Origin of the sequence: Oceanibaculum indicum P24 (assembly GCF_000299935.1) — a bacterium.
Taxonomy (GTDB): Bacteria; Pseudomonadota; Alphaproteobacteria; order Oceanibaculales; family Oceanibaculaceae; genus Oceanibaculum; species Oceanibaculum indicum.
On the sequence record NZ_AMRL01000024.1, the window covers coordinates 1 to 53,196 of the forward strand.

The window sequence follows — 53,196 nt, forward strand, 5'->3', positions numbered from 1 at the left end:
ACGTAGCGCGGCAGCGGGGCGCTGATCTTACGGGGCTTCGGTCCCGAATTCGTCATCGAGGTCAACCCCCTTCGGTGGGGTGGCGCGGCCGGAGAGCTGGTCTATCCGTTCCTCCAGGGCGATCCGATCCCATAGCCGGAGCCGGCCCGGCCGGTCAACCGGCTTCGGATAATGCCCTGCCCGCACCAGCCGCTCAAAGGTCAATGGCGTTTCGCCGCACAGCGCCGCCGCCTGGTCGAGCCGCAGCAGGCGTGGGCGGATCGGCTGCGCGGCCGCGCGGGGGGTGGCCTGCTGGTGCGGATAGGTCAGGGACATGGCTTCTTCATTCCCTTTCAATCCAGTCCGGTTTCGGGGCGGGCCGCGCGTACCTTTGCGGCCATGTCTTCGAAAGCGCGGGCAATCTCCTCCCTGCGTTCAGGAGATTTTGGCAGCCAGAATGTGACTGCGCTTCGATCATCATCCTGCGGCGGGTGATGCAACATAGGCGACGAATGCAGCATGATTTGCACGGCGCTATAGGTGAGGCCGGTGTTGCTGACCTTCTCGACCGTGTTGATTTCACTGGTCATCTCTTGGCTATACACGTTAATCCGCATTTTCCTCTTCCTATGAAGGGGTTAGAAGGTTTGCGGTTGTCCGGCCGATCTGGCGAGGGCTTCCGCGAGGCGATCCGATGCCGCCGCGTCGCGGCGGCGCTGATCGATGGGCGATGCTGCCTCCGCCCGGCGGATTTCAGCGGCCTGTTCGCGTTCCATCACCTCCGCCATGGTGCGGTGATTGCGGAAAGGAAAGGGGCTGGTGCAGCCGCGCGGGGTGTCGGTCATCGGCTGGCTTCCGCTGTGCATCTCGCGAGGTTTTCGCGGCGATCCGCGCACCACAATTCGTGGCTCCATTGATTGAAACCGGCGGGGTCGCAACGGCTGCACGGTCGGGCGCTGCCCATGATGTCCCTGACCTTCCGTGTGCCTTCGCAAGCATCGCATCGGGCGGCCTTGATCCCGGTGGCCAGGCTGGCTGTAGGGATCGGCGCCGTTGCCTCGGCATCGTGCCAGCCCTGCATCCAGTCCACGCGGCGGGTATCGTTCTCCCCATAAGGGCAGCGGTGCAGCGGCAGGCCGCTGCGGCAGGCGGCTGCGCCTTCGTGGTAGCTGTCGGGATGATCTGTCATGGCGTCGGTACCTCCTGTGTCAGCAGCAGCAGGGATAGAAGGATGGCAACCAGTGCCAGCTTGAAGCTGGTGGCGGGGTCAGGCATGGGCGGCCTCCCGTTCCGGCTGGAATTGCGGCAGTCCATTCCATTCGCGGCCGTCCAGCAGGCGGCCGGCGCGCTTCTTGCCGACACGGCCGGAATATGCCCCGGCGCCCCATGCGTACAGGTCGCGGAAGCCGCCCCATTCAATACGTCCCGGCCCGCCGCCTATCCATTCCCCCCACTGTTTGAAGAAAAACGGCACGCCAGCGGCGGCGCACTGGTCGCGCAGGCTGCGTAGCCAATCCGGGTGCATGGGGCGAGCCTCGGTGCCGCTCTCGCCACCGGCGATGACCCATGCTCGCTTACCGAGGGCAAGGAATTCCGGCGGCAGGGTGATGGGGCCAAGCAGCGGTTCGGCGGATATGCCGATCCAGGGGATGTTGTGCCGCTCCAAGAGATGCAGCAGGCGCGGAATATCCCGGTCGGCTTCGGCCTGCGAGGTGATGCTGACGATCAGCCCGGCATGGGCGGGCCATCCGCGCCCGACTTCGGCAAGCCGCTTTTCGATGGCGGCCAGCCGCTTGGGGACGCTCCGGATGTAAATCCGGTCGCAGGCATGGATGGTGCGCCACGCTTCTTCAAACCATGGCAGGGGCGCTTCCAGATCGAACAGATCGGACATGGATTGTACGAACACGCGGCGGCTGTGGGTGGCGTGATGGCCGGCGATCTGGTGATCTGCAGCCCACCATGAGTAATTATTGTCGAGCCGGTGCATGAGCGCGACGGCGCTTTTGATCTTGCGGCGCGGCTTGCCGGTGCCCCAAAGAGGGCCGCCAAACCGCTCTGCGACCTTCTCCGCATAGCAGATATCGCATCCCGGACCGACCTTCGTGCAGCCCCACCAGAAATTGACGGTGGCGTCCGTCCATTCGATACCCGTGTTCGCGCCCATCACAGGCCCGCCCGCGCCGCCGCGCGGCGCATGTCCAGATGGATGGCGGTCAGGGCGCTGGATGCGGCGCTGGCGAGGTCGGCGGCTTCCTCATGCCCTGCGGATTGGGCGGTGCGCATGACGCCCTTTGCCATGATGCCTACGCCGAATTCGACAAGCTGATCGCCCGTCATAGTTGCGATCAGGGGTGCCAGGGCGGCATCGGCCGCCTTGATGGCGGGGTCGGTGTCGCTGTCTCGGTCGCTCATAGGGTTAACTCCAGTTGCCAGATGCCAGGTGCGGCGCGGCGGCCGGCGCCCCGCTGGAGCGTCTGCCGCACCTTCGCCCGCCAATTGCGGTTGCGTTCGGTCAGGGGGTGGCCGGAAATCAGCCTGTACAGCTCTGCCAGCGGGATCGGTTTCCCCTCGCTGGCGAGGATCGCGCGCACAAGCTGCCGCCAAGTCGCGGCGCCTGGTGCGGCGTCTCCGGCGGGCCGGGGGATGAGGAGGGATGTGGGGATCAGCAGCGGGACGAATTGCCCTGCAAGGCCGCTGTCGGCCAGCCGGTCGGCATCCTTCCGGCCATAGGCGCAAAGGACCGAGGGCGCGCCCCCGTTTGGCTTGGCGCGGGTGCCGTCCGGATAGTGGAAGTGCAGCCGCCCTTCCAGGAACAGCAGGGCGGTGCAGGCTTCCCATACATAGCGGAAAAAGGGCTGCGTCTCGGTGCGCGCGAAGATCAGCGCCGTGCCGTGATTGTGTGCGGCCATCCTCGCCAGCCAGCGGCCGATGACACTGGCACTGTAAGGCGGGTTGAGCCATACCCGGCCGGTCCAGAGTTGCGCCAAGCCGTTATCGATGATGGTGAAGTGCCGGGCGGCCATCGGCCATGGGCGGTTAACGGGCGCGCAGGGGTCGAGGTCGAACGGGCCAAGGGCGGCGATGATGGCCGGCGGGGTCAGCCATTCCTCGGTCGCGGCGCGCGCGGAGTGATGAGATCCTATTGACGGCATCACGCGCGTTCCAGTTCCGGTTGCGGATCGGCCGGCGCGGCGATGGCCTGCAGCGCGAAGCTTCCCCACTGATCGGCGGCAGCTGCCGCCATGCCGGGAAAGAACCGGCTGCGGTGTTGCCCGCGATCCGCGCCGGGCGGCATGCGCCAAACGCGGTTCCATTGCCTCCATGCTTCGGAGCCTTTGGGCGGTTCCGGCAGGCGTTCGGTCGGCTCCAGCGGCGGCAGGCCGCGCAGATACCAGCCTGTCGCCTTGTATTCCGGGTGGCCAAACCAATGCGGCTGCACCATCTGCGGCCGGGGGAGGTCCGCCGGCATACGGGCGCGGGCGATGTCGTGCATTTCCGGATTTTCAATCGCCACGCGGTCAATCGGGGCACGCCAGAAAGCGGTAAACAGGTCAACGCCCGCTTCAAATTCCGCCTTCATGCTCTCCCATGTCCGGCCCCTGGGAAGCTGCTTCGGCGGGGTCATGTTGCCCGGCCCGGACAGCCAGCGCCGGCCGGAGCGGCAAAGCCGCGTGCAGGGCGGATGTGCGACCATGAGTAAATCCCATCCGTCGCGCAGCAGCGGGCGGGCGTCCCCGACGATATGCCGGTTGCTGCCATCCTCCGCCGGGCGGAGGTCGCAGCTCCAGGCATCATGCCCGCGTCGCAGGAAGGCGTTGCGCACGATGCCGGAGCATTCGCAGGCGATCAGCACGCGGAGCGCACGGGCGATCATTCCCCGCACTCCCGCTTCGGCCGGTTGCTGCCGGTGAAAAGAAACTGGCTTCGCAGGGCCATCTGTTTGGCCTGCAGGCGGGGGTTTCCATCGATCATCGCGCGCACCATGTCGCCCGGCTTCGGCGGCGTCGTGAAGGCCACCGGCTGCAACTCCGGCAGGGCGCGGGCGGCGGCGGTTGCGGATGCCAGTTGCCGGCGGGCATCCCTGATATCCGCCTCGGCATCGCGCATCGCGGTATGGTCCACCAGTTCCATCGCCTGATCCTGGGCTTCCTCCGCGTCGTGCAGCTGGCACGCGGCCTCGATCAGGTCGAGGAGGGCAGCGGCGGCGGGCGCAGGGAGCAACAACCCGCCGCCGCTCTGCGCGCGGTCGCGGAGGAGGAGGAGAGTATCCGCGCGCATTAGGATTGCCTCGCATAGGCTTGTGTGAGCTGAGTGCGGAAGGCGTCGGCAATCTCATAGAGCCGTGCTTCTCCCGCGTCGGTTTCCTCGCTGCCGGGCATGCGCCACTTTCCCGCATCGGCGTCATAGGTGGCGATCTTCGCCACGGCGCGGATCAGCCTGTCCGCCCGGCGGGGCCGGTCGATCAGGCGGCATAGGGGAAACTTGCAGTCCTTCGCATCCGGGCTGAAATGGATGAAGCCTTGCCAGTCATGCCAGCAGTGCAGGCGCATCGCCCGGCGCTTCCGCCGCGTGGCGCGGTTCGGGCCTTCATTCGGGACGGGCATTAGCTGGAGCTGCGCCTCAACCTGTTCGGCCTCCTGCCTGACCATGTTGATGACGTGGGGCATGCTGGCGAGGGTGCCGGCAACCGCCGCTCTTTTCAGGCGCGCGATGTCGCGCTCGAAGTTTTCTCCGATGATCTTGAGATCGCCGCTCATGAGGTCAGCCCTCCCGTCAGGATGGGAAAGTGGTCGAGAACCGGAATTTCGGTGCAAAGCATGCTGTCGGGGGCCGGCCGGTCGGCAAGCCATCGCTGTACCTGGCCCGGTGCCAGCATCATCGCGATCTGCGACGGCAGGCAGCGCTTGCCAGTGTCGATCTGGTCATAGCGCGGATCGTGCAGGTCGAGGATGAAACTGAAATCGCAATTCTTGATATCCGGCTCGCTGTCATCGCTGACCATGGCGTCAACGGTGGCGATCCGCGCGCGGGCCTCGGCTTCGGAAAGCCCTGTCCATCTGGCGAGGGCAACAAAGCCGTTCTGGCGATGATCGGCGGCGGTGAGGGTGAGGGAGTATTTGCCGGGCATCAGGATTGCCCCTTCTTGTAAGCCTGCAGGGCATCGCTGTAGTTGGCGAAGCCGGCATCACGGGCGATCTCTTCCAGTGCCGCGCTGTGGCTGATGCCTTCGGCGCGCTTCAGCTTCACCGCTGCGCGCTTTAAGCCTTCAAGCGTCGCGAATTGCTTGTTGGCAAACATTTCCTCCGCCTGCTGGCGGCCGATGACGCGCGACAGCAGGTAAGCGCCGCTGATGCCCTCCAGCCAGATGACGGCGGTGTGCCCGCCCATCACTTCGGCGGCGGAGCGGGTGACCGTCTCGACCTTTTCCCCCTTATCCTTCGTCGCCGTTACGGGGGTGCCGACCGGGTAATGACGGTTCCAGATGTCGCAAGCTGTCTGCGGGCCGGTGGCCAACAGATGGATAGGCGTGCGGATTTTGACCGTGATAGTTTCCGGCTTGTTCGCGTCCATCGGATCAGCCCTCCGCCTGCTGGCGGGTGGCGCTGGCGGCTTCCGCTTCCTTCGCGGCCTCCTCCCGGTCGCGGCGCATGAGGGCGGCGCCCAACAGCGCGGCGGCGCGCACGGCGTCCCGTTCCGGTGTCTTGGGTTTCCACCATTCAACGGGCCAAGGCCAGTTGCCAATCGGCTCGGAGAGTACGATTTTGCGCACTTCCGGGTGTTCACATTGTGCGGTAAGGGCATAGCTGGATGCCGCATGCTCCAGTTCGCCATTCCGGTACTGGTCGTCATGCGCCGGCCCGAAGCCCTCGATCACGATCTGCCGGACCATTTCGCGGCCGATTTTCGCCAGCGTCGCGGCGATATGTTCGGCCAGCAGCGGATGGTGCGCGTGCAGGGTTTTTTGCAGCGCCGGGGCCATATCGACCAGTTCGACGTAAAAGCGGTCGATATCGGCTTGCGGCGCGATCTGTTCCGGCTGCTTCGGCCGGCGGGTATCGATGATTTCTCTGACAATCGGCTCGATGATTTCGCGGATGATATCCGCTTCGCGCATGCCGGTCATTTCAACCCGCATGACTTCTTCATGCGGCATTTCCGAAACCAGCCGGGCGGGCTTTTGCCTGGCGGAAAGTTCGGCCTCAACGCGGCGGCGCCACCATGTCTTGCCGCTGCCCTGATCGCCCGCGAAGCCGATCAGCAGCACCTCAAGGCGCGGCTCATTCTTCGCTGGTCCGGTCCATATCGTGATGCTGCGGCCGGGTGCGGCGGGAACGGTCATCGCAATCGGGTGTAAAGTCGTATGTGCCATGTTCTCCCCCTCCTGTCGGGCTGGTCGGAAAGCTGGTGCGGTGCTGGCGGTGTTGGCTGGCGGTTGCCCGGCCGTGTCAGGCGCCGGGCAGGCCGGGCCATCGGATGTTGCCGATGGTGGCGGCGGGGCGGCGGACATGCCGCCGGCAGCCGATCAGGCGCTTGAACGCGCGATAGAGGCCGCTCATGCCGTGTCCCCTTTGGGCTCCGGCCTCCCATCCTCCGCTGTCGCGCTGTCCTGCGTGCCCGCATCTTGCAGGATCGCCCCCTGCGTGATTGTCCTGGCCAGCTCCGCGTCCGCATCCTGCAGGGCAAGCGCCATCGTCTCGCCAAGCAAGGCCATCTGTTGCAGCAGCGAGGCCGCGTGCAGCATGTCATCAACGGCGGCATCGTCGGTGGTGGCATCGGCGCGGGCGATGAGCTGCCGGACGGCGGCATCGGCCCGGCGGGTGATGTCCGCGATGCGGTGCCGGCGGTGTTCCGCCTGCACGGTCGCCAGCGCGGCGTGCAGGGCGAAGGGAACGGGCAGCGGGCGCCAGGGTTCGGGGTGTGAGGGCAGCCCGGCGTTTGACGGCTGGTGCAGCCCGTCCGAAAGTGCGCCGCCCACGATGCCGTTGCTGGTCATGGCTGCGGACAGCAGCCCGCCGGAGAGGAGGGCCGCGCTCACAGCACGGCCTCCAGCGCTTCATCCATCGCGGCATCGGAACAGCCGATCCGCACATGCCGGCGCGACAGCGTGTAGCGCACGCCTTCCGACAGCATGGTGATCGTCTCCTCGCGTATTTCGATGGCGAAGCCGTCGCGCCCGCCGGTGGAATGCACGCGGTCACCGGGGCGGATGCGGCCCGGATCGCCGTGCTGCTGGTCCTGCCGGGCGCGGCGAAGCCGTGCCAGCGCGCATGGGAAGGGAATGAGATTGTCGGGCATCGGGGGTGCCTCCTTGGGTGGTGGTACCCCTAAAATATCGGAAAGCGACAAAAATTAGCAAGAGGAATTGTCCAAAAACGACAAAGCAGGAAATTCCATATCGGATAAACAGTTGTTAAAATTGCAGCTAATCAACTTTTCCTAGTGCCTGAATGCTGTTCGAGGCCGCGTGCCGGGAGGTGATTTTGCTAAAAAAGCTGATGTGGGGTCTGGCGGGGCTTGTCGCTGTTGCCGTCCTGGCGGTCATCCTGTCGCCTTATGACGGGCGCGGCAGCCGGCGGGATTTCTGCGAAATGGCGGTGTACCTGATCGCAAAGCGGGCTGGTGCCGATCCGGTGAAATTCCGCCTGGTGGGGGAGTGCGAGGAAATCAGCCGGGGCCGCTATTCGATGGAAGTCAGGGGACGCTACAGCACGCCCATAACCCGCGATCCGCACCTCGCCTTTCATGCGCTGGTGGCGCAGCATGCGGGAAAGGATCGTTATGAATTGTGCTGGTATGAGGCGGCCGGCGGAGTGCGGCAGCGTATCGCGCGGGCGGAGTTCTGCTTTTGAGCGCTGGCGCTGAAGGGCGGCCATCTGTTCAGGCTGTCATCCGCCATATCCTGAAGGGGCTGGGGAAAAATCAGTCCTGGCTGGCGTCGGAAATGGGCATCCCGGAAGGCTCGCTTTCAAGGAAGCTGCGCGGGGTGTCTCCGCTGACAGCGGCGGAAATGGCCGGTCTTGCCAATGCGCTGGATATGGATGTGCGGATGGTGATGGCGCTGTTCGGCATTCGCCTGAAGCGCTGATGCGATTGTGTGTTTATTCCTTTACCGGCGGCGGCACTTTTCGCGGGCCGGTGTCAGGGTCATAGCCAAAGGCTCGGATCGCGTCACGAACGTCGAGTTGAAGCATTCTGGCTATGATGAGAAATTCCGGAAGGCTGATGGTCAGCTGACCGGACAGCTTGCGGGATACTGACGATTTCGTGACGCCAAGCACTGCCGCGATCTGCTTTTGGCGGATCTTCAATTCCTTCATCCGCTGGCTGATAAGTCCATGATCTATCGCCATGGATCGGCCTCAACTGACCGGGCGGGGCCAATGCCAATAGATCGGCGCGGCCTCGACAATCTCCGCGTCCAGTTCGACCTTGCCGGACCATAGCGACACAAGCGCATAGCGCCCCTTGGTCACGCTGGGCTGTATGGTGCGCAGCAGCCGGCGGCCATCCTTGCGGGTCACGATGCATTCCCCGGTGATCTGGTCTATCGGGGTGTCGCGCTCAATCGCTGCAAAAATCAGTTCTCCGCGCATGTAGCGCGGTGCCAGGGCGTCGGTATCCACGATGGCGGCATAGCCTTCTTCCAGGCCGGCGGGGCGGCGCGCCCATATCTGCCCCATCACCGTTTCGTCAATATCCTGGGCTTCGCCATCGTCGGTAATGCGATAGCCGATCCGGATGCGCGGGGTTTCCGCTGCCGTCGATATGCCCCATGCGCGCATGATTTCGCGCGGGTCCACCTGCAGTGCCTCGGCAAGCCTGGCGATGGTCGGTCCCTTGATCTGGCTGTCATCCTTCAGCAGCTTGGTGATGGTGCTGGGGGTAACGCCTAGCTGCCCGGCAAGCCAGGTGCGGTTCTTGTTCAACGCCTTCAGCCGGCCGTCAACAAGGTCTTTCTTCAAAATCATCAGCAGCAGCTTTCGCTTCCGGCCCGCGTCATTCGCGGGGATCGGCGGTTCCTGCGCGCGCTGCGGGGCCTGCATTGCCGTCGCTGCCATCATCCGGGTGTCTCCGTCAGGGGTGGCCCGGCCTTCGCGCTGTCCGGTTTGGATAATCCGGTTTCAGTGCGGGCCGGTCAAACTCTCATATTGTCGTTTTCGGCTAAATATAGTATGTCGAAAAACGACAAACACCTCTCTCTGTGGTTTTTCAGCCGATAGGAGGCTGCCTCGTGGCCGAAACCATCGCCAAGGTCATCGTCAGAAAAGTAGGGGGCGCTGCGGTTGTCAGCCGCATCGTCAAGCGCTCCCTGTCCTGCGTTTACAAGCATACATGGTGCCCGTCCAAGCCGGGTGCAATCGGCGGCGGGCTGGTGCCGGCATCCTGGCAAGCGCCGCTGCTGGCCTATGCGGAGGCGGAGGGCATCGATCTGCGGCCGGAGGATTTCGTCAGGCTGCGCCCGGAGCCGGACTCTGCCGCGCCCGATGGCGATGATGCCGGCGATCCCCAATCCGACCGAGAGGAGGCCGCGTGATGGTGTCGCGTGATGCCCGTGCGGAAGCGTTCTATTCCGATCTTACGGAAATGGTGCTTCGCAACCTGACGGCAGGCATGGATTTGCGGGATGTGCTGGCGGGTCTCTGTTCCGTCACCGGCTATGTCGTTGCGCAGGTTCCCGATCCTGACGGCTCCAAACTGGAAGCTTCCTGTTGCACCACCATTGTAGCGGCGGTGGCGTTCAACCGGCGGCGGCAACAAAGCGAAGCCGGATCGCCCGCGCCGCTCTCTCCCGCGAACGGGAATTAGGGCGCGATGCCTGCCGACAGCGCATATGGGCCGGATAGGCTTACCGTTCGCGATATCGCGGGCCTGCTGGCGGATCGGGCGGAGGAGGTGGCGCGGGCGCTGCTGCCGCTGGGGTCGAGGCGCGGCGCGGAATGGGTTGAGCTGGAGCGGGCGCGCGGCGGGCTGGGGGACAGTCTCTCGGTCTGCATTTCCGGCCCGAAACGCGGGCGCTGGTGGCACCATGCCGCCGGGCAACATGGCGACCTGATCGACCTTTACGCCTATCTGCATTCCGCCGATCCGGGGCAGGCGGTGACATGGGCCAAGGGCTTCCTTGGCCTGACGGATGACCGGGTGGCGCTGCCGCCCCCGCGCCGATCCGCCTATGCCGATGACATGGCGCTTATCGAACGCGAAAAGCGCAACAGCGATTGGGCGCGGCGCATCTGGCGGGGCGGGACCATTCCCGCCGATGGCACGCGGACGGAAGCCTATCTGCGCGAACGGGGCTTCCCTGGCGATATCCCGAAAAGCCTGCGCCACGCGCCGGCGCTGACGCATCCGGATGGCGGCGAATTTCCCGCCATGGTGGCGGCAATCCAGCGCGCCGATGGCGAGATTGTCGCCATACACCGCACCTTCCTGTCGCGCACCGGCGGCAAGGCGGATGTCGGTACGGCCAAGATGATCCTCGGTCCCGCGCGGGGTGCTGCGGTGCGGCTTTCCCCGCGCAAGCCGCGCCTGGTGCTGGCAGAAGGGATAGAAACCGCGCTGTCGCTGCTGACGCTGTGGCCCGGCGCCTGCGTCTGGGCCTGCCTGTCCACCAGCGGCCTGCGCGGGATCGTGCTGCCCGATTGGGTCGAGGAAGTCGTGATCTGCCCGGACTATGACCGGCCGTGCGAGACGCCCGGCCCGATGTTCGGCAAGCGGCCGGGGATGATCGCGGTGGCGGCGCTGCAGGAAAGCCTTGCAAACCGGGCCCGCCCGGTACCGTCCAGCATCGTTCTGCCGCACACCGAGGGGCTGGATTTCAACGATGTGATCCGGGCGCCGGATGGGCCGGCCAATGGGGGCGGACGGTGAAGCGCTACATCGAAATGTGGTCCAGTGGCGTCGGTTCTTGGGCCGCTGCAAAACGCCGGGTTGCGGCCGTAGGTGTCGAGCCAATCACGCTGCTTTTCACCGATACGCTTATCGAGGATGAGGATAATTATCGCTTCCTGATAGAGGGCGCGGCCAACATCCTCGGCGCTTCGTTGCCACGACAATTCGTCCCCCCTATCGACAGTTTTCCGCCTATCTGGGAGCCGGAGGCGCGGGCGCTGTTCTTGCGCGGCCTGGCGGCGGAGACCATGGAATTGCTGCCTGGTTTCGTCTGGCTGATCGAAGGTCGCAACCCATGGCAGGTGTTTTTTGATGAGCGCTTCCTGGGTAATAGCCGCGTCGATCCCTGTTCGAGAATTCTAAAGCGGCAGCTCGCGGATCGCTGGCTGGCTGAAAACTGCGATCCCGCTGCCACTGTCGTTGATGTCGGGATCGACTGGAGCGAGGCGCACCGCTTCGATGATGGTGCAGGGGGTGGGGTTCGCCCGCGTCGGGGCGCGGATGGCTGGGTCTATGAAGCGCCGTTGACGGAGGCACCGTTCCTGACAAAGCGGGATGTCTTTCGGCTTGTAGCGGCGGCGGGGCTGCGCCGCCCGCGCCTTTATGATGAGGGGCATTCGCACGCCAATTGCGGCGGATGGTGCATCAAGGCCGGCCATGCGCAGGCTGCCAATCTGCTGCGGAACCGCCCTGAAATCTATCGGTATCACGAGGGCCAGGAGCTGGCGATCCGCGCTCATCTTGAGGCGGATGTTTCGATGATGACGGATCGTCGCGGCGGCGGTGGAAAAAGGCCGCTGACCATGCGGGCCTTGCGAGAGCGCATAGAGGCCGGCGGTCAGATCGATATGTTCGATTGGGGTGGGTGCGGGTGTTTCTCCGGGGTGCCCGAATGACCGCGCGGCGATCTGCCCCGCCATCCCCTGCCGTTAGGCGCTGCTGCCGCTGCCCCGCCGTCGCGAGCTGGGGCTATGGCGTCTTCCTGCGGCAGGGCAAGCCGGGCCGCTGGTACTGCACGAAACACAAGCCCGCCGGCGGAGAGGGGGGCGCGCGGCCGAAACCGTCGCGCCGCGCCCTGAACCGGCAGGGCGAATTGATCTGAACCGCCCCGGTATGTGGAGGAGGATAACCCGGTAATGGCAGCCAAGAGCGAACCGCCGAACAAGCTGGCGGAAGAGATCATGGAGGAGCGGCGACTGATCGCGGATGATGGCGGGCGGCTGTACGAATATGATGCCGGCTTCTGGCGGCAGCTTTCCGATGCGGAGCTGCATGCCTGGGCGCTGGCTGTCGATGGTCCGCGCTCCACTTCCGCCCGCCGGCGCGGCGAAATTGTCAGCTTCCTGCGCGCGGCCTGCCACCAGCCGGTGACCTGGGGGCGCGTCGCGGATTACGAAATCGCCTGCCGCAATGGCGTGGTGGATTGCCGGAGCGGCGAAATCCGCCCGCACCGGCCGGAAGATTATCTGGAGCGGGTCATGGCCTGGGACTATTCGCCCCGCGCGCAATGCCCGCGCTGGCTGGCCTGCCTGGAAGACTGGTTCGGAGATCCTGACGCGCCGCCGCCGGAGGATCGCGGCGAAGGCCAGCAGCCGCCGGAAATCGAGGCGCTGCAGGAATTCTTCGGCTACATCGTCCTTGGCCATGCGCGCTACAAGAAAGCCCTCGTTCTGTTCGGTGAGAGCAACAGCGGCAAGACGGTGCCGCTGCATGTCGCCAAGCATATGGTCGGGCAGGATGCGTGCTGCACGCTGGCGGTCGAGCATATGGACAACCCGGTGTTGCGCTGGGTCATCAAGGGGAAGCTCCTCAATGTCGTGACGGAGCTGTCCGTCGATGCGGTCGTGGCCGATGGCGGCTTCAAGACGCTGATATCGACCGAGGAACCGGTGCTGCTGAACGGCAAGAATGAAAAGCCGGAGCTGTACACGCCGCGCGCGAAACACGTCTTCGCAACCAACAGCCTGCCGCGCCTGAATGACCGGACGGAAGGCGTGCTGAACCGTCTGCTGATTGTGCCCTTCACGCGGGTCATCCCGCCCGACCGGCAGGATGACGGGCTGGAAGCGGCGCTGCTGGAGGAAATGCAGGGCATCCTTTGCTGGGCTATCGAGGGGGCCAAGCGCCTGGTCGAGCGGCGGGGCCGCTTTACCGAGGTGCCAAAGGCGCGCGAAGTCCTGTCGGAAATGCGGATCGATGCCAACCCGGTTCGGCAGTTCCTCCGCGAACGGCTCATGCCCGACAATAAGAGCGCGATCCCGCTGGCCACGCTGGTTGACGTGTACAACCGATGGAACAAGGGGTCGCGGAAGATATCGACGCGCTTCCTGGGCAAGCTGCTGCGCGAATGCGGGCAGGTCGTGAAAAATGTGCGCTACAGCGACGATGGGGTGATGTCCTCCCTGATCGGCTTCCGGGTCAACCCGTACCGCCCGCCATCCTCGTTCCAGGTGCGGCCGGAGGCGATCATGGCGGTGGGGCCGGAGGTGACCGGGGCCGCCGATGCGGAAGCCCCGCCGGAGGTGGATGAGGGTGAGGTTTGAGGGGGTGGGGCGAGAAATCCGGGGATAAGTAAGTGTGGTGGTGTTCCCCGAATGTTCCATGCGCTGTAGTCTGTTATCGAAGCGTTATTAAGGCGCGATCTGTTATTAACAGCCATGCGGTTTGTTATCGTCTGTTATTAACAGCGCCGCCTTTCGATAACACCACAACCCATTGTAAATAAACGGGAAAACCCCGTTTGTTATCGAGTTATCGAAGCGCCCTCCTTTAATATAAAAGTCAGCTTAAAGGGGGCGGTTTTGAGGGGGGTACGTATATGAATTCTCGATTACAGATAACAGCCGGGCGGAAGCTGGCCCCGCTGGGTGCGAAGGATGCGGCTTCTTCCTCGATCCGTTCGGCGGAGGCGGCGGGTTCGCCATCGGGTGCGACCGGGCCGGCCCGGAAGCTTCGCCAGATCACGGCGCGCGCCCTGCTGGAATGGACCTATCGCGATCAGTGCGCGGATCGGCTTGCCGATGCCGGGCTGATCGGGCCGGAGCGCGATGCCGCCGGGCTGGAGCCGCGCGGCAGCTCCGCCGATGGCGTCGCGGCCCTCATGCGGCGCGATGTGCTGGGGGTGCGGATCGATGGCGGGCCGGTCGGTGTATCGCCCAGGCTGCATCCCGATGCCGAGGCGGTGCATGATTTCGTGATCGCGGCGCTGCCCGGCCTGTCGCCCTGGATGATCCGCCATGCCCGCGCCGGCAGCTGCCCGGATTGGGGGCAGGCCATGCGGCCGCGCATGGAACCGGACTGGAAGGGCGAGCCGCGCCATGATGGCTTCGGCCGCCCGGTGCGCGGCAGCTATCGCATGATCTATGACGCGAACCGCAATCCAATCGCCTGCGCGGTGCAGCCCGCCGATCATGTGATCTATCGCGATGCGCTGCGGCAGGATTACCGCCGCTGGTATGATGGCGTTGCTGCTGTCTTCGCTGCCTTCCGGCATGGCGGGCTGGAGGCGCACCGGCTTTCCGGCATCGGTGCCGATCCCATGCCGTGGGAATGACCCTGCATCTGGTGTGCGGAAGGGTTACATCGGCTAAGTGTTGATTGTCGTTGACAATACGAAAATTCGTTGACAGAGTGAGTGCAGCCTAAAAAAGAACGCCCCTGGGGAAGCCCGGCGGGCGTTTTCTTTTTGGCCTGGTGTGCGGTGCACATCGCTACGCTTACGGGCGTTTCCTCCCATTCCAGACTTGACCCGCGCCGGCGATGGGCGGCGTGGCCGTGGCCGGCTCCAATCGGGGTGGTCGGGCTGGCCGCTTAGGCGGTCGCGCCGTCCTTCCCCGGCGCGGGTCCTTCTGGAAGCCCCCGAAGCGATGCGGTGCCGCAGCGCATTTCGTGAATGTGTTTCAAAAAAATCAAAGGGTTAGCTTCTTCTTCCGGTTCTTTTCTGCGGGGCGATGGTGATGAGCGAGAACGATATCCAGCCGGATGACGTGCGCTCCCTTCGCGAGGCGGCGCTGTTCTTCGGCGTGACGGCGAAGACGATGAGCGACTGGATCAGGCTTCAGGGCTGCCCGGTCGTGAAGGGCGGACAGCCCGGCGTGGCGTATGAAGTCAGTCTGCGGCAGGTTGCCGCCTGGCGCGACGGGCTGGAGGCGGAAGCCAAGGCGAAAGAGGAAGCCAAGGCGGAAGCCGACGCGCAACTCAAAATGGAGCTGCTGGGTACCGGCGCGCTGATCGATGGCGACGCCAGCGGCCGCCCGGTTTCCGCCCGTGACAAGAAAGCGTGGGTTGAGGCGGAAATCGCCCGCGCCCGCCTGGCGGAAATGCGCCGGGAGCTGGTGCCTGTGGAGGAAATCCGCGCGGCGCTGGTCGAGGCTATGGGCCAACTGCGCAACGGGTTGCTGGCCCTGCCGGATCGCATTGGCGAAAAGCTTGGGCTGGAGGAGGCCGATATCGCGCTGATCGCGGAGGAAATCCGCGCGTCGCTGTCCGATCTGGCCGATCAGGTCGAAGCCATGGAAGGCGATCTGTCGCCTGCCGAGGTGGCGCATGCTGCGGAGTGATCCGCTTCCCGACTGGCGTTCCGGCCGGTCGCTGGTGTCGCGGGCGATATCGGCGGCGATCCGCCCGCCGGTCGCGGTCACCGTGGCGGAGGCGGCGGAGCGTCACCGCTGGCTGGCGAAGCCGGGCAGCAAGACGCGCTGGCGGAATGCCACGACGCCTTACCTGGTCGAGCCGATGGAAGATGTTCTGTCGCGCTCGGTCGGCATGTCGGTGCTTATGGGACCGTCGCAGTTCGGCAAGACCGAGGTGCTGCTTAACGTCATCGGCCATGCGGTGAAATACCGCCCGTCCGATATCCTGCTGTTGCAGCCGGATAAGCAGCTCGCCATCGATTTTGGCGAACGGCGGCTGGAGCGCGAAATGATCGAGCCGTCGCCAGATTACCGGGCGGAGCTTGGCCCGTCGCGCAGCGATGACAAGCAGCTCGAAAAGACGTTCCGGTCAGGGATGAAAGTCACCCTGATCTGGCCGGTAAAGGGGCAGCTCGCCAGCCGCTCGGTCAAGATCGTGATCGTGGATGAGCGCGACCGGATCGATGACGATATCGGCGGCGAAGGCGATCCGGTCGAATTGCTGGGCCGCCGCACAACCTATTTCGGCAAGGACGGCAAGGTGCTGGTCGCCTCCAGTCCGGGCCGGGCCGATGGCAGCGGCATCCTGGCGTTGTGGCGTCGCGGCGATCAGCGATTGCTGGCGGTGCCGTGCCGCGAATGTGGCGAGTATTGGACGCCCGGTTTCGGGGAGGATCGCAAGCCTACCTTGTCGCACCTCTACCGGCCTGAAGGCTGCGATGAGGAAACGGCGCGGCGCGAAGCGCGCCTGGTGTGCCCGAATTGCGGTGGGCTGCATGGGGATCGCGACAAGCCGGCGCTGTTGGCGCGGGGTGTGTGGTGTCCGGTTGGCATGAATGTCGCGGCGGATGGCACGCTGTCCGGGCCGCGTCCGGAGGGGCGGGTGCGGAGCCGCTGGTTTCACGGCTTCCTTAATCCCTTCAAGCCGCTTGGCGATCTGGCTGCCGATCTGACGGCGGCGGAGGAGCTGTTCGCGCGGTCGGGTGACGAAACCGCCCTGCAGACGGTTCACAATACCGTCCTGGGTATCCCGTACCGCGCCGCCGCCGATGGGGCGGAGCCGCTGGTTGCAGATGATTTCGATGACCGGCGCGACGCCTATGCGTTGCGCACCGTGCCGGCCGGGGTCGCGTACCTGGTCGCGACGGTGGACGTGCAGGGCAACCGCTTCGCGGTGCTGGTGCGCGGCTTCGCGGCGGATGGCGAAAGCTGGGCTATCGACCGTTTCGACATTACCGCGCCGGCGCGCGGTGAGGGCGATATCCGCCCGGCGGAGCGGAGCGAGGATTGGCAAGAGCTGCTGCCGCGCGTGGTGCGCCGCGTCTATCCGCTGGCGGATCGGCCGGGCTGGGGAATGCCCGTCGCGGTGACCGTCATCGATACAGGCGGCATGGATGGCGTCAGCGACAAGGCGCGCGAATTCTGGATGTTCGCCCGGCGGAAGCGCGTGCCGGCCTTCCAGTTGATGATGATAAAGGGCGCGACGCTGACAACCGCGCCGATGGTCGGGCGCCCGACCTATGCCACGGTGGACGGCAAGCCGAACAAGCGGGCTTACCACTGGTGGATGCTCGGAACGCATGAGCTGAAGAATACGCTGTTCAACCGCCTGCACCGGCTGGAGCCGGGGCCGGGCGCGCTGCACTTCCCGGCCGCCTGGGAAAAAAGGTGGTTTGAGGAGCTGACGGCGGAGGAGAAGCGGAAGGGGCGCTGGGAGCGCATCCGCCGCGCCAATGAAAGCTGGGATTTGGAGGTTTACGCGCTTGCCGCCTCGCTGCGGCTGGCGCCGGAACGTATCGACTGGAGCAACCCGCCCGCATGGGCGCGGCCGGTCGAGATCGATACCGCGCGGGCGAAGAGCGGGGAGGGGGCCGGGACCGTCCCGGCGGCGGATGGTGCTTCGGCACCGTCCGCCCCTCCGGCGGTCGGCGCGGAGGGTGAAACGGTGGTGCGTGCCATGCCGGTACCGGCGGGGCGTGTGCGGCGGAAACGTGGTGTCAGAGGGCGGGTGCAATGAGCGCTGAATTGACGGAAGCCAAAGAGCAGCTTGCCGAATGGAAAAAGGCATCGCGCGCGCTGGCCAAAAACCAGTCTTACAGCATTGCCGGCCGCACCTATGTCCGGTCTGACGCCAGCCATGTGCTGCGGATGCTTGAATACTGGAAGCGGGAGGTTGAACAGCTTTCCCGCCGCCGCCGTGGCATCGGCTTCCGGAAGGCGGCCGTCTGATGCCGCGCTTTCGCCCTGCCGGCGGTCAGCCGGCCAAGCCCGCCATTCGCCGCACCCTGCTTGACCGCGCGGTTGGCATCGTGTCTCCGGCGGCGGAGCTGAACCGCATCCGCGCGCGCGCCGCTGTCGATATGGCGGCCTATTGGGGCGGCGGCGGGATGGGCGGCTATGAGGGGGCGTCGCGCACAAAGCGCAGCCTGGCAAGCTGGTTTACCCGCGCCCTGTCTGCGGATCAGGCGCTTTTGCCGTCGCTGCCGGAGCTGCGCAACCGCTCCCGCGATCTGGAGCGCAATTCGCCCATCGCGGGCGGCGCGATCAGCACGGTGGTTGACAATGTGGTGGGGGCCGGCCTTGTGCCCCTCCCGACCGTCGATGCCGCCTTTCTGAAAGGCGCGGTCGGCATGACCGAAACAGAGGCGGAGCAATGGGAGGCCGATGCCGCCCGGCTGTGGCGCCATGTCAGCGAAAGCGAGGATGTGGACGTTGAGCGTTCCGCCAATCACCTGCAGCAGCAAGAGCTGGTGTTGCGGGAGGTGCTGACGGCGGGCGATGTATTCCCGATCCGGCGCTATATCGAGCGCCCGTCGCGGCTGCTGGGCTTCACCGTGCAGCTTGTCGAAGGGGAGCGCTGTTGCAATCCGAATGGCGAGCCGGCGACGCATCGGCTGGCGGCGGGTGTGGAGTATGACGCGGACAGCGCGGCAATCGCCTATCACTTCCGCACCGGCACAATCGGAGATCCTGCCGCGCCGCAACGCTGGGTCCGGGTTCCGGCCCGCGACGATGCCACTGGCCTGTGGACGTGCCGGCGGCTGTTCGCGCCGAAACGGCCGGGGCAGCGCCGGGGCGTGCCGTACCTGGCGCCGGTAATCGAGACGATCAAGCAGCTTGATCGCTACAGCGAGGCGGAAATCATGGCGGCGGTCATGAACAGTTGCTTCGCCATCGTGATGAAGTCTCCCACCGGGGAGGGGTCCGCCGGCCTCGATCCGCTGTCCGGCGGTGAGGATGCGTCGGTTACCGACCGGGGGGAGATCGTACTTACCGAGGCCGGCACCATCGTTGACCTTGGCGAGAATGAGGAAATCCAGGGCTTCAATGCGGCCCGGCCGAACAGCAACTTCGATCCGTTCTATTCGGCCATGGTCAAGCAGATTGGCGTTGGCCTGGGTATCCCGTTCGAAGTTCTGATGAAAAGCTTCAACTCCTCCTACACCGCGTCGAAAGGCGCGCTGGAGGTGGCATGGCAGATGTTCCGGAGCCGTCGCGCCTGGCTGGTGCGGGGCTTCTGCCATCCCTGCTATGAGGCGGCGATTACCGAGGCGGTTGCCTCCGGCCTGCTGATCGCGCCCGGTTATTTCGATCATCCGCTGATCCGCGCGGCCTATCTGGGGGCGCAGTGGATTGGCCCGTCGCAGCCGATCCTTGATGAGGTCAAGGCGGCAACGGCGGCCGAAAAGCGCATCAACATCGAAATCTCGACGCGCTCCAGCGAGGCGGCGGCACGCGGCGGGGATTATCGACAGATACACCAGCAGCGCGCGCGGGAGGAGAAGGCGCGCCGCGAAGCCGGGCTGGCGATGGCGGATGCGTCCGCACCGGCGGCGGCGGCACTGCCGGCCGTGCCGGATGATGAGGATGAGGAAGGGAGGGGCAATCAATGAATGCCTTGGATTTTGTACTCGCGGAACCTTGGGCGATTACCGAGGATTACTTGCGGGCCATCCTCGCAATCGCCAGCCGGGACATGAATGCGGAGCTGGAAGCCCTGCAGGCCAAGGCCGGCAAGCCCCTGATGAATACCCGCGCCGTCACGGTGCGGGATGGCGTTGCCGTCATCCCCGTTGTGGGGCCGATGTTCCCGCGCGCCAATCTGTTTACCGAGGTATCGGGCGCCACCTCCTATGAGGTGCTGGCGACAGATTTCAATCGGGCGCTGGAGGATGGCAGCGTGCGCGCCATCGTCACCACCTGGTCAACGCCCGGCGGTGCGGCGGAGGCGGTTAACGAGCTGGCGGGCATGATCCATGGCGCGCGAGGCCGGAAGCCGATTGCCGCCTATGTCGGCGGCAGCGCCGCATCGGCGGGCTATTGGCTGGCGTCTGCGGTCGAACCGGGCTTGCTGGTCATGGATGCTACCGCGACGGTCGGCTCTATCGGTGTGATGGGAACCTACATCGATACCCGCGAGCGCGATGCGCGCGCCGGGGTGAAGGAAGTGCGCTTCATTTCATCGAATGCGCCGGACAAGAACCGCGATCCGATCAGCGATCCGGAAGGCGCTGCCCTGGTACAGCGCCGCGTTGATGCGCTGGAGGCGGTCTTTATCGAGACGGTCGCCCGCAACCGGGGTGTCACGGTGGAAAAGGTGAAGGCTGATTTCGGTCGCGGCGATGTGATCGTCGGTCGCGCCGCTGTCGATGCGGGCATGGCGGATAGCCTTGGCTCGCTGGAAGGGCTGATCGCCAGCCTGAAGGATGGGGGGCGGTCGTTCCCCGGATACCGGCCGTCCGGGTCTGCCCCGGCGGCGGGCGCCACTCAAGAGGAGAAGAACATGCCAAACGAGAACACGATTACCACGGAAGCGGCCCTGCGCGCCGCCTATCCGGACATGGTGTCCGGCATCGAAAAGGCGGCGGGTGCTTCCGCTCTGGCCTCGGTGTCCACCGTCGATCAGTTGAAGGCGGGTTTCCCGTCGCTGGTCGCCTCGGTCGAGAAGGATGCGAAGGATGCGGCGGTGAAGGATGAGCGCGCCCGCCTGATCGCTATCGATGATGCGACGCTGCCGGGGTGTGAGGCGCTGGCCAAGGAAGCCAAGGAAACCGGCCTTTCCGCCGCTGATTTCAGCCTCAAGCAGACTTCTGCCATCAAGGCCAAGGGCGCGGATGCGCTGAAGTCCATTCAGGCTTCGGCAGCGCCGGCGGTTGATACCGGCAAGCCGGGTACGGGCGATGCGCCCGGCACTGCTTCCCCGGCGAATGCCAGGCAGATTTCTGACCGCATCGCGGCCATCGTCGCCAGCGAAAAGCAGGCCGGCCGCACGATCAGCTATGCCGATGCGGCTGGCCGGGCGGCGGATGAGTTCAAGGCGGCCGCTGCCGGCTGATCGGGCCGGCTGCTGTCGTCGGGGTTAGCCCCTGCCGCATGGTGCGGCCGGGGTGGCGTGTGATGAAAAGAGGAGGGGCCGGGTCATGAACCAGGGCTTGATTAAGACCTACAATGCGGGCGGCGCCATCGCCGCCAACACCATTCTCGCTGTCAGCGATGCCGACTATGAGGTGGTGCAGGCGTCTGCCGCTACGGACGATATGGTCGGGGTGTGTATCTCCCCGAAGGGCGCTGCCTCCGGCGGCCGTGTCGATGTGCAGATCGACGGGATCGCCCTGGTGAAGTTCGGGGATACCGTCGCGCGCGGCAAGCCGGTGACGGCCGATGCCAATGGCAAGGCGGTCTTGGCGGAGCCGGCGGCGGCGGTCAATGTGCGGATCATCGGCTATGCCGAGATCAGCGCCGTTGATGGCGATATCGCGCCGGTGCGCCTGGCGCCGGGCTATCTGCAGGGCGAGGGCAACGCCGCCTGATCCTGACTGACTGCCGCCGCCTGTCTGGCGGTGGATTTTCTGGCCGCCCCCCTTGAACGGGAATGGGCGGTTTTTTCGTTCAAGGGGTGTCGATCATGAATGATGCAGCTTTTCCCATCGATCCGGTGTTGACCGGTATCGTCATCGCGTACCGCAACCAGCGCTATATTGCCGATATGGTGCTGCCGCGCCTCGATCCTCCTTTGGCCAAGAAGGAATTCAAGTGGGGCAAGTGGGACCTGTCGCAGGGTTACACCATCCCCAACACGCTGGTCGGCCGGAAGGGTGTGCCGACCGAGGTGGAATTCACCGGCACCGAGGAAAGCGCGATGTGCCTGGATTATGGCCTGGATGATCTGGTGCCGTATGACGACGAAAAGCAGGCCGCCGGGTCCGGCTTCGCCCCGGTGCGCAAGGCGGCGGAAAGCCTCTATGACCTGGTGCTTCTCGACCGGGAGAAGCGCGTCGCGGATGCGGTGTTCAATGCCGCGACCTATCCGACCGGCAACAAGGCGACGCTCTCCGGCTCGACGCAGTGGAGCCATGCCGACAGCGATCCGATTACCGCCGTTCTGACGGCGATGGATGCCATGCTGATCCGGCCGAACAAGATGGTTCTGGGCCGGCAGGTCTATACCAAGTTCCGCACGCATCCGAAGGTGGTTGCCGCCGTCAACCCGTCCGGCGCCGCTTCCGGTGTCGCCAGCAAAGAAGCCATCGCCGATCTGCTGGAGCTGGAGGATATCATCGTCGGTGAAGCCTTCTTCAATGCCGCCAAGCCGGGGCAGGCGATGAGCCGTACCCGCACCTGGGGTAAGCATGCCGCGCTGATCTACAGCGACGGTCTGGCGGATAACGAGAATGGCCGCGTTACCTTCGGCTTCACCGCGCAGTATGACACGCCCGTCTCCGGTTCCATCCCGGAGCCGAAACGCGGCCTTCGCGGGTCGGAGCGGGTGCGCTCCGGGGAAAGCGTGAAGGAAGTGATCTGCGCGCCGGACGTGGGGTACTTCTTCGAAAACGCCATCGCCTAAGCGCGCTGGCATCGGCAATCGACGGGCCGGCCATCCCTGACGGGGTGGCCGGCTTTCTGTTTTTCAGTCTCGGAAAGAGGGCAAGATCATGAGCGATCCGAACACCACGCAGCCGGCACCGGATGCCGGCGCTACGCAGGCCGTGCAGGATGCCGCTGCCGCGCAGCCCAAGGAAAAGAAGGGCGGCAAGTCCGCCATCGCCAAGGCCGAGGGTCCGCGCGACTACATCACCACGCGCCTGGTGCAGCATGATGATGAGGATTATCCGGAGGGCGATACCATCCGCCTGACGGAAAAGCAGGCCGGGCCGCTGCTGGCCTGCGGTGCCATCCTCGACGCTGCCGAGGTCGAGGCGGCGGAAAAAGCCGCTGCCGATGCCAAGGCGGAGAAGCTGGCGGAGTCCGCCGCGCGCCGCAAGGGCGGCAAGTAATCCCATGCCTATCGACTTCGCGGCCGATCTGGAAGCGATGTTCGACCTGGAAGCCTTCGGCGTGCCGGCCTCCTACCAGCCGGCAGCCGGGGGCGATCCGGTGTCCATCGTCATCCTGCTGGATACTCCGGACATGGATACCCATGCGGCCGGGATGCGAGTGCTGGCGGAGGGCCGCCTTGCGCATATCCAGCAAGCCGAGATCGCGCTGCCGGTGCGGGGCGATCAGCTTACCGCGCTGGGAAATGTCTATGACGTGCGGGAGCGGCGCCTGTCGGATGACGGGCTGCTGTGGACCGTCGAGCTGGTCGAGGTCTGACGGATGAGCGGCATGCGCATCACCGCTGCCCTGTCCGGCCGGCTGGCGCAGGAAATGCGCGCGGAGGCCGCCCATGTTGCGGAGGCTGTGCATAGCAGCGTGACGGGCGAAACGACTGCCGTGCAGCTCCGCGCGCGCGGGCTGGTGGATGCCGCCCTGCCGCCGCGTGCCGGCAGCCGGCGCAAGCCGTCCAATGCCATCCGGCAGAAAATCTATAATGACGGGCCGGGCCGGGTGCGCGGCATCGTCTATTCGAAATTCGGGCGCCGCGAAGGCGGGCGCTTTGTCGATTACCTGAAGCCGCATGTCGATGGCGCGGATATCCGCCCCCGCGCCGGCAGCTTCATGGTGCTGCCGGTCAAGGGGCAGTCGCGCCGCATGGACCGCATCCGCCGCGATCTTGGCCGGCTGGGGGAAGACCCGAAGCTGGCGTTGATCCCGGTGTCCGGCGGCCGCTTCGTCTTCGTCCGGCGTGCCAGCCGCAACCGCACCGTCCTGCTGGCCTGGCTGGTGCGCGGCGTCCGCATCGATCCGAAGCTGAATTTCAGGCCGCTGGAGCAATCCGCTGCTTCCGGCCTTGCGCGCCGCCTCTCCGCCGATCTGGCGAAGCCGGCATAGGAGAAGCCCATGCCCGATCCTGTCAGCATCCGCGAACGCTGCCTTGCCGCCGTCGCCACGATCCTTGCCGGTGTGGCGGAGGATGAGGGCGCGAAGTTTCTGCGCAATCCGGATTTCCAGCTATCGCGGGCCGATGCGCCGGTCATCGTGATGATGGATGGGGATGAGCGCGCGGAGGATGACGAAACCGGGCTGTTGAGCGTGGTGATCGATGTTGCCGTTGGGCTGCTGATCGCCTTCCGGAGCCATGCGGAGGTTGGGCCGGGCCTGTCTGAATGGCGCGCGAAAGTGCGCCTGGCGATGGCGGCCGATCCCTCGCTTGGCGGCATTGCCCGCCATGTCCGCTATGTCGAGGCGTCCGGGGTGGATGTCCCCGATCAGCCGGGCGGCAAGCCGCTGGCGGGGCTGGTGCTGGGTTTCGAAATCGAGACGCAGGAAGCCGAACACGATCCTTACGCGCAATAGGAGGCGTGCCATGCAAAGGAAAGCCCCGCGTGTGCGGGAAGCATCGCCGCGTGTCGCGGCGGTGGCACCGCATCGCCTGCCCGATGGGGCGGCGGCGCGGCCGGGACCGGCGGCCCTGTCGGCCGTAGGGGAGAAGGTGAAACAGCGCCGGCGCGGCCGTCGCAAGGTTGAGGAGAAAAAGGGATGAGCAGTTTCCGGACCAAGAATGTCATCACGGCCGCCAAGGTGCAGGCGGAGGTCGGCACCGATGCCGCCCCCACCGTGGGGGATGACGCCTTCCTGTGCGAGGCGGTGTCCGCCAATCCGAGTTTCGAAAACGAGGATACCGACGAAAGCACCGGCGTCCTGGATGACCGGCCGTCCATTGCCGGCGGCGGCTTCCGCCCCTTCGATACCACCGTGCATCTGAAGGGCAGCGGCAGCGCCGGCACCGCGCCGGAATTCGCCGCGCTGCTGATCGGCTGCGCCATGGCGGAATATCTGCTGGCGGCCGATCTGGTCGGCACCGCGACGGCGGGCACCTCCTCGACGGTCAGCGTGCCGGACATTACCGGCGTGCGCGCCGGCATGGTGCTGGAAATCACGGACGGCACCGGCGAAGGCCAGCGCCGCGTGATTACCGGCGTGACGGCGGGTGTCAATCCGGCGGGCGTGCTGGCGGTCTATCCGGATTTCGAAACCGATCCGGACGAAACCAGTGAGATCACGGTGCGCGCCTGCGCACTCTATGTCCCGGCGTCCACCAGCCTGAAGAACATCACGCTGCGCCGGTGGCAGAAAGACAGCGCCGGCGGCAATTCGAAGCTGACCAGCATTGTCGATGCGGCGGGTACGGCGAATTTCACCTTCGCGCCGCGCGTCACCGGCAAGTGCCAGTTCCAGATGCGCGGCCGCCTGTCGGCGCCGACCGATGTTGCCGATCCCGGCGCGCCGTCGCTGACTTCCGTTCGGCCGGTGGCTCTGGTGGGCGCGGAAATCTTCCTGGGGGGCGTCGCCACGCGCTTCAACCAGCTGACCTTCAACCTGGGCGCGACGGTCGATCAGCAGGACGATCCCTCGGATGCCTATGGCTATGGCGAGGCCGGGGTGACGCGGCGCCGCATGGAAGGCCGCATCAACCCGCCGATGGCCCTGCAATCGGTGCGCAACGCCTTCGCGTCCTGGCTGAACGGCACGACGCAGGCTTTCTGGCTGAATTACGGGCCGGCCGCCGGCAACCGGATCAGCCTCTACGCGCCGGAGCTGGTCTATACCGGAGACGAAGACGAGGACGTGCGCGGCTTCGCGCATTCCGGCCTGCCCTTCCGCGCCGGCGGGCAGGATAGCGGCGTCCATATCTGCTTCTGGTAAGCGCCTCTCTTAAGCGCTTCTCCTAAGCGCCTCACTGGGGCGCATCAACCGCGAAAGGGCGGGGGCTTCGGCTCCCGCCCTTTTTTCTGTTCCGGCCTCCCCGAACATCAAGGAAATCCCCGATGTCCACTTCTCCCGCTTCCATCCTCTCCGATCCGGCAAAGCCGGTCCCGATGATCCCGTCCGATCAGGTGCGATTGCCTGTCAGGGATCGCATCACCTACTGGCTGCGCCTGCCGACCGTGACGGATCGTGTCGCCTTCCCGCGCGAGGTCGCGGAGGCCGGCGGGATCAACCACAGCAATGATGTGATGCTGGCGGCGCTGGTTGATGGCGTGAAACAGATCATGCCAAACCATGCGGCGGAGCAAGCCCGGCTGCTGGAGATCATCGCGGAACAGCGTGCGAAGGCGGATGAGTTCGGGCGGCGCATCCTGTCGCGGGAGCTGGATTTTGAGGCTGATCCCGCCGGCTTCATGGCGGCGATGGCGGCTACCGGCCCATCCTCCGCGATAAAGGAAATCGAAGCCGTTGTTCAACGGCATTGGGCGCATTATCGCGGCCTGATAGCGGATCGCGAAACCTACCCGCTGGTGCGCGGCCTGGTCGCGGCGCGTCTGTTCCTGACCGGCTGGGACAATATGCCCGGCCGTGACGGAAAGCCCGTCGCCTTCCCCGATCCGGTGCCGCCCGGCGGCGTGCCGGATGATCTGCTATCCCTGCTGCCCTCCGCCCATCTGGTCGAGATCGGGCAGGAAATCCAGCGGCTCCTGGAGCCTTCGGGGCACCTCCTAAAAAACTTGCAATCGCCGTCTGGTGGGGGCTTCGGCCGGCGGACTTCGAAGGCGGCGAAGCCGCGACAGCGGAAAGCCCCCTTGAAGGCGACTGGTGGGAAGAGCCGGAAATCGGCGTCTCCCGCCTGACCATCCATCCGAAACACCTCCTGTCCCCGGAGGAGGTGGAAATCCAGCGGCTTTATTTCGCCACGCGCGGCGGCCTTGCCGGCCCCGGCCCGCTGCCCTTCCGGGGCGGCTGGGCCGATCAGCCGGCGGCGCTGATGCGCTGTCTCGATCACATGCGCGGCGTCGAAGCACGGCTTCGCCCGCCCGATAAATCCGGGAAATCAGATGAGCGCTGACAGGGCCATTTACATCCGGCTTGGGGTGCAGGATGCCGACAAGGCCATGTCTGCGCTCAACCGCGTCGGGCTGACCGGCGAAGCCTCGCTGCAGCGCGTGGCGAAGGCTTCCGCCCCGGCCTCCGCCGCGCTGCGCGGCGTCGATCAGGCGTCGCAGGCGGTGCAGGGCAGCCTTGCCGGCATGGCCGGCCGTCTGGGGGCTGTCGGCACCGGCCTTGCTGCCATTCATCCGGCGGCGATGCTGGCGGCGGCGGGTGTCGCGGCTGTCAGCCTGTCCCTGTCCAAGGGCGTCAAGGATGCGGCGGAGGCGGAAAAGCAGCTCCTCCGCGTCGAAGGCGTGCTGCGCGCCACCGGCAATGCCAGCGGTCAGACGGTCGCGGGTATCGAAAGCATGGCGCAGCAGATGCAGCGCACGCGGCTGGTGACGGCGGGGGAGGTGCGGGAGGCATCGGCCGCGCTGGCCACCTTCAAGTCTGTGACCGGGGATACGTTCGGCACCGCGATCCGCCTGGCGCAGGATATGGGTGCCGTGATGGGCGGCAACCTGACCAGCAATATCGCGCAGCTTGGCCGGGCGCTGGAAGATCCTATCCAGGGTGTCAGTGCCCTGCGGGAACGCGGCATATCCCTGAATGTCGTGCAGATGGAAATGATCCGCGGCTTCGTCGAGAGCGGGGAGAAGGCGAAGGCGCAGGCGGTCATTCTGGATGAGATCGCCAAGCAGGTTGGCGGCGCTGGTGAGCGTGAGGCGAGCGGTTCTCTTGTCGGTGCCTATAAGGCGGCGGCGGTCGCTGTTGGCGAGTTCCTGGAGACGGCCGCTTCGCAAACCGGCGCGCTGGAGGGGTTGAAATCTCTTTATCGCGGCGTCGCGGATGAGGTCGATGGGCTGACCCTGCGCATTGGCGGCGGCAGTCAGGATGCGCGTGAGGGCTTCCTTGCCCGCAATCTGGAGGAGGGTGAGAAGCGCCTCGCTTCCCTGTCCGCTGAATTGCAGCGGCTCCAGGATGATGGCGCCTTCGCGGCACAAATCCGCAACCAGCAACAGCGTGTCGAGGCGGAGCGTCAGGCTGTCGCGGAGCTGCGCAAGGAATATGAGGATTTTCTGGCTGTTAAGGGCGGCGATGAGAGCAAGGCCGCCGCTGAAGCCGCCGCCGCTGCCGCTGCCCGCGATGCCGCCGCGCAGGAAGCCCGCGCCGCCGCCCTGGCGAAGTTCGCGGAGGTGCAGCAGCGCAGCATCGAGCTTGCCGGTATCGAGACGCGGGAGCGGGAGAAGCTTGCCGCTGCCGACAAGGCGGAAGCCGATCTGAAAAAAGAGCTTGCCAAGGTGCAGGCGGCTGCCAGTGCGGAGGAGATTGCCGCCGCCCGCGCCCGCGCCGTCGCGGAGGTCGAGGCGAAACAGGCTTTGGAAGATGCCGGCAAGGCGGAGGATGAGCGCCGCCGGCGGGCGGAGAAGGCGCAACAGGAAGCCGCCAAGGAAGCCGAGAAGCGGCGCGATGCGGTCGCGGCCATTGAAGGGCAGATTGCCGGGCTGGCGGATGAGCGCGCGCAGCTCGAAATGACGGATCGCGAGCGGGCAATCCATGTCGAGCTTCTCCGCGCGGAGGAGATCGCGCGCAAGGCCAACATCGCCCTGACGGCCGAACAGGAAAAGCGCATCCGGGAGGAAACCGGCGCGCTCTATGACCGGAACGCCGCGAAGGAAAAGCAGGCGGAGCTTGACCGGGATGTGAAGCGCAAGGCCGATGAGGCCGCCCGGCAGGTTGAGCGCGCGGTTGAACATTCCACCGGCCGCATTGTCGATTTCACGGCCGATGCCTTTGACCGGCTGCTGTCCGGCACCAGCGGCAGCGTGCGGGAGATCGCGAACGATCTGCTGGCCGTCATGCGCCGAACCTTCGCGCAGATTGCGGCGGAGGCTGTCATCCGCCCGTCTGTCGAAGGGGTCATCACCTCCGCCCTGTCCGGCGGCATGCCGCGTGTCGGGGCGGGTGGTGGCGCGTCCGGCGGCGCCGGTGTCGGGATCAGCGATCTTTTCAGCATCGGCAATCTGTTGTCCGGCGGCGGCATTCTTGGCGCCGGCGGACAGGCCATGGTGGGTAATGCCGCCCTGTCGCTGGGCTTCGGGCCGGGCATGGCGAATGCTGCGATTGACGCGGTGAATTTCAGCCCGTGGGGCGTTGTCGGTTCCCTGGGGGCGCGTCTGCTGGGGCTGGGCGGCGGCATCGGCGGCACCATCGGGGGCATCGGCGGCAGCCTTGCCGGTGGTGCGGCGGGCGCGGCCTGGCTTGGCCCGATGCTGGGGGCGGCCGGCGGGCCGGTGGGGGCGGTTATCGGCGCCTTCCTGGGGACGGCGCTGGGCGGGCTGTTCGGCAGTCAGCCATCCGATTACACGGCCTCTTTCCAGGGCATGCTTAATGGCCGGGTCCGTCCTACCGAGGATGGCGCGAACGAGGAGACACGCGCCGCCCGCGACGAATTGCAGGGCATCGTGATGTCCGCCATCGGTCAGTTGACGCAGATGACCGGCGGCCGGCTGTCGGATAATCTGTACATTGACAGCGCCATCGGCTCCCGCGACGGCTCCCGCTTCTGGCTCTATCGCACGATGGAAGACCTTTTCGGGCAGCCCGCAAGCGCCCGGCCGGAGGCCATCGCCAGCGGCACCTATGGCAGCCCGGAGGAAATGGTTGCGGGCCTGCTGGAGGCCATCGTCGGCACGCTGGAGGATGTGCCGGACGATCTGCGCGAAAAGCTTGCCCGCGTCTCCTTCGATGATCTGGAGCAAGGCTTTGGCGATGTCGATCTGATTACCCGCTTCGATAAAATCTTCCAGGCGGCGGAGCCGGTCGGGCAGATGGAAACGGGTATCCGCTCGCTCTATGCCGCCTTTGAGGATGCCAGCGAGCGGGCGGAGCGGCTGGAGCTGGATGTCGCCAGCGTTGGCGATCAGTTCCAGGATGCGCTGTCCCGGCTGTTCACCGGGGAGGCTTCGCCCGGCGTCTATGCCACGGCCTGGCGGCAGCTCAATGAGGCTATCGAGGCGACAAACGAGGAGGCCGAACGGCTTGGCCTGACCCTGGATAGCAGCATCGTGCAGGCGATGCAGGAAACGCGCGGGCGGCTGCGCGCGGAGCTGTCCGGCAATCTGGATGCCGCGATCAATGACGCGCGGGGCAATGGCTTCCTCAATCAGGCGGCGGGCTTCGTCGCGCAGTTCTCCGCCAATGTCGCGGAGCTGGAGGCGGTAGGGCTGCCGGCGGCCAAGGCGACGGAGCTGCTGTCCCTGCAGCTTGCCGGGCTGTTTGCCGGCCTGTCACCGGATCAGGCCGCCGCCCTGCGCGCGGAGCTTGACCGGCTGGGGGTCAGCCTCGACGCCACCACGGCCAAGGCGGCATCCGATGCGGCCATGCTGGCGGGGCTGGAGGGGGAGGTTACGCGCACGCGCAATGCCTATCTGGCGGCCCTGCAGCAGGAAGCGGTGGAGCTGGAGGATCAGGAACGCGCCTGGCGTGGGCTGGCTGTCAGCATGCGCAATGCGCGGCTGTCGCTGCTGACCGATCCGCAACTCTCCCCGCTTGGCCCGGCGGCGCAGTATGCCGAGGCGCGGGCGCAGTTCATCGCCACGCGCGATGCCGCCCTTGGCGGGGATGAGGAGGCGGCCGGCCGGCTGGAGGATGTCAGCCGGCGCTTTCTGGAGATCAGCCAGTCCTACCATGCCGATCAGGCCGCCTTCCGGGCGGATTTCGACCTGGTGCAGGCGGCGATGCGGGATACCGAGGATGCGGCGCGCCGCATTGCGGATCGGGCGCTGGAGCTGCTGGCGGTGCAGCGCGATCAGCTTGCCAGCATGGGCGTGCTGATCGATGAGACGCGGAGCATTGCCGAGGCGCTGGCGGAATATCAGGCGGCCGTGCTGGCGCTGGCGGCCGGGAAGTCGGGGGCTGGTGTTGGCGGCGGAGCCGGGAGCATCACCTATGCCGATACCGGCTATCAGCGATCCGCCGATGATCTTATCCATGGTGTGGACCGTGCCACGCGCGATGCCATCCTGCTGTCGCTTGGCCAGACAACCGCCGGCGGTGGGGCGGTGCAGGCGCGCATCGCCAGCGATCCCGCCTTCGCGGCCGATTACCGGCAAGCGCTGATCGATGCCGGCGGCCTGCCGGGCTTCGCCTATGGCGGGATCAGCCGGGGGCCGCAAATCGCCATGGTGTCGGAAGGGCCATACAGCGCGGAGGCGCATGTGCCGCTGCCAGACGGGCGCAGCATCCCGGTGACGGTCAGCAATGGCGGTGTCGGTGGTGACGCTGTAGCGCGCGAGGTGGCGCGCAGCGGTGCCGACACGGTCGCGGCCGTGGGGGAGGTCGCGGACGCGGTTGCGGCGCTGGCCGGCATCGTCGGGCGGCTGGTGGCGGAGAACAGCAATCTGGCGAAAGAGGTGCAGCGTCTTGCCCTGCGGCCGCTGCCGGCGCCTGCAACCGGGAAGCTGTAACCATGGCGATCTGGCTTGTGGAAATCGATCTGGTGAAGCCGGACGGGAGCGAGGAAACGGTGCGCTTCTCCTGCCCGGAGATCGTGCCCTTCGCGCCGGACGATCCCGACCGGCCGAACATCGCTTACGATCCCGACCTTATCGAGCCGGCCAATCTGGATATCAGCCTGCCGCGCGATCCTGACCGGGGCATTGGGGAGATCGGCGGCGGCGCCGTGGTGATATCCAACGCGGGCGGGCGCTATGGCTGGATGCTGGGGTGCGGCGCAAAGGCGGTGCGCAGCCTGGTCGGGCCGGACGATGCGGCGGCCTATTCCGACTTTACCAAGATCCTCGACGGGCAGGGCGGCGCTATCGAGGTGGACAGCACCACGGCGCGGCCGGGCCGGATCATCGTGCCGGTCGCGGATGCCCGCCTGCTGCTGGATGCCTATGCGCAGGATGTGCGCTACAGCGGCGATCCGCTGGAGGATTATGAGGGCACGGCGGATGACCTGGCGGAGGCGCCCAAGCCGCTCGGTCTTGGCGATCTGTCAGCCGGCAACGTGCCGGGGCCGGTGGTGGCGACGGCGCCGCATATCGTCTATCAGCTGTCGGAGGATGGCTTCTCCTCGCTTGACGGGATCAGCGCCGCCGGCGGCGATGCGGCGCTTGTGGATGGCGGCGATCTGTCCGGATCGGCTTTCGATGCCGCCGTGCCGGACAGCGGCGAATATGTGACCGATGCGGCGCGCGGGCTGGTGAAGCTGGCGGATACGCCTTCGGCGGAATTGACCTTCGATTTCACCGGCCCGGCCGGGTCCGGCCTGACTGCGCTGTATGGTGCTGCGTTGGATACGCCGCCGGCGCTGCTGGAATGGCTGCTGCGGAAATGGGGCGTGCCGGGGTCGAAAATCGGCAGCAGCTTTGCCGGTATCGACGTGCCTGTGAAGGTCGGTATCTGGTTGGGGACGCAGGATGTCCGCCGGCGGGAGCTGGTTGAGCTGCTGTGCCGGTCCTTCCTGGGCTGGTGCCTGCCCGATGGCAATGACGTATGGCAGGTGGGGCGCATCGCCCTGCCGGCCGGATCGCCCGATGCAATCTTGCGCGATGCCGATGTCTTCGGGCTGGAACCGGACGGGTGGGGTTATCCCATCCCGATATCCGGCGCCACCGTGCTGTGGGGGCGCAACTACCGGGAAATGAGGGGGAATGAGGTCGCGGGAGCGGTGCGCGAAAGCGATCCCGCGCGGGCTGCCTGGCTGGCGGAGCGCTACCGCCGCGTGCATCGCGACAGTCCGGCCGGGGTGCTGGCGGCCTTTCCGTCCGCGCAGCCGGTCACGCTGGAAACCGTGCTGACAGATGGCGATGACGCGGCGGCGCTGGCGGAGGCGGCAATTACCGCCTTCGGCGGGCCGCGCCGGCCGATCCGCATTTCAACCCCGCTGACCGATGCCACTCGGGCGCTGCGGCCGGGCGGGCTGGTGCAGCTTGATACCGGGCTTGACGGCAGCCCGGAAGCCGGTGCGGGGGAGCTGGCACCATGGGCCGGCCTGTACCGGGTGACCGGCATCCTGCCGACGCAACCGGGGCTGGGGATGGTGACGCTGCGCCTGTGGGGCGCGGTGCCGACAGAGTAGCAGCGAGGGGGAAAAGGTGAGCGATACAGCGCAATATGCCAATGCCTGGGGGCGGCTGGCCGGTTTCAACCTGGCGGCGGAGGCGCAGGCCACGCTATCGGGCGGCGACTGGACGCTGCCGCTGTCGAACCTGCTGGATGACCGGCTGCGCAGCTATCCGGCGCGGGTGCTGCAAACCGGCGATCCCGAAACCGATCTGCCGAAAGCGGTTATCCAGGTGGATTTCGGGGTGCGCCGGGTGTGGGATTTCTGCGGCCTGTTCTGGTCGAGCATGCACCGGGGCGGGCGCTGGCGGATCGAAAGCGGCATTGCCGCCCATGCAGATCAGTCGGATACCGGCTGGATGGATGCGATCCCGCGCATTCACTCGACGGCCGATCTGCCCTTTGAGGCGGAAAACTGGTTTGACGGCCGGCCCACCGAACGGGAATTGGAATGGTATGGCCGGCATCTGCTGCATATGCGGGCCTCGACGCTTTCCAGCCGCTATCTGCGGATCAGCCTGGATAACAGCGGCGCGCCCTCTGCGACGCATCTGGATATCGGCTTCCTCTATATCGCGGGGCTGTGGTCGCCAAGCTTCAATCACAGCTTCGGGCTGCGGCAGGGCTTGCGCTTCCGCGACCTGGCGGAGGAAGCCCCTTCCGGTCACAAGGCGTTCGCCCGGCGGCGGTCCCCGCGCACCCTGTCCGTACCCTACAAGGCGCTGTGGAAAGACACGGCCATGACGCTGCTGGATGTGCAGCGGCAGGTAGGGCCGGCCGGGCTGGTGCTGTACGCGCCGGCGGCAGTCGAGCCGAAACATCTGTTCCGCGAAGTCTTCCTGGCGCGCTTCACCGCGCCGGCGGAGCTGGAATTCTATGCGCCGCGCGGGCGGCGCCGCACGCAACTGGAGCTGGAGGAGGCGCTTTAAATGGCGGTTACACCGGAGGAAGAGGCGGCCGTCGCCAAGCTGAAGGACGGCTATTATACCGCGACCGATTACGATGCCGGGACCAATCCGGGCGGCCTGTATAATGACGGGCATTCGGTGAACATGCCGCCGCTGCTGAAGGAAGCCGGCCTTGCCGCCTCCTATGCCGGCAAGATGGCGGTGGCGACGGCATCGGCGGCGTCGGAGGTTGCCACCATCGCCCCGGCGATCAGCACGGTGGCCGGGATTTCGGGGGCGGTCGAGACGGTCGCGGACAATGAGGCGGCGGTGCAGGCTGTTGCCGACAATATGGCGGCCGTGCTGGCGGCGCCGGGGGCTGCCGTCACGGCCTCGATCAAGGCGGATGAGGCTGCCGCTTCCGCCGGTGCCATCGCCAGGCGGTACCTTACCGTCGCGGGCACCGACACGCTTACCGCGACGGCCGCGCCGGTGCTTACCAGCTATGACACGGGGCTGGTAGTGCGCTTCGTGCCGGTCAATAGCTGCACCGGCCCGGTGACGCTGAATATCGATGGGCTTGGAGCACAGGCGGTTACCGATCTGGAGGCGGGTGCCCTGGGGGCGGGCGCGCTGGTTGCGGGCCGCGCGGTCGAGGCGACCTATGACGGCACGCGCTTCCGGGCGCGGATCATCGAAAGTCAGGCGGTGACGGTGACCGGCGCGCAGAGTATCGCAGGCGCGAAGCGGGGGCAGCCGGTGCCGCTTGATGATGGCGCGACGATCACGCCTGATTTTGACCTGGGCAACAATTTCAGCGTCACGCTTGCGGGCAACCGCACGCTGGCAAATCCGACCAATATCGTCGCTGGCCAGGCCGGCATTATCCGGATCGTGCAGGATGGCACCGGCAGCCGGACGCTGGCTTTCGGGTCTTACTGGAAATTCGCTGGTGGTGCCGCGCCGGACCTGACGGCCGCGCCTGCGGCGGTCGATGCGCTGGCCTATTATGTCGATGCGGCCGATCACATCACGGCAAGCCTGTTGGCGAATGTGTCATGAGCGTGCTTCTCGGAAATCCGCTGTTGCTGGCGTCCCGGCGGGAGCTGTGGACGCCAGCCGAGATCAATCCCTATCTGTGGTATGACGCGGCGGATACCGCGACGATCACACTTTCCACCGGCGTTAGCCAATGGACGGACAAGGGTAGCCGGGGGCTTGATGCGGCGCAGGCCACGGCGGCGGCGCAGCCCGCCTATGTGACCGGCGCGCTGAACGGGCTGCCGGTACTGCGCTTCGATGGCGGCGATGATTGGCTCTTCACCGGAATTAACAGTGATTTCGGGATGGCCAACAGCCATACATGGCTGTCAGTGGCGGAGCTGTCCAGCGCGACGCCGGCCTATCCGATGATCGCGACCATCAACGTGCTGGAACACCGAACGGTAAACCAGACGGGCCGCCCCTCCTTCGTCACCGGCAATAGCGGCGCCGGTGAAATCGCGGCGGCTCCGAACGGTACGACGCGAAGCCTACTGAACGATCCCGGCGTTACCGTGATGAGCCATGACGCTCTTGCGACCGGCGCCTGGTCCATCTGGCAGGATGGGAGCCTGCGCGACAGCGGCACGCCAGGCGCCCCGACCTTCAGCGGATCGCCCCCCTTCAATATTGGTGCGCGCGCCGGCGGCAGCTTTTTCTGGCCTGGGGATATCGCGGAAATCGTCGTGGTGCTGGATTTGCTGTCCACCGATGACCGGCAAAAGCTTGAGGGCTATGCGGCCTGGAAATGGGGCCTGCAGGCGCTGCTGCCGGGCGGCCACCCCTATGAAAATTCCCCGCCCTATCTGTGAGTGAGGATGCCATGACCGAATATTATATCCCCGGCGCGGTGCCGGAATTCGTCCGTACCGGGCAGGCTTTCACGTTGGCCGGTGTGCAGTACCCGCGCAAATGGCTGGCGCTCGCTGGTGCTGGCGATCTGGCGAGTGTCGGCGCCGTGGCGAAGCCTTCGCCGGGTCCGGATGAGACTGTTGAACAAGGCGAAAGCGGCTGGGTGGTGCGCGCCATGACCGCGCCGGAGCTGGATGCGCGGGACGATGCCGAGGCGGCGGACTTCGCGGCGGCGGTGGTTGCCGCTCATGCGGCTATTGATGCAGGCGCGGGAGCCGCGCGGGCGTCCCTGCTGACAATGGTTGCCGGGCAGGAAATGACCTATCTGCGGAAAGAGGATCAGGCAAAAGCCTATCTGGCTGACGGCGATCCGGACGATGCGGATTATCCCCTGCTGCAGGCCAGCATCGGCGCGGATGCCTTTCCCGCCGGTCATCCCAATGCCGGGCAACTGGTCGAAACGGTAGCGGATGCTGCTGCCGTGGTGATGCTGGTTTCCGCCGCCTGGCTCGATCTGGGGTCGAAGATCGAGAAAATCCGGCTGCGCGGCAAGCGGCTGGTGACGGTGGCGCCCGACGCCTCCGGGGTCGCGGCTGCCGTTGCCTGGTCGCAGGCGGCCTATGCTGCCGCGCTGGCGGGCGATCCGCTTCCGGCGGAGCCGGAATAGCGGCTTTCCGCCATATCCTGTTTGCAACCCCGCCGGCGCGATCCGGCGGGGTTTTTTGTTTCTGACCGAGGGGGAGAGGGTCATTGAGCGGAGAAGTGATCTTGGCGTTGCTGGGGGTGTCAGCAACCTGGCTGGCGATCCTCCTGGGCGCGTTCTATCGCGTCGGGGCGCGGATGGATAAGGAACGCGATCAGCAATCCGAGGCGCGCCGGAAGCTGTATGAGGCGGTTGATCGCTGCCGGAGCGAGCATCGGGCGGAAATCGCGGATGTGCGCGCAGCGGCGGCGGCCTTCAAGCTGGAGGTGGCGAGCGGCTATGTGACGGCTGCCACGGTTGCAACCGGCTTCAACAAGATCGATGAGCGGCTGTCCGCCCTGACCGATCAGGTGCAGGCGCTTCGCGAAGCCCTGCCGGCGGAGGTCCGCCCGCCCCGGCGGCGCGGCGGCGCGGACTGAAACCCGAAACGGAGATCCTGAAAATGCCGAATTACATCGTTCCGGTCTTCATTGACTGGAGCCTCTATCCCTCCTTCACACCGGCGGAGCTGGCGTGCCGTGACAGCGGGTTGTTGCAGTTTCATCCGGGCTTCCTGGCGTCGCTTCAAAGCCTGCGCGACGCCTTCGGCCGGCCGATGGTCCCCACAAGCGGGTGCCGGAGCCGCGCCTATAACGACAGGCCGCGCGCGCAAGGCGGTGTTGGCGGCCATCCGCGCAGCCTGCACGTCGCGGATGATCCGGTGCATGCGGATAAGGGGCAGCTCGGATGCCTGGCGGTCGATATCCGCACGCCCGATGCCGCCTGGCGCGGCGATCTGTTCGCCTGCGCCTGGCGGATGGGCTGGTCGGTCGGCTGGGGGCGGGGCTTCCTGCACCTCGACCGGCGCGACTTCATCGGCCTGGCCAAAACCAGCTTCGATTACTGACGGGTGGGGATCATGCAAAACGCGCGTGCCGCCGGGCTGGGGTCCGGCGTTGTTGCAACCTGGCTGTGGGGCGTGATCGCCCCGGAACAGCCGATGCCGCCGGAAGTGGGGGCGGCTCTTGCCGCCCTGCTTATGGGGGCGGCCGATGCCATCGGCGGCTGGATGTCCCGCCGCCTTGACCGAGGGGACCATGACCATGACTGACCGGCATATCCGGCCGCGCCTGCCGCGCGGCCTTACCCGCACCATCCTCCGGCCCGCCCTTGTGGCGGGCTTTCTTTTTGCCCTGGCCCTGCCGCTGGGGGGTTGTCCGCTCGCCACGCTGCCCGGCCTGGCGACGGTCGCGGCAAGCGGCTATTGCGCCGGCGTCTCTGCCGAGGGCAAGGCGGCGATCCGGGGCGCGCTTGGCCTGCCGGTGCCGCTGCTGTCCTGCCATGATCTGCTGCGCAGCCATGACGGCCCGGCCGGGGCGGCGGGACGATGAGCGCCGGCGCTCTCCCCCTTGCTCCCCTGATCGGCGTTCATGGCTTCATGTACGATCCGGAGGATGGCGGGCACAACAACCCGTCACAGCAGCTCTATCCGCAATGGGCGGAAATGACCGGCCGGCCGGTGCAGGGCTTCGCCTATTACTCCATCCCGTTCGGCTGGCGCGCCTTCCGGCCGGTAACCTCGATCCTCAACACCATCGGCGCTTTCGTCGGGAGCTGGGGGCGCGGGTACCTGCATCCCTACCGCCGCGCCTGGGCTTTGGCGGAGGAGGCGGGGGAGCGGCTGGCGCGGATGATCGTGTCGGGAGAGTTCGGCCCGGCGCCGGTGGATATCATCTGCCATAGCCTGGGGTCGCGCGTGGCGTTGACCGCGATTGCCGATCTGAACAATCACGGGCTGTCCGCCCTGGTGCGGCGGGTCATCCTGCTGAACGCGGCGGAAATCGAGGATGCGGCAATCTTCGTGGCGTCGCGCACGCCCGATATCCGCTACCTCAATCTCTCGGTCGAGGGTGACCGGGTGTTGCGCTACCTCGGATCATGGATGGGGCCGGTGGACGGGCGGTGTGCTGGCCGTCGCGGGCTGCTGTCCCGGCCGCTGGCGCCGGCCAACTGGCTGGATATCCCGCTGGATGATGCGTCGGCGCAGCGTACCGCCGCCTTGCGCGGCTGGAGCATCGCAGGCGATGAGCCGGGGTGCCTTGGCGATCACTGGTACAGCTACCGGCACAAGGGCAACTGGCCACTGGTGCGGGCTTTCCTCGGTGGCGACAGGCTGACCGGCTTCCGGATGGTGGGCTGATCGGCCCGCTGCCACGTTCACGCATCTATTCCCCGGCGGATGGGCGGCCGGGGCTTCTCTCTGCCGGCCGTGCCCTGCCGGCGAAACCCCGAAAGGATGAGATCATGGCGCGGAAAAAGAAGGGTGCGGGCGGGTACCGCATCCCCATGAAGGGCGATGACGCGGCGGCGCGGCTGTCGCTGGTGACGGATACCATCCGGCGCGCGATCCGCCGGAAAGCCGAGGCGGACAAGATGCTTCGCGAGGCCAAGGAAAGTGCCCGGAAAGAGGGTTACAGCCTGCCGGCGATCCTGCGCGCCCTGTCCTATGAAAAGATGACGGCCGGGCAGGTTGCGGAGCGGCTGGAGAAGGAAGTCCAGGATCGCGAGCTGGCGGAGCGCTATCGCGAGATCATCGCGGACACACCGATCGAGGAGGCGATCAAGGTTGCGGATGCTGCCGATCGGCAGAATGCCGGCGAGGGTGATGCCGGTGGGGCCGGCGGCGGCGCGGCGCTGTTCGACGCCGACGATCCGTCCGCGAAGGTCGAGAGTGCCGCCGGTGATCCCGCTCCCGCTTCGGCTGGCGGGGATGCTGTGCCCTACGGTGCCGATCCGGCGGCGGTGAAACGGGCTGTCCGTCGCGATGCGGCGAAGGCGAAGGCCGGCGGCAATGCGGCTGCGCGCCCTGCCGGTCGGTCGCGGTTGTCGGTGGTCGGTAATCCGGCCTCCGGTGAAGCGGTGGTTTATTGATGGATGATATCCAGCAAATCCAGGCGGCGGCGCGCGACATGCGCGCCGCTGATCCCGCCGGCCGTTATGCCCCGCTGCTGGCCGTGCTGATGGAAGCCTATGAGGATGCCGCGACGGGCAAGGGGCTGGCCCGGCATGATGACGGCAAGCCCTTCCTCGATCAGCCGATGATGGCGATCAGCCGCCGGCATGGGCTGGGGCATCCGCTGGGGCAGGCGGAGAAGAAAATCGCGGAAGCGCATCGCCTGGCGCGATCCGGGGAGGCCGCCCTTGCCCGGCGTGAGCTGGTGCAGGCCATGACCTACATTGCCGGCGCTGTGCTGCTTATCGATGGGGAGGGCGGTTAATCCGCCTTCCTTTCATCGATCACTTCAATAGGGCCAAAGTCCTTTTCCAGCCGGGCGATTGTGGCCTTGAAAGTGGCCAGGGTCATTTCTTCATTGGCGATAATTGTTTGCGCTTCTTCGGGCTGCTGAATTTTCCACTCGACGCGGATCGTGCCTGGCTGCGTGCCGTGCTTGATCTTTGCTTCTCTTTTGCTCATGGCCGTCTCCGCCGTTCTACAGGTTTTTCAGTCGCTCGCATTCGGGGCAATGGCCATCCGCCGCCCTGTCGAGGGCTTCCTGTATAGCGGCCATGATATCCTCCCGCATGAATTCCTTCCCGGCCGACTTTGCGATTACAGTTGCCTTGGCGTAGGCATGGCGTTCGGCGGCCTGGTCGCCATGACGGATGGGCACGTCCTTGTGGTGTGGGCAGACTGTTAGTGCGCCTGTCGCCAGTAACGCCTGTGCGGCGGCGTCCTCGGCTTCCATCATCAAAGCATCTATGGACATTCCCGCCTCCCTTTATGCCAGCTTCGGCAGCTTGCCTTCGCCGTCGATCTTGTCGGCAAGATCGCGCAGCTTGCCGGCGCGCTCTCCCGGTGCGCAGTGATAAAGGGCGATTGCAACGGCAGCGGCGAAGCCCATAGGGCCACTGTTCTTAACCGTGTCCGCCATCTGCATGGCGAGCTTGTGTCCTTCTTCGCTGGAGGCGAAATAGCCCTGGATGGGCTTGAGGGCATTCAGGGCTGCGATGGCGGCGTCGAATTGTTCTGTGGCATGGATGTGCTCCTTGGTTTCGCGGAGCTTCTTTTCGGTCTGGTCCGGGATGGCGATTGGCATCGGGCTTTCCTCGTTGGCTGGGGTGAAGTGCTATCCAAGGTGGTAATCCGGCTTTCCTAATGCAATACCGCGCCGGCCGTTTGATGGCGGCGGCATTATCCCATGTCGTTATAGCCGGTGGCGTAGGTCCGCCGGCTGCCGCCCGGCATCACAAGTTCGATGCGGGGATAGCGCCCGCCGCACCGGCTGCAGCGCGCCCATCGGCCGATCTGACGGATGCGGCTGGTGCCGGCGCGGAGGATGGCGCGGTCAAGATCGATGGCGCCGGATCGGCCGCAACTGCAATGCGCGATCAGCGTGGCGTCATAGCGCCTGGCTTCTTCCAGCAGCTCGATAATTTGTATGTCCGCCATGGTGGCGCGCGTCCGTCATGTTCGCATAATGTTCCCATCATGCGCGCGCCGGGCCGTTCGGACAAGGGGTGCTAAGTCGTTGATATATTATGACGTGAACAAATCAAGTATCTGTCCGAATAGTGGCGGAAAACCTAGACTTCCGCCCTTCTTTTAATCAGTAGGTCGTGGGTTCGAGTCCCACAGGACTCACCATTTCTTTTTCGATAGCCTGACGGTCGTACCACATCCGGTCCGACCATGCTTTTGCGTCTCGTATCGATCCTGATGTTGCTTGCCGGCTGTGCCGCTGACGACAGGGCGCCGGCCGATATCGCCGTGGGCGATGAGCCGCCGGCCAGGACCATCTATGCCATCAGCAATGGCTGGCATGCCGGTATCCTCCTGGCACGGTCGGACCTGCCGACGGGGCTGCTGCCGGAGGCGGCGGATTTTCCCACGGCCAACTGGCTGGAATTTGGCTGGGGTGACCGCGAATACTATCCCAATCCCCGCCCCACGATGGGCATGGCGCTGGCCGCCGGGCTGACGCCGACGCCGGCGGTGCTGCATATCGCCGGCCGCACGACTCTACCGGAGGCGGCCGGCAAACTGGAGATTCTACCCTTGCGGATCAGCGAGGCGGGACTGCGCCGCATGGTGGAGCGCATTGATGCCGCCGTAGAGCGCCCCGCCGGTCAGGAGCGCGCGGACAGCATCGCCCCTGGCCTGTACGAGACCAGCCTGTTCTATCCGGCGCATGGGGAGTTCCACCTGTTCAATACCTGCAACAGCTGGGTCGCCCGCAAGCTGTCCTGGGCCGGTCTGCCAGTCACCGACACCGGCGTGACGATGGCCGAGGATCTGATGGTTCAGTTGCGGTCGCTGGCAGTGCCTGAATAGGCAAGCACGGCATTCCGCAGAACCTCATACTCTTGTATGTGGTTGTAGGGCGCTGCCGAGATCCTGACCCAGGGATCGCCGCCGAAATGGTGCACCGGCACCTCGATCCGGTGCCGCTCCCACAATTCGTCCAGGATCGTCTGCGCCGGTATATCGCGGAAACGCTCAGGCAGGCGGATCGTCGCCATGTTGCCGCGCAGGGAGGCCGGCGTGCCGATCCGCGTTCCCCAGGCGCTCGACAGCATCTCCGCCGCCTCGGTCGCCAGCCCCTGGCAGTAGGCGCGGACAGCCGGCAGGCCGCCGATGGTGTCGAAGAAGCCGATGGTTGCACCGACCGACAGCCAGGCGCTGGCGTCGCGCGTGCCGGTCCAGCTGAATTCCTCGGCAAAACCCGTCCGGAAAGGGTGCGAGATGGTGGTGGGGTGGATGCTCGCCTGTCGGTCCGGGGCCACCCACAGGAAGGCGCAGCCCTTGGGCGCGCAGAGCCATTTGTGACAGTTGCCGGTATAGAAATCGGCGCCGATGGCCGGCACATCGAGGTCCAGCATGCCGGGCGCATGCGCGCCATCCACCAGCACCAGTCTTTTTTCGCTCTTGCAGACGGCGATCAGCTCCTTCAGTGGTTGGATCGTGGCGGTGGGGGAGGTGATATGGTCCAGGATCACCAGCCGGGTACGGTCGGAGAGGTTGGAGGTCACCGCAGCGGTGATGGCGCCCGGCCCGTCCAGCGGAAAGGGAACCTCGGCGATCCGGATCACCGCACCGCTCTTTTCCTCAATGAAATGAACGGTCTGCTTGACGGCGTTATAGCCGTGGCTGGTCACCAGGATTTCGTCGCCCTGCGCGAAACCCAGGCTTCGCAGCACCGCGTTCACACCACCGGTCGCGTTCTCGACAAAGCCGAGATCGCCGGGATCGGCGCGCAGGAAACGCGCCAGATCGGCCCGCGCCTGCGCCAGCGCCGGCGGCAGCACCCGGCGCATGAAGTTGACCGGGTTTTCCTCCATTAGCGCCTGCCAGCGCCGCTGTTCGGCCAGCACGGCTTTCGGCGTGGCACCGTAGGAGCCATGGTTCAGGAACAGGATATCGTCGCGCAGACCCCAGTGGTGCCGCACCGCTTGGCCAAGGCTTGCCACCATCTCTCATCCCCTCTGCAGACCGGTTCAGGCTCGTGTATGCTGCCGGACCGGGATGGCGCGACGCCAGCGATATATTGTGGGGGTGACATGTTCGACGGGTTCACGCAGCAGCGGATCAGGACTAGCGGTGCGGAGATCAATCTGCGCACAGGCGGGAAAGGGCCGGCGCTGTTGCTGCTGCACGGTTATCCGCAGACCCATGCGATGTGGCACAAGATCGCCCCGGCGCTGGCGGAGCGCTTCACGGTGGTTGCCGCCGATTTGCGCGGCTATGGCGATTCCTCCAAGCCGCAGACCGACGAGCGCCATGCCCCCTATGCCAAGCGCGCCATGGCGCTGGACATGGCCGAGGTGATGACCGAACTGGGGTTCGAGGAATTCATGGTTGCCGGCCATGATCGCGGCGGTCGGGTGGCGCACCGGCTGGCCATCGACCATGCCGACCGGGTCACCAAACTGGCAGTGCTGGATATCGCCCCCACGCACGAGATGTATGTGACGACCGATATGGAGTTCGCCACCGCCTATTATCACTGGTTCTTCCTGATCCAGCCTTTTGACCTGCCGGAACGCATGATCGGCGCCGATCCCGGCCTGTTCCTGGAGCGCAAGATGGGCCATTGGGGGCGCGACGGCACGGCCTTCACGCCGGAGGCGATGGCGGAATACCGGCGCTGCTTCTCCGACCCGGCGACGATCCATGCCAGCTGCGAGGATTACCGCGCGGCAGCGACCATTGACCTGGAACATGACGAAGCCGATATGCACCGGAAGCTTGGCTGCCGGGTGCTGGCGCTGTGGGGCGAGAAGGGCTTTGTCGGCCGCAAGTATGATGTGCTGGAAAGCTGGCGGAAACGGGCGCTGCATGTCGAGGGGCACGGCGTTCCCAGCGGCCATTTCCTGGCCGAGGAGGCACCGCGCGAAACCCTGGATGCCCTGATGACGTTCTTTTCCCGTCCCGACTGAGCCTGTTATCGAGCGAGCCCCAATGAGCATAGAGCCGAACGGCACTTCCGACCCCAAGCCAGAAAACGTGCAGGAGCAGACACCGCTGCGTCCAAAGCGCAGCCTGCGCCTGACGCTGACCAGCCGGCTGCGCGCCTATTTCTTCGCCGGCGTGCTGATCACTGCGCCTATCAGCCTGACGATCTACCTCGCCTGGCTGCTGATCGATTTCATCGACAAGCAGGTCATGCCGTTGATTCCGGTGCACTACAATCCGGAGACCTACCTGCCATTCTCCGTTCCGGGGATTGGCCTCGTCCTGTTGCTGACGGTGATCACCCTGATCGGCGCGCTGACCGCCGGTTTCCTGGGAAGGCTGCTTGTCCGCGCCGGCGAGGCCGTGGTGAACCGGCTTCCGGTGGTGCGCAGCGTCTATGGCGCGGTGAAGCAGATCATGGAAGCGGTGCTGGCGCAGCAGTCCAACGCCTTCCGCCAGGTTGTACTGGTGGAATATCCGCGCAAGGATTGCTGGGTCATCGGCTTCGTCAGCGGCGCCACCACCGGCGAGGTGCAGGCCCGCACCGAGGCGGAGGTCATTAACGTCTTCATTCCGACCACGCCTAATCCGACCTCCGGCTTCCTGCTGTTCGTGCCGCGCGAGGACATGGTCTATCTCGACATGAGCATCGAGCAGGGGATCAAGATGGTGGTGTCCGGCGGCATCGTGGCGCCGCCCTGGCCCATGGGGCAGCAGACCGAGGTGAAATCCCGCAAGCGCAAGGAGCTGCCGCAGCCGGTCAGCGACGAAGCCGCCGCCGCTCAGCCGGAGCGCAGGTAGCGCACCGCCGCGTCGCGCTCGAACAGATAGAGCAGCACGCGCAGCCGCTGGCCGCGCTCGCCCTGCAGCTCCGGGTCGCGGTCCAGCACCAGCCTGGCATCGTCGCGGGCGGCCTGCAGCAGCTCGCCATGGACGGAGAGGTCGGCCAGGCGGAAGGTCGGCATGCCGCTCTGCTTGGTGCCCAGCAGGTCACCGGCGCCGCGCAGCTTCAGATCCTCCTCGGCGATGACGAAGCCATCCTCAGTCTCGCGCAGGATTTTCAGCCGCGCCGTCGCGGTTTCACTAAGCGGCTTCTGGTACAGAAGAATGCAGGTGGAGGGCTTGTCGCCGCGCCCGATACGGCCGCGGAGCTGATGCAGCTGGGCGAGGCCAAAGCGCTCGGCATGCTCGATCACCATGATTGTGGCTGCCGGCACGTCCACCCCGACCTCGATGACCGTGGTGGAGACCAGCAGATCGACCGCACCGCGCGAGAATTCCTCCATCACGCGGTCCTTGTCGGCACCCTTCATGCGGCCATGCACCAGCCCGGCGTGCGGGCCGAAACGCTGGGCGAGGGCGGCATGGCGTTCCTCGGCGGCGGCGACGTCCAGCGCCTCCGATTCGGCCACCAGCGGGCAGACCCAATAGACCTTGTTGCCGGCGTTAAGGGCACGCTCGACCGCGGCCACCACCTCCTCCAGCGATTCGGTCGGCTTGGCGATGGTGACGATGGGTTTGCGGCCGGCAGGCTTCTCGGTCAGCCGCGAAACGTCGAGATCGCCATAGGCGGTCAGCGTCAGGGTGCGCGGGATCGGCGTTGCCGTCATCACCAGCACATCGACGCCGCGCCCCTTGCCGGAGAGCGCGATGCGCTGATGCACGCCGAACCGGTGCTGCTCGTCGATCACCGCCAGCATCAGGTCCCGGAAGACCACATCTTCCTGGATCAGCGCATGGGTGCCAACGACAATCCCGGTCTCGCCAGAGGCCAGCCCGGCCAGGATCGCCTCGCGGTTCTTGCCTTTCTCCCGGCCGGTCAGCAGGGCGACTTTCACCCCAGCGGGGGCGGCCAGCCGCTCGATGGTCGCCAGATGCTGGCGCGCCAGGATTTCCGTTGGCGCCAGCAGGGCCGCCTGGCCGCCGGCCTCGATGGCGGTCAGCATCGCCATCAGCGCCACCACTGTCTTGCCGCTGCCGACATCGCCCTGCAGCAGCCGCAGCATGCGCTTCTCGCTGTCCATGTCGGCGGATATCTCTGCCATGGCCATCCGCTGGGCGCCCGTCAGGGTAAAGGGCAGGGCGGCCTCAGCCAGTGCGCGCAGCCGTCCGTCGCCAAGGATGACCCGGCCCGACTGGCGCTTCTGATGGGCGCGGATCAGCGCCAGCGCCAGCTGGTTGGCCAGTAGCTCATCGAAGGCGAGGCGTTGACGTGCTGGGGTCAGCGACAGCAGGTCCGCTTCGGATTGCGGCGCGTGCACAGTCTCCAGCGCATCACGGAAGGCCGGCCAGCGCTGCCGGGCGAGCCAGGCGGCATCCTGCCATTCCGGCAGGTCCGGCAGCCGATCCAGCGCGCCCCGTACCGCCTTGCGCAGGGTCTTCAGCGTCAGACCGGCGGTCAGCGGATAGACCGCCTCCACCCCGGCGATCTCAGCGGCTTCCTCAGGCTTTGCGATATAATCCGGATGCGCCATCTGGGCGCGGTCCTGGAAGAATTCGACGCGGCCGCTGACCACTCGGGTCTCGCCGACCGGCAGCTGCTTCACCAGGAAATCGCCCCTTGCGTGGAAGAACACCAGATCGATGTCGCCGCTGGCATCGCGGCAGATCACGCGGTAGGGCCGGCGCGGCGCGGGCGAGGGGATGTGCCCCTCGATCCGCACGGTCAGGGTGGCGATGCGGCCCGGCTCCGCCTCGGCGATGCGCGGCGTGTAGGACCGGTCCACGATGCCGCTGGGCAGATGCCACAGCATATCCACTACATGCGGGCCGATGGCGCCCTCCACCAGCTTGCCCAGGCGCGGACCAAGGCCGGGCAGGGTGGTGACATCGGCAAACAGCGGGAACAGGATCTGGGGACGCACGCAACCGGCCTGGCTGTTGGTGGGAAATGCCATTGAACGGCTGACAGGGCCGCTCCTCAAGTCTATATCCTAGGCGGCAAGAAGGAGGACACCAATGTCGGATCGCCCCTCATCCGCGAACGAGACGAACCCGGAGTCGCTGGAAACCCGCCGCCGGCGCCTGCTGTACCGCAGCTGGTATTGCGGCATCAAGGAAATGGACCTGTTGCTGGGCAGTTTCGCCAAACAGCATCTGGAGAGCATGACCGAAGCGCAGCTCGACAGCTACGAAGCGCTGCTGGGCATGAACAACGACCCGGCGCTGTATGACTGGATCATGGGCCGGTCGGAACCACCGCCGGGCATGAACTCCGACGTCCTGGACATGTTACGTAACTTTAAATTCATCGACGCACGATCTTGAAATCGCTTAAACAAATTCTGAACGCCCCCGGCCGTACCGCGCTGTTCGGGGCGCCTGCCGGCTATGATGCGCTGATCCTGTCCCGCCTGGCGCGGGAGGCGGGCAGCGGCGGCATCCTGCATGTCGCCGTCGATGATGCGCGCATGGCGGCGCTGGCCGAGGCGCTGGCCTTCTTTGCGCCCGATTGCGAGGTACTGCACCTGCCGGCCTGGGACTGCCTGCCCTATGACCGCGCCTCGCCGAATGGCGAGATACTGAGCCGCCGCGTGGACAGCCTGACGCGGCTGCTGCTGCCGGTGGAGAGCAAGGGTGGGCGCATCCTGCTGACCACGGTCAGCTCGGTCCTGCAGAAAGTCCCGGCGCGCGCCGGTTTTCAGGATGCGGTGCTGTCGGTCGAGGTCGGCCAGCGCGTGCAGCTGGACGATCTGGTCGGCTTCTTCCAGCGCAATGGCTATATCCGTGCCGATACGGTACGCGAACCGGGCGAATATGCGGTGCGCGGCGGTATTCTGGACGTCTATCCGTCCGGCGCGCCGGAGCCGCTGCGCATCGACCTGTTCGGCGATGAGGTGGACGGCATCCGCAGCTTCGATGCGGTCAGCCAGCGCACCATCGGCAAGGAAAAGCGTATCCTGTTCAAGCCGGTCGGGGAAATCTTCCTCGACGAGGCCTCGATCCAGCGGTTCCGCCATGGCTACCGCCTGGCGTTCGGGGCGGAGACCGGCGGCGATCCGCTCTATGAGGCGATCAGCGCCGGTCGCCGCCATGTCGGCATGGAGCACTGGCTGCCGCTGTTCCACGACCGTCTGGAGACGCTGTTCGACTATATGCCGGGGGCTGCGGTCAGTTTCGACCATCAGGCGCAGGAGGCACTGGATGCCCGGCTGGGACTGATCAACGAATATTACGAGGCGCGGCGCGGCATGCTGCGCGCCGGTGCCGAGGACGGGCAGGTCTATAAGCCGCTGCCCCCGGGCCACCTGTACCTGATGGGTGAGGCGCTGCCGAAGCTGCTGGCGGTGCGGGCCTCGATCCAGCTGTCGCCCTTCACTGCGCCGGAGGCGGAGCGGGACGAAACGGGCCGCGCCATCCTGGATGCCGGCGGGCGGCTCGGGCCGGATTTCGCGGAGGCGCGCGCCCGGCCTGACCTGAACCTCTATGATTCCGTGCGCGACAGCATCAAGGCGGAGCAGGGCAGCGGGCGGCGGGTCGCTATCGCCGCCGTGAGCGCCGGCTCGCGCGACCGCCTGTCGGCGCTGCTGCGCGAGCATGGCATTGACGGGCTGCATCCGGTCGAAGGCTGGCGCGAACTGGAGAAGCTGGACCGCAGCGCGGTTGCACTGGCCATCATCGGGCTGGAGCGGGGCTTCGCCGCCGAGGGCGTCACCCTGATCGCCGAGCAGGACATCTTGGGCGAGCGCCTGTCGCGCCCGGCCAAGCGCAAGCGCAAGGCGGATGCCTTCATCGCCGAGGCCTCGGCGCTGACCGAGGGCGATCTGGTCGTGCATATGGAGCACGGCATCGGCCGCTATGACGGTCTGGTGACGCTGGAGGTCGGCGGCGCGCCGCATGATTGCCTGCGGCTGATCTATGCCGGCGGCGACAAGCTGTTTGTGCCGGTGGAGAATATCGACACGCTGTCGCGTTATGGCTCGGAGGATGCGGCGGCCCAGCTCGACAAGCTGGGTGGCGTCGGCTGGCAGGCGCGCAAGGCGCGGGTGAAGCAGCGTATCCGCGAGATTGCCGAGAAGCTGATCCGTGTCGCCGCCGAACGCGAGCTGCGCAAAGGTGAGCCGGCGCGCCCGGCGGAAGGGCTGTTCGACGAATTCTGCGCGCGCTTTCCCTATTCGGAGACCGATGACCAGCTGCGCGCCATCGAGGAGGTGCTGGGCGACATGGCGTCGGGCCGGCCGATGGACCGGCTGGTCTGCGGCGATGTCGGCTTCGGCAAGACCGAGGTGGCACTGCGCGCCGCCTTCGTCGCCGTGATGGCCGGCATGCAGGTCGCTGTGGCGGTGCCGACCACGCTGCTGGCGCGCCAGCATTTCAAGACCTTCAAGGAGCGTTTCCAGGGGCTGCCGGTGCGCGTCGAGCAGCTGTCACGCATGGTCACGGCCAAGGACGCGAAGGACGCCAAGGCGGGCCTTGCCGACGGGTCGGTCGATATCGTCGTCGGCACCCACGCCCTGCTGGCAAAAAGCGTGTCCTTCAAGCGGCTTGGCCTGCTGATCGTCGATGAGGAACAGCATTTCGGCGTGGCGCAGAAGGAGCGGATGAAGGAAATCCGCGCCAATATCCATGTGCTGACGCTGACCGCGACGCCGATCCCGCGCACCCTGCAGATGGCGCTGGCCGGCGTGCGCGAGATGAGCATCATCGCCACCCCGCCGGTGGACCGTCTGGCGGTGCGCACCTTCGTTATGCCCTATGACAGCGTGATCATCCGCGAGGCGATCATGCGCGAGCATTATCGCGGCGGCAAAAGCTTCTATGTCTGCCCGCGGCTGGAGGATCTGGCGAAGGTGTCGGAGCGGCTGCGCGACCTGGTGCCGGAATGCAAGGTTGCCGTCGCCCATGGCCAGATGCCGGCCAGCGAGCTGGAAGAGGTGATGACGCGCTTCACCGATGGCGCCTTCGACATCCTGCTGTCGACCAACATCGTCGAATCCGGCCTCGATATCCCCTCGGCCAACACGCTGATCATCCACCGGGCCGACATGTTCGGGCTGGCGCAGCTCTATCAGCTGCGTGGCCGGGTCGGGCGCTCCAAGACCCGCGCCTATGCCTATCTGACCCTGCACCCGCACATGAAGCTGACGCCGAACGCCGTGAAGCGACTAGAGGTGATGCAGACGCTGGATACGTTGGGGGCGGGGTTCTCGCTGGCCTCCTACGACCTCGATATCCGCGGGGCGGGCAACATGCTGGGCGAGGAACAGTCCGGCCATATCAAGGAGGTCGGCGTCGAGCTGTACCAGCACCTGCTGGAGGAGGCGATTGCCGAGCTGCGCAGCGGGGCGGACATGGCGGCCGCCGAGGAGGAATGGACGCCGCAGATTGCCATTGGCATGCCGGTGCTGATCCCGGAGGCCTATGTCGCGGACCTGTCGGTCAGGCTTGGCCTCTACCGCCGCATCGCCACGCTGATGGACCGGCAGGAGATCGACGGCTTCGCTGCCGAGATGATCGACCGGTTCGGCCCGTTGCCGGAGGAGGTGGAGAACCTGCTGCAGATCGTCGCCATCAAGCGGCTGTGCCGGCAGGCGGGCATTGACAAGGTGGATGCCGGGCCGAAGGGGGCGGTGCTGTCCTTCCGTAACAACAGCTTCGCCAATCCGGGCGGCCTCGTGCAGTTCATCGGCAGGCAGGCGGGCAGCGTGCAGCTGCGCCCCGACCACAAGCTGGTCTGCAAGCGGCCCTGGGGCCAGCCCGACAAGCGCGTCGCCGGGCTGAACCATCTGCTGGGCGAGCTGGCGAAAATCGCCGCATAAGAAAACCCCCGCCGGTTGGCGGGGGTTTTTTCGTTCGGTGTCAGCCGCTTACTTGCGGACGACGTTGAACGGGCTGAAGGCCTGACAGGCGGCCATCAGTTCGATGCGGTTGATGTTCACATTGGCCGGGAATGTGGCGGTGAAGTAGATCACCTCGGCGACATTGTCCGGGGTAATCGGATCGGTGCCCTTGTAGACGTCCTTCGCCTTGTCGGCATCACCCTTGAAGCGCACCACCGAGAACTCGCTTTCGGCCAGGCCCGGCTCTACGTCAGTGACGCGGATGTTCTGGCCGACCAGATCGGCGCGCAGATTCAGCGAGAACTGCTTCACGAAGGCCTTGGTGGCGCCATAGACATTGCCGCCCGGATAGGGGTAGCTGCCGGCGACGGAGCCCAGATTGATGACATGGCCCTTGCCGCGCTCGACCATGCCGGTCAGCAGCGCCTGGGTGCAATAGAGCAGCCCCTTGATGTTGGTGTCGATCATGGTCTCCCAGTCGCTCATGGCGACCTGATGGGCCGGCTCCAGACCCAGGGCCAGGCCGGCATTGTTCACCAGCACATCGACATTCTTGAAATTGTCGGGCAGGGCGGCGACGGCGGCACGCACCGCCTTCTCGTCACGCACATCCAGCGGAATGATGTGGACGTCGGTGTCCAGTTCCTTCTTCAGCGCCTCCAGCCGCTCGGCGCGGCGGCCGGTCAGGATCAGCTTGTGCTTGTCCTTGGCGAAGCGGCGGGCGGTGGCGGCGCCGAACCCGGCAGTGGCGCCGGTGATGAACACGGTAAGCTGGGACATGGGTCTATCCTCTGTTTCAGTATAAAATACAGATGGTTAAGCGGATTTCTTGAGTTTTTCCTCGCTCTTGGCGCGCTGCCAGAGCGCTTCCATCTCTTCGAGGCTGGCCTGGTCGGGCGCACGCCCGTCGGCGGCCAGGGTCGATTCGATATAGGTGAATCGCCGCTCGAACTTGGCGTTGCAGTCGCGCAAGGCAAGCTCCGGATCGACCTTCAGATGCCGGGCGAGGTTGGCGAGGGCGAACAGCAGATCGCCCATCTCCTCATGGATGTTCGCGGCGTTGCGGGTGCCGGCGGCAAGCTCGTGCTTCAGTTCCGCCAGTTCCTCCTCGATCTTGGCGATCACCTGGTCGGTGTCCGGCCAGTCGAAACCGACATGCGCCGCCCGCTTCTGCAGCTTTTCGGCGCGCATCAGCGCGGGCAGGGCGCGGCCGACATCATCGAGAATGCTGGCCGTCCTGCCTTTCGCCTCGGCCTTGCGGGCGCGCTCGGCGGCCTTCAGCTCTTCCCAGGTGAGCTTCACGGCCTCGGCATTCTCCGCCGTCGCATCGGTGAACACATGCGGGTGGCGTTCGACCAGCTTGTCGGAGATCGCGGTCGCCACAGCGTCGAAATCGAAATGCCCGTCTTCCTTGGCCATCTGTGCATGGAACACGACCTGGAGGAGGAGGTCGCCCAGCTCTTCGCGCAGCTGTCCCATATCGCCCTGGCGGATCGCGTCGTCAACTTCGTACGCTTCCTCGATGGTATAGGGCGCGATGCTGGCAAAATCTTGCGCACGGTCCCACGGGCAGCCGTCCGGCGCGCGCAGGCGCGCCATGATCCCGAGAAGCCTGTCGATCGGTGCGGTCATGAGATGCGATGCGGATTTTGTGTCAACCGGTGCGGGAGAGTAACCATATCGGGGCGGGGATGAAACCCCCCGGATACGGGGTACCTGATGGCGTCACTAATTATCGCATAATGTATATTATGGAAAATATTTTTCAGGGATGAACCAGCGTGACGATCAGCTCGCTGTCGATGTCATCGACAAAGCCCCTGCGGCAGTCCGTCAGCCTTAAGCCGACGGATGCTGCCAGGCTCACGATGTCCTGGCGGTCGAGGATCGCATAATGCATGGCGGCTTCTTCCTCGCGCAGCACCGCCCCGGATTCATCCAGCAGCGAGAATGCCAGCGCCGTGATATGGACGCTCCCATTCTCCACCACGCGGTTCTCCGTGGTCTGGTACGCCAGCCTGCCGCTAAATCCCGACGCCTCTTTTGTCAGCACCAGGCTGCCGCGCTGGGCGTCGATCTCGGCCTGCGGCACCGGCCGGCGCAGCAGATCGGCGTCCGGCAGATGCAGCACCGCCTGGCCGTCCGGCGTCAGATGATCGGCGATACGCTGCAGGAAGCTGCGCCGCCCGTCCGGTTCCAGCACATAGCTGAGGCCATAATAGCCGACGACAATCCGCTCGAACCGGCGGCCGAAGGCGAAATCCTCCATCCGCTGGGCGCACAGCAGCGGCCGTCCGAGGCCTGCATTGCCCTGGTAGTGCGCCTGGGCCTGCTGCAGGAGCTCCACCGAGGCATCGAAGCCGACAAGCAGGCGGCCCGGTGCTCCCAGCGCCGGAAACAGCCTGCCGCTGCCGCAGGCGGCTTCGAGAACGCTGCCAGTGCCGGCGGTGAAGTCGCGATAGAACTCCCCCTCGCCGATCAGGTTCGAGGCGCGCCCGAACAGCAGATCGTAGAACCCGACCCGCAAATTCCGGCCTCTGAAAAAGTCTGACCCGTCTGTCATGGCCGCACCATAGGCGATCAGGCCTCGACTTGCGCGGAAAACGACCGATCTGAGAGCTTCTTATACGGAGATAATCGAAAGCCTGTAGCCCATGTCGGTGCTTGTTCTGGCGCGCGCGCTGAAACTCTCGGCGATCCCTGCCCTGGTCGCCTCGCTGCTGTCCGGGTGTTCCGGGCT

The 53,196-nt window shown here is 66.0% G+C and carries 68 protein-coding genes (1 of these 68 only partly in view); 42 read left to right on the top strand and 26 right to left on the bottom strand.

Annotation, left to right across the window (positions count from 1 at the left end; all coding sequences use genetic code 11):
- Positions 1–27 precede the first annotated feature (27 nt).
- From P24_RS15065 to P24_RS15130, 15 genes are all read right to left on the bottom strand, one after another.
- On the bottom strand, positions 28–315 hold the full coding sequence (locus P24_RS15065) for a helix-turn-helix transcriptional regulator (RefSeq protein ID WP_008945603.1): 288 nt from the start codon (positions 313–315) through the stop codon (positions 28–30).
- Positions 316–332: 17 nt separating this feature from the next.
- A complete protein-coding gene (locus P24_RS15070; protein WP_008945604.1) occupies positions 333–596 on the bottom strand; it encodes a hypothetical protein in 264 nt (87 codons plus the stop codon).
- Between the two features lie 21 nt (positions 597–617).
- On the bottom strand, positions 618–824 hold the full coding sequence (locus tag P24_RS15075) for a hypothetical protein (RefSeq protein WP_040707960.1): 207 nt from the start codon (positions 822–824) through the stop codon (positions 618–620).
- Entirely contained in the window at positions 821–1,168 is a 348-nt protein-coding gene (locus P24_RS20150; protein ID WP_156816332.1) for a ribosome modulation factor, read from the bottom strand. The genes P24_RS15075 and P24_RS20150 overlap by 4 nt, the downstream gene beginning before the upstream one ends.
- A 78-nt stretch (positions 1,169–1,246) precedes the next feature.
- The gene (locus tag P24_RS15080) at positions 1,247–2,146 is read right to left on the bottom strand and encodes a DUF5131 family protein (protein ID WP_008945606.1); all 900 of its coding nucleotides are present in this window, start codon (positions 2,144–2,146) and stop codon (positions 1,247–1,249) included.
- Entirely contained in the window at positions 2,146–2,394 is a 249-nt protein-coding gene (locus P24_RS15085; protein ID WP_008945607.1) for a hypothetical protein, read from the bottom strand. The genes P24_RS15080 and P24_RS15085 overlap by 1 nt, the downstream gene beginning before the upstream one ends.
- Positions 2,391–3,134 carry a DNA N-6-adenine-methyltransferase gene (locus tag P24_RS15090; protein WP_008945608.1) on the bottom strand — a complete coding sequence of 248 codons (744 nt, stop codon included), beginning with the start codon at positions 3,132–3,134 and terminating at the stop codon, positions 2,391–2,393. The genes P24_RS15085 and P24_RS15090 overlap by 4 nt, the downstream gene beginning before the upstream one ends.
- A complete protein-coding gene (locus P24_RS15095; RefSeq protein WP_008945609.1) occupies positions 3,134–3,856 on the bottom strand; it encodes a hypothetical protein in 723 nt (240 codons plus the stop codon). The genes P24_RS15090 and P24_RS15095 overlap by 1 nt, the downstream gene beginning before the upstream one ends.
- Positions 3,853–4,260: a hypothetical protein gene (locus P24_RS15100; protein ID WP_040707962.1), complete on the bottom strand. Its 408-nt coding sequence runs from the start codon at positions 4,258–4,260 to the stop codon at positions 3,853–3,855. The genes P24_RS15095 and P24_RS15100 overlap by 4 nt, the downstream gene beginning before the upstream one ends.
- Positions 4,260–4,739: a hypothetical protein gene (locus P24_RS15105; RefSeq protein ID WP_008945610.1), complete on the bottom strand. Its 480-nt coding sequence runs from the start codon at positions 4,737–4,739 to the stop codon at positions 4,260–4,262. Before P24_RS15105 ends, P24_RS15100 begins: the two co-directional genes overlap by 1 nt.
- Positions 4,736–5,110 carry a hypothetical protein gene (locus P24_RS19385; protein ID WP_008945611.1) on the bottom strand — a complete coding sequence of 125 codons (375 nt, stop codon included), beginning with the start codon at positions 5,108–5,110 and terminating at the stop codon, positions 4,736–4,738. The genes P24_RS15105 and P24_RS19385 overlap by 4 nt, the downstream gene beginning before the upstream one ends.
- Positions 5,110–5,553: a hypothetical protein gene (locus P24_RS20310; protein WP_008945612.1), complete on the bottom strand. Its 444-nt coding sequence runs from the start codon at positions 5,551–5,553 to the stop codon at positions 5,110–5,112. The genes P24_RS19385 and P24_RS20310 overlap by 1 nt, the downstream gene beginning before the upstream one ends.
- A gap of 4 nt (positions 5,554–5,557) precedes the next feature.
- The gene (locus P24_RS19390; protein WP_156816333.1) at positions 5,558–6,352 is read right to left on the bottom strand and encodes a hypothetical protein; all 795 of its coding nucleotides are present in this window, start codon (positions 6,350–6,352) and stop codon (positions 5,558–5,560) included.
- 183 nt (positions 6,353–6,535) lie between these two features.
- Positions 6,536–7,018, bottom strand: a complete 483-nt coding sequence (locus tag P24_RS15125; protein ID WP_008945614.1) for a hypothetical protein — start codon at positions 7,016–7,018, stop codon at positions 6,536–6,538.
- A complete protein-coding gene (locus P24_RS15130; RefSeq protein ID WP_008945615.1) occupies positions 7,015–7,278 on the bottom strand; it encodes a preprotein translocase subunit YajC in 264 nt (87 codons plus the stop codon). The genes P24_RS15125 and P24_RS15130 overlap by 4 nt, the downstream gene beginning before the upstream one ends.
- 152 nt (positions 7,279–7,430) lie before the next feature.
- On the opposite strand from P24_RS15130, the gene P24_RS15135 reads away from it, so the two are divergent.
- Positions 7,431–7,832 carry a hypothetical protein gene (locus tag P24_RS15135; protein ID WP_008945616.1) on the top strand — a complete coding sequence of 134 codons (402 nt, stop codon included), beginning with the start codon at positions 7,431–7,433 and terminating at the stop codon, positions 7,830–7,832.
- Positions 7,829–8,068 (top strand): helix-turn-helix domain-containing protein, encoded by a 240-nt coding sequence (locus P24_RS15140; protein ID WP_040707967.1) that lies wholly within the window; start codon positions 7,829–7,831, stop codon positions 8,066–8,068. The genes P24_RS15135 and P24_RS15140 overlap by 4 nt, the downstream gene beginning before the upstream one ends.
- 13 nt (positions 8,069–8,081) lie before the next feature.
- Here the strand turns inward: P24_RS15140 and P24_RS15145 are convergent, their stop codons facing one another.
- A complete protein-coding gene (locus P24_RS15145; RefSeq protein ID WP_008945617.1) occupies positions 8,082–8,333 on the bottom strand; it encodes a helix-turn-helix domain-containing protein in 252 nt (83 codons plus the stop codon).
- Positions 8,334–8,342: 9 nt separating this feature from the next.
- Entirely contained in the window at positions 8,343–9,044 is a 702-nt protein-coding gene (locus tag P24_RS15150) for a helix-turn-helix domain-containing protein (protein ID WP_008945618.1), read from the bottom strand.
- Between the two features lie 170 nt (positions 9,045–9,214).
- Between P24_RS15150 and P24_RS15155 the strand changes: the two genes are divergently transcribed.
- The 34 genes from P24_RS15155 (at position 9,215) to P24_RS15320 (ending at position 39,502) form a co-directional block, all read left to right on the top strand.
- Positions 9,215–9,517, top strand: a complete 303-nt coding sequence (locus tag P24_RS15155; protein WP_008945619.1) for a hypothetical protein — start codon at positions 9,215–9,217, stop codon at positions 9,515–9,517.
- The gene (locus P24_RS15160) at positions 9,517–9,789 is read left to right on the top strand and encodes a hypothetical protein (protein WP_008945620.1); all 273 of its coding nucleotides are present in this window, start codon (positions 9,517–9,519) and stop codon (positions 9,787–9,789) included. Before P24_RS15155 ends, P24_RS15160 begins: the two co-directional genes overlap by 1 nt.
- 6 nt (positions 9,790–9,795) lie before the next feature.
- The gene (locus tag P24_RS19395; protein ID WP_008945621.1) at positions 9,796–10,851 is read left to right on the top strand and encodes a DUF7146 domain-containing protein; all 1,056 of its coding nucleotides are present in this window, start codon (positions 9,796–9,798) and stop codon (positions 10,849–10,851) included.
- Positions 10,848–11,768 carry a hypothetical protein gene (locus P24_RS19400; protein WP_008945622.1) on the top strand — a complete coding sequence of 307 codons (921 nt, stop codon included), beginning with the start codon at positions 10,848–10,850 and terminating at the stop codon, positions 11,766–11,768. The genes P24_RS19395 and P24_RS19400 overlap by 4 nt, the downstream gene beginning before the upstream one ends.
- Before the next feature lie 240 nt (positions 11,769–12,008).
- Entirely contained in the window at positions 12,009–13,415 is a 1,407-nt protein-coding gene (locus P24_RS15175; RefSeq protein WP_008945623.1) for a DNA primase family protein, read from the top strand.
- Positions 13,416–13,690: 275 nt separating this feature from the next.
- Complete coding sequence (locus tag P24_RS15180; RefSeq protein ID WP_008945624.1) at positions 13,691–14,425, top strand: hypothetical protein; 735 nt, start codon at positions 13,691–13,693, stop codon at positions 14,423–14,425.
- 403 nt (positions 14,426–14,828) lie between these two features.
- Positions 14,829–15,431, top strand: a complete 603-nt coding sequence (locus P24_RS19405) for a DUF1441 family protein (RefSeq protein ID WP_156816334.1) — start codon at positions 14,829–14,831, stop codon at positions 15,429–15,431.
- Positions 15,418–17,520 carry a terminase gpA endonuclease subunit gene (locus P24_RS15190; RefSeq protein ID WP_008945626.1) on the top strand — a complete coding sequence of 701 codons (2,103 nt, stop codon included), beginning with the start codon at positions 15,418–15,420 and terminating at the stop codon, positions 17,518–17,520. Before P24_RS19405 ends, P24_RS15190 begins: the two co-directional genes overlap by 14 nt.
- Positions 17,517–17,732, top strand: a complete 216-nt coding sequence (locus P24_RS15195; protein WP_008945627.1) for a DUF6148 family protein — start codon at positions 17,517–17,519, stop codon at positions 17,730–17,732. Before P24_RS15190 ends, P24_RS15195 begins: the two co-directional genes overlap by 4 nt.
- On the top strand, positions 17,732–19,396 hold the full coding sequence (locus P24_RS15200) for a phage portal protein (RefSeq protein WP_008945628.1): 1,665 nt from the start codon (positions 17,732–17,734) through the stop codon (positions 19,394–19,396). The genes P24_RS15195 and P24_RS15200 overlap by 1 nt, the downstream gene beginning before the upstream one ends.
- Entirely contained in the window at positions 19,393–20,838 is a 1,446-nt protein-coding gene (locus P24_RS19410) for a S49 family peptidase (RefSeq protein ID WP_008945629.1), read from the top strand. Before P24_RS15200 ends, P24_RS19410 begins: the two co-directional genes overlap by 4 nt.
- Positions 20,839–20,923: 85 nt before the next feature.
- On the top strand, positions 20,924–21,313 hold the full coding sequence (locus P24_RS15210; RefSeq protein WP_008945630.1) for a capsid cement protein: 390 nt from the start codon (positions 20,924–20,926) through the stop codon (positions 21,311–21,313).
- A 95-nt stretch (positions 21,314–21,408) separates the two neighbouring features.
- Positions 21,409–22,347 (top strand): major capsid protein, encoded by a 939-nt coding sequence (locus tag P24_RS15215; protein ID WP_008945631.1) that lies wholly within the window; start codon positions 21,409–21,411, stop codon positions 22,345–22,347.
- Between the two features lie 88 nt (positions 22,348–22,435).
- A complete protein-coding gene (locus P24_RS15220; protein WP_008945632.1) occupies positions 22,436–22,777 on the top strand; it encodes a hypothetical protein in 342 nt (113 codons plus the stop codon).
- A 4-nt stretch (positions 22,778–22,781) separates the two neighbouring features.
- On the top strand, positions 22,782–23,096 hold the full coding sequence (locus P24_RS15225; RefSeq protein WP_008945633.1) for a head-tail joining protein: 315 nt from the start codon (positions 22,782–22,784) through the stop codon (positions 23,094–23,096).
- A 12-nt stretch (positions 23,097–23,108) separates the two neighbouring features.
- Positions 23,109–23,714, top strand: coding sequence for a hypothetical protein (locus P24_RS15230; protein WP_008945634.1), 606 nt, complete (start codon positions 23,109–23,111; stop codon positions 23,712–23,714).
- Between the two features lie 9 nt (positions 23,715–23,723).
- Positions 23,724–24,179 carry a hypothetical protein gene (locus P24_RS15235; protein WP_008945635.1) on the top strand — a complete coding sequence of 152 codons (456 nt, stop codon included), beginning with the start codon at positions 23,724–23,726 and terminating at the stop codon, positions 24,177–24,179.
- A 10-nt stretch (positions 24,180–24,189) separates the two neighbouring features.
- Positions 24,190–24,366: a hypothetical protein gene (locus P24_RS20155; protein WP_156816335.1), complete on the top strand. Its 177-nt coding sequence runs from the start codon at positions 24,190–24,192 to the stop codon at positions 24,364–24,366.
- A complete protein-coding gene (locus P24_RS15240) occupies positions 24,363–25,529 on the top strand; it encodes a hypothetical protein (RefSeq protein ID WP_008945636.1) in 1,167 nt (388 codons plus the stop codon). The genes P24_RS20155 and P24_RS15240 overlap by 4 nt, the downstream gene beginning before the upstream one ends.
- 122 nt (positions 25,530–25,651) lie before the next feature.
- Positions 25,652–26,452, top strand: a complete 801-nt coding sequence (locus P24_RS15245) for a hypothetical protein (protein ID WP_008945637.1) — start codon at positions 25,652–25,654, stop codon at positions 26,450–26,452.
- 35 nt (positions 26,453–26,487) lie between these two features.
- The gene (locus tag P24_RS15250; RefSeq protein WP_040707971.1) at positions 26,488–26,667 is read left to right on the top strand and encodes a hypothetical protein; all 180 of its coding nucleotides are present in this window, start codon (positions 26,488–26,490) and stop codon (positions 26,665–26,667) included.
- Entirely contained in the window at positions 26,657–31,159 is a 4,503-nt protein-coding gene (locus P24_RS15255; RefSeq protein ID WP_008945638.1) for a phage tail length tape measure family protein, read from the top strand. Before P24_RS15250 ends, P24_RS15255 begins: the two co-directional genes overlap by 11 nt.
- Positions 31,160–31,161: 2 nt before the next feature.
- A complete protein-coding gene (locus P24_RS15260; RefSeq protein WP_008945639.1) occupies positions 31,162–32,778 on the top strand; it encodes a hypothetical protein in 1,617 nt (538 codons plus the stop codon).
- Between the two features lie 16 nt (positions 32,779–32,794).
- Positions 32,795–33,691: a hypothetical protein gene (locus P24_RS15265; RefSeq protein ID WP_008945640.1), complete on the top strand. Its 897-nt coding sequence runs from the start codon at positions 32,795–32,797 to the stop codon at positions 33,689–33,691.
- Positions 33,692–34,711 carry a hypothetical protein gene (locus tag P24_RS15275; protein ID WP_008945641.1) on the top strand — a complete coding sequence of 340 codons (1,020 nt, stop codon included), beginning with the start codon at positions 33,692–33,694 and terminating at the stop codon, positions 34,709–34,711. It abuts the gene before it with no gap.
- Complete coding sequence (locus P24_RS15280) at positions 34,708–35,502, top strand: LamG domain-containing protein (protein ID WP_008945642.1); 795 nt, start codon at positions 34,708–34,710, stop codon at positions 35,500–35,502. Before P24_RS15275 ends, P24_RS15280 begins: the two co-directional genes overlap by 4 nt.
- An 11-nt stretch (positions 35,503–35,513) precedes the next feature.
- Positions 35,514–36,209: a hypothetical protein gene (locus tag P24_RS15285; RefSeq protein ID WP_008945643.1), complete on the top strand. Its 696-nt coding sequence runs from the start codon at positions 35,514–35,516 to the stop codon at positions 36,207–36,209.
- A gap of 101 nt (positions 36,210–36,310) precedes the next feature.
- Entirely contained in the window at positions 36,311–36,664 is a 354-nt protein-coding gene (locus P24_RS15290; RefSeq protein WP_192813253.1) for a hypothetical protein, read from the top strand.
- Positions 36,665–36,687: 23 nt separating this feature from the next.
- Complete coding sequence (locus P24_RS15295) at positions 36,688–37,131, top strand: D-Ala-D-Ala carboxypeptidase family metallohydrolase (protein ID WP_008945645.1); 444 nt, start codon at positions 36,688–36,690, stop codon at positions 37,129–37,131.
- Positions 37,132–37,143: 12 nt separating this feature from the next.
- Positions 37,144–37,335, top strand: coding sequence for a hypothetical protein (locus P24_RS15300; protein WP_008945646.1), 192 nt, complete (start codon positions 37,144–37,146; stop codon positions 37,333–37,335).
- Positions 37,322–37,615, top strand: coding sequence for a hypothetical protein (locus tag P24_RS15305; protein WP_040707977.1), 294 nt, complete (start codon positions 37,322–37,324; stop codon positions 37,613–37,615). Before P24_RS15300 ends, P24_RS15305 begins: the two co-directional genes overlap by 14 nt.
- On the top strand, positions 37,612–38,424 hold the full coding sequence (locus P24_RS19415; protein ID WP_008945648.1) for a DUF726 domain-containing protein: 813 nt from the start codon (positions 37,612–37,614) through the stop codon (positions 38,422–38,424). Before P24_RS15305 ends, P24_RS19415 begins: the two co-directional genes overlap by 4 nt.
- Before the next feature lie 104 nt (positions 38,425–38,528).
- Entirely contained in the window at positions 38,529–39,155 is a 627-nt protein-coding gene (locus P24_RS15315) for a hypothetical protein (protein ID WP_008945649.1), read from the top strand.
- Positions 39,155–39,502 carry a hypothetical protein gene (locus tag P24_RS15320; protein ID WP_008945650.1) on the top strand — a complete coding sequence of 116 codons (348 nt, stop codon included), beginning with the start codon at positions 39,155–39,157 and terminating at the stop codon, positions 39,500–39,502. Before P24_RS15315 ends, P24_RS15320 begins: the two co-directional genes overlap by 1 nt.
- On the opposite strand, the gene P24_RS15325 is transcribed toward P24_RS15320, so the two are convergent.
- The 4 genes from P24_RS15325 to P24_RS15340 form a co-directional block, all read right to left on the bottom strand.
- Complete coding sequence (locus tag P24_RS15325) at positions 39,499–39,699, bottom strand: hypothetical protein (protein WP_008945651.1); 201 nt, start codon at positions 39,697–39,699, stop codon at positions 39,499–39,501. The genes P24_RS15320 and P24_RS15325 overlap by 4 nt on opposite strands.
- A gap of 16 nt (positions 39,700–39,715) precedes the next feature.
- Positions 39,716–39,991, bottom strand: coding sequence for a hypothetical protein (locus tag P24_RS15330; RefSeq protein WP_008945652.1), 276 nt, complete (start codon positions 39,989–39,991; stop codon positions 39,716–39,718).
- Between the two features lie 12 nt (positions 39,992–40,003).
- Positions 40,004–40,321, bottom strand: a complete 318-nt coding sequence (locus P24_RS15335) for a hypothetical protein (RefSeq protein WP_008945653.1) — start codon at positions 40,319–40,321, stop codon at positions 40,004–40,006.
- Between the two features lie 95 nt (positions 40,322–40,416).
- Positions 40,417–40,674, bottom strand: coding sequence for a hypothetical protein (locus P24_RS15340; protein ID WP_008945654.1), 258 nt, complete (start codon positions 40,672–40,674; stop codon positions 40,417–40,419).
- A gap of 240 nt (positions 40,675–40,914) precedes the next feature.
- Here P24_RS15340 and P24_RS15345 point away from each other — a divergent pair, with 240 nt between their 5' ends.
- The gene (locus P24_RS15345; protein WP_083859807.1) at positions 40,915–41,556 is read left to right on the top strand and encodes a DUF2459 domain-containing protein; all 642 of its coding nucleotides are present in this window, start codon (positions 40,915–40,917) and stop codon (positions 41,554–41,556) included.
- Here P24_RS15345 and P24_RS15350 read toward each other — a convergent pair.
- Positions 41,526–42,695 (bottom strand): aminotransferase class V-fold PLP-dependent enzyme, encoded by a 1,170-nt coding sequence (locus P24_RS15350; RefSeq protein ID WP_008945656.1) that lies wholly within the window; start codon positions 42,693–42,695, stop codon positions 41,526–41,528. The genes P24_RS15345 and P24_RS15350 overlap by 31 nt on opposite strands.
- 87 nt (positions 42,696–42,782) lie before the next feature.
- Here P24_RS15350 and P24_RS15355 point away from each other — a divergent pair, with 87 nt between their 5' ends.
- Positions 42,783–43,661, top strand: a complete 879-nt coding sequence (locus tag P24_RS15355) for an alpha/beta fold hydrolase (protein WP_008945657.1) — start codon at positions 42,783–42,785, stop codon at positions 43,659–43,661.
- 22 nt (positions 43,662–43,683) lie between these two features.
- The gene (locus tag P24_RS15360) at positions 43,684–44,478 is read left to right on the top strand and encodes a DUF502 domain-containing protein (protein ID WP_008945658.1); all 795 of its coding nucleotides are present in this window, start codon (positions 43,684–43,686) and stop codon (positions 44,476–44,478) included.
- On the opposite strand, the gene recG is transcribed toward P24_RS15360, so the two are convergent.
- The gene (gene recG / locus P24_RS15365) at positions 44,460–46,541 is read right to left on the bottom strand and encodes an ATP-dependent DNA helicase RecG (protein WP_040708007.1); all 2,082 of its coding nucleotides are present in this window, start codon (positions 46,539–46,541) and stop codon (positions 44,460–44,462) included. The genes P24_RS15360 and recG overlap by 19 nt on opposite strands.
- A 94-nt stretch (positions 46,542–46,635) precedes the next feature.
- On the opposite strand from recG, the gene P24_RS15370 reads away from it, so the two are divergent.
- Positions 46,636–46,944, top strand: a complete 309-nt coding sequence (locus P24_RS15370) for an FAD assembly factor SdhE (RefSeq protein WP_008945660.1) — start codon at positions 46,636–46,638, stop codon at positions 46,942–46,944.
- A complete protein-coding gene (mfd, locus tag P24_RS15375) occupies positions 46,941–50,435 on the top strand; it encodes a transcription-repair coupling factor (protein ID WP_008945661.1) in 3,495 nt (1,164 codons plus the stop codon). The genes P24_RS15370 and mfd overlap by 4 nt, the downstream gene beginning before the upstream one ends.
- A gap of 48 nt (positions 50,436–50,483) precedes the next feature.
- Here mfd and P24_RS15380 read toward each other — a convergent pair whose 3' ends face one another.
- The 3 genes from P24_RS15380 to P24_RS15390 all read right to left on the bottom strand — a co-directional run bounded on the left by P24_RS15380 (position 50,484) and on the right by P24_RS15390 (position 52,983).
- Positions 50,484–51,236 (bottom strand): SDR family NAD(P)-dependent oxidoreductase, encoded by a 753-nt coding sequence (locus P24_RS15380; RefSeq protein ID WP_008945662.1) that lies wholly within the window; start codon positions 51,234–51,236, stop codon positions 50,484–50,486.
- A 36-nt stretch (positions 51,237–51,272) separates the two neighbouring features.
- A complete protein-coding gene (gene mazG, locus P24_RS15385; RefSeq protein ID WP_008945663.1) occupies positions 51,273–52,088 on the bottom strand; it encodes a nucleoside triphosphate pyrophosphohydrolase in 816 nt (271 codons plus the stop codon).
- Between the two features lie 133 nt (positions 52,089–52,221).
- The gene (locus P24_RS15390) at positions 52,222–52,983 is read right to left on the bottom strand and encodes a class I SAM-dependent methyltransferase (protein WP_008945664.1); all 762 of its coding nucleotides are present in this window, start codon (positions 52,981–52,983) and stop codon (positions 52,222–52,224) included.
- Between the two features lie 127 nt (positions 52,984–53,110).
- Between P24_RS15390 and P24_RS15395 the strand changes: the two genes are divergently transcribed.
- A protein-coding gene (locus P24_RS15395; RefSeq protein ID WP_008945665.1) for an alpha/beta hydrolase crosses the window boundary here: on the top strand, positions 53,111–53,196 show its start. The gene runs 799 nt beyond the window's last position; the window shows 86 of its 885 coding nt (coding positions 1–86); its start codon is at positions 53,111–53,113; its stop codon lies beyond the right edge, outside the window.

Bases quoted from the DNA above. Each gene is read 5' to 3' on its own strand.
- P24_RS19385 (WP_008945611.1), bottom strand. From the start codon at position 5,110: ATGCCCGGCAAATACTCCCTCACCCTCACCGCCGCCGATCATCGCCAG.
- P24_RS15105 (WP_008945610.1), bottom strand. From the start codon at position 4,739: ATGAGCGGCGATCTCAAGATCATCGGAGAAAACTTCGAGCGCGACATC.
- P24_RS19395 (WP_008945621.1), top strand. From the start codon at position 9,796: ATGCCTGCCGACAGCGCATATGGGCCGGATAGGCTTACCGTTCGCGAT.
- P24_RS15145 (WP_008945617.1), bottom strand. From the start codon at position 8,333: ATGGCGATAGATCATGGACTTATCAGCCAGCGGATGAAGGAATTGAAG.
- P24_RS19390 (WP_156816333.1), bottom strand. From the start codon at position 6,352: ATGGCACATACGACTTTACACCCGATTGCGATGACCGTTCCCGCCGCA.
- P24_RS15345 (WP_083859807.1), top strand. From the start codon at position 40,915: ATGCTTTTGCGTCTCGTATCGATCCTGATGTTGCTTGCCGGCTGTGCC.
- P24_RS15355 (WP_008945657.1), top strand. From the start codon at position 42,783: ATGTTCGACGGGTTCACGCAGCAGCGGATCAGGACTAGCGGTGCGGAG.
- P24_RS15210 (WP_008945630.1), top strand. From the start codon at position 20,924: ATGAACCAGGGCTTGATTAAGACCTACAATGCGGGCGGCGCCATCGCC.
- P24_RS15130 (WP_008945615.1), bottom strand. From the start codon at position 7,278: ATGCCCGACAATCTCATTCCCTTCCCATGCGCGCTGGCACGGCTTCGC.
- P24_RS15080 (WP_008945606.1), bottom strand. From the start codon at position 2,146: ATGGGCGCGAACACGGGTATCGAATGGACGGACGCCACCGTCAATTTC.
- P24_RS15180 (WP_008945624.1), top strand. From the start codon at position 13,691: ATGAATTCTCGATTACAGATAACAGCCGGGCGGAAGCTGGCCCCGCTG.
- P24_RS15200 (WP_008945628.1), top strand. From the start codon at position 17,732: ATGCCGCGCTTTCGCCCTGCCGGCGGTCAGCCGGCCAAGCCCGCCATT.
- P24_RS15295 (WP_008945645.1), top strand. From the start codon at position 36,688: ATGCCGAATTACATCGTTCCGGTCTTCATTGACTGGAGCCTCTATCCC.
- P24_RS15255 (WP_008945638.1), top strand. From the start codon at position 26,657: ATGAGCGCTGACAGGGCCATTTACATCCGGCTTGGGGTGCAGGATGCC.
- P24_RS15325 (WP_008945651.1), bottom strand. From the start codon at position 39,699: ATGAGCAAAAGAGAAGCAAAGATCAAGCACGGCACGCAGCCAGGCACG.
- P24_RS15280 (WP_008945642.1), top strand. From the start codon at position 34,708: ATGAGCGTGCTTCTCGGAAATCCGCTGTTGCTGGCGTCCCGGCGGGAG.
- P24_RS15305 (WP_040707977.1), top strand. From the start codon at position 37,322: ATGACCATGACTGACCGGCATATCCGGCCGCGCCTGCCGCGCGGCCTT.
- P24_RS15190 (WP_008945626.1), top strand. From the start codon at position 15,418: ATGCTGCGGAGTGATCCGCTTCCCGACTGGCGTTCCGGCCGGTCGCTG.
- P24_RS15360 (WP_008945658.1), top strand. From the start codon at position 43,684: ATGAGCATAGAGCCGAACGGCACTTCCGACCCCAAGCCAGAAAACGTG.
- P24_RS15095 (WP_008945609.1), bottom strand. From the start codon at position 3,856: ATGATCGCCCGTGCGCTCCGCGTGCTGATCGCCTGCGAATGCTCCGGC.
- P24_RS15160 (WP_008945620.1), top strand. From the start codon at position 9,517: ATGGTGTCGCGTGATGCCCGTGCGGAAGCGTTCTATTCCGATCTTACG.
- P24_RS20150 (WP_156816332.1), bottom strand. From the start codon at position 1,168: ATGACAGATCATCCCGACAGCTACCACGAAGGCGCAGCCGCCTGCCGC.
- P24_RS15320 (WP_008945650.1), top strand. From the start codon at position 39,155: ATGGATGATATCCAGCAAATCCAGGCGGCGGCGCGCGACATGCGCGCC.
- P24_RS19415 (WP_008945648.1), top strand. From the start codon at position 37,612: ATGAGCGCCGGCGCTCTCCCCCTTGCTCCCCTGATCGGCGTTCATGGC.
- P24_RS15085 (WP_008945607.1), bottom strand. From the start codon at position 2,394: ATGAGCGACCGAGACAGCGACACCGACCCCGCCATCAAGGCGGCCGAT.
- P24_RS15075 (WP_040707960.1), bottom strand. From the start codon at position 824: ATGACCGACACCCCGCGCGGCTGCACCAGCCCCTTTCCTTTCCGCAAT.
- P24_RS15135 (WP_008945616.1), top strand. From the start codon at position 7,431: ATGCTGTTCGAGGCCGCGTGCCGGGAGGTGATTTTGCTAAAAAAGCTG.
- P24_RS15175 (WP_008945623.1), top strand. From the start codon at position 12,009: ATGGCAGCCAAGAGCGAACCGCCGAACAAGCTGGCGGAAGAGATCATG.
- P24_RS15315 (WP_008945649.1), top strand. From the start codon at position 38,529: ATGGCGCGGAAAAAGAAGGGTGCGGGCGGGTACCGCATCCCCATGAAG.
- P24_RS15070 (WP_008945604.1), bottom strand. From the start codon at position 596: ATGCGGATTAACGTGTATAGCCAAGAGATGACCAGTGAAATCAACACG.
- P24_RS15240 (WP_008945636.1), top strand. From the start codon at position 24,363: ATGAGCAGTTTCCGGACCAAGAATGTCATCACGGCCGCCAAGGTGCAG.
- P24_RS15220 (WP_008945632.1), top strand. From the start codon at position 22,436: ATGAGCGATCCGAACACCACGCAGCCGGCACCGGATGCCGGCGCTACG.
- P24_RS15335 (WP_008945653.1), bottom strand. From the start codon at position 40,321: ATGCCAATCGCCATCCCGGACCAGACCGAAAAGAAGCTCCGCGAAACC.
- P24_RS20155 (WP_156816335.1), top strand. From the start codon at position 24,190: ATGCAAAGGAAAGCCCCGCGTGTGCGGGAAGCATCGCCGCGTGTCGCG.
- P24_RS15235 (WP_008945635.1), top strand. From the start codon at position 23,724: ATGCCCGATCCTGTCAGCATCCGCGAACGCTGCCTTGCCGCCGTCGCC.
- P24_RS15090 (WP_008945608.1), bottom strand. From the start codon at position 3,134: ATGCCGTCAATAGGATCTCATCACTCCGCGCGCGCCGCGACCGAGGAA.
- P24_RS15225 (WP_008945633.1), top strand. From the start codon at position 22,782: ATGCCTATCGACTTCGCGGCCGATCTGGAAGCGATGTTCGACCTGGAA.
- P24_RS15230 (WP_008945634.1), top strand. From the start codon at position 23,109: ATGCGCATCACCGCTGCCCTGTCCGGCCGGCTGGCGCAGGAAATGCGC.
- P24_RS15285 (WP_008945643.1), top strand. From the start codon at position 35,514: ATGACCGAATATTATATCCCCGGCGCGGTGCCGGAATTCGTCCGTACC.
- P24_RS15100 (WP_040707962.1), bottom strand. From the start codon at position 4,260: ATGCGCGCGGATACTCTCCTCCTCCTCCGCGACCGCGCGCAGAGCGGC.
- P24_RS15150 (WP_008945618.1), bottom strand. From the start codon at position 9,044: ATGATGGCAGCGACGGCAATGCAGGCCCCGCAGCGCGCGCAGGAACCG.
- P24_RS15370 (WP_008945660.1), top strand. From the start codon at position 46,636: ATGTCGGATCGCCCCTCATCCGCGAACGAGACGAACCCGGAGTCGCTG.
- P24_RS15065 (WP_008945603.1), bottom strand. From the start codon at position 315: ATGTCCCTGACCTATCCGCACCAGCAGGCCACCCCCCGCGCGGCCGCG.
- P24_RS15275 (WP_008945641.1), top strand. From the start codon at position 33,692: ATGGCGGTTACACCGGAGGAAGAGGCGGCCGTCGCCAAGCTGAAGGAC.
- P24_RS15350 (WP_008945656.1), bottom strand. From the start codon at position 42,695: ATGGTGGCAAGCCTTGGCCAAGCGGTGCGGCACCACTGGGGTCTGCGC.
- P24_RS19405 (WP_156816334.1), top strand. From the start codon at position 14,829: ATGAGCGAGAACGATATCCAGCCGGATGACGTGCGCTCCCTTCGCGAG.
- mazG (WP_008945663.1), bottom strand. From the start codon at position 52,088: ATGACCGCACCGATCGACAGGCTTCTCGGGATCATGGCGCGCCTGCGC.
- P24_RS15215 (WP_008945631.1), top strand. From the start codon at position 21,409: ATGAATGATGCAGCTTTTCCCATCGATCCGGTGTTGACCGGTATCGTC.
- P24_RS15380 (WP_008945662.1), bottom strand. From the start codon at position 51,236: ATGTCCCAGCTTACCGTGTTCATCACCGGCGCCACTGCCGGGTTCGGC.
- P24_RS15260 (WP_008945639.1), top strand. From the start codon at position 31,162: ATGGCGATCTGGCTTGTGGAAATCGATCTGGTGAAGCCGGACGGGAGC.
- P24_RS15340 (WP_008945654.1), bottom strand. From the start codon at position 40,674: ATGGCGGACATACAAATTATCGAGCTGCTGGAAGAAGCCAGGCGCTAT.
- P24_RS15330 (WP_008945652.1), bottom strand. From the start codon at position 39,991: ATGTCCATAGATGCTTTGATGATGGAAGCCGAGGACGCCGCCGCACAG.
- P24_RS15195 (WP_008945627.1), top strand. From the start codon at position 17,517: ATGAGCGCTGAATTGACGGAAGCCAAAGAGCAGCTTGCCGAATGGAAA.
- P24_RS15300 (WP_008945646.1), top strand. From the start codon at position 37,144: ATGCAAAACGCGCGTGCCGCCGGGCTGGGGTCCGGCGTTGTTGCAACC.
- P24_RS15245 (WP_008945637.1), top strand. From the start codon at position 25,652: ATGTCCACTTCTCCCGCTTCCATCCTCTCCGATCCGGCAAAGCCGGTC.
- P24_RS19410 (WP_008945629.1), top strand. From the start codon at position 19,393: ATGAATGCCTTGGATTTTGTACTCGCGGAACCTTGGGCGATTACCGAG.
- P24_RS20310 (WP_008945612.1), bottom strand. From the start codon at position 5,553: ATGGACGCGAACAAGCCGGAAACTATCACGGTCAAAATCCGCACGCCT.